55 protein-coding genes and 4 pseudogenes (2 of these 59 running past the window's edge) are annotated in these 56,849 nt (G+C 68.7%); 29 read left to right on the plus strand and 30 right to left on the minus strand.

Annotated elements, in window-relative coordinates; translation table 11 throughout:
• Both NC4_RS12175 and NC4_RS12180 read right to left on the minus strand, forming a co-directional pair.
• Positions 1-1,083, minus strand: the 5' portion of a protein-coding gene (locus NC4_RS12175) for a 4-hydroxybenzoate 3-monooxygenase (protein WP_067536606.1). The gene continues 96 nt to the left of window position 1, outside the view; only the first 1,083 of its 1,179 coding nucleotides appear in the window; it begins with the start codon at positions 1,081-1,083; its stop codon lies beyond the left edge, outside the window.
• Positions 1,080-2,303, minus strand: a complete 1,224-nt coding sequence (locus NC4_RS12180; protein ID WP_084528927.1) for an MFS transporter — start codon at positions 2,301-2,303, stop codon at positions 1,080-1,082. Before NC4_RS12180 ends, NC4_RS12175 begins: the two co-directional genes overlap by 4 nt.
• A gap of 125 nt (positions 2,304-2,428) precedes the next feature.
• Here NC4_RS12180 and NC4_RS12185 point away from each other — a divergent pair, with 125 nt between their 5' ends.
• The 6 genes from NC4_RS12185 (at position 2,429) to NC4_RS12210 (ending at position 8,722) form a co-directional block, all read left to right on the plus strand.
• Complete coding sequence (locus NC4_RS12185) at positions 2,429-3,337, plus strand: LysR family transcriptional regulator (protein ID WP_067536609.1); 909 nt, start codon at positions 2,429-2,431, stop codon at positions 3,335-3,337.
• 68 nt (positions 3,338-3,405) lie between these two features.
• Positions 3,406-4,065, plus strand: coding sequence for a hypothetical protein (locus tag NC4_RS12190; protein WP_067536611.1), 660 nt, complete (start codon positions 3,406-3,408; stop codon positions 4,063-4,065).
• 123 nt (positions 4,066-4,188) lie between these two features.
• Entirely contained in the window at positions 4,189-5,721 is a 1,533-nt protein-coding gene (locus NC4_RS12195) for an alpha/beta hydrolase (protein ID WP_245721642.1), read from the plus strand.
• A gap of 50 nt (positions 5,722-5,771) precedes the next feature.
• Entirely contained in the window at positions 5,772-6,920 is a 1,149-nt protein-coding gene (locus tag NC4_RS12200) for an AI-2E family transporter (protein ID WP_067536616.1), read from the plus strand.
• A 27-nt stretch (positions 6,921-6,947) separates the two neighbouring features.
• A complete protein-coding gene (locus tag NC4_RS12205) occupies positions 6,948-8,201 on the plus strand; it encodes a serine hydrolase (protein ID WP_245721643.1) in 1,254 nt (417 codons plus the stop codon).
• A 122-nt stretch (positions 8,202-8,323) separates the two neighbouring features.
• Entirely contained in the window at positions 8,324-8,722 is a 399-nt protein-coding gene (locus tag NC4_RS12210) for a DUF1304 family protein (protein WP_067536621.1), read from the plus strand.
• Here NC4_RS12210 and NC4_RS12215 read toward each other — a convergent pair whose 3' ends face one another.
• Complete coding sequence (locus NC4_RS12215; RefSeq protein WP_067536624.1) at positions 8,723-9,097, minus strand: hypothetical protein; 375 nt, start codon at positions 9,095-9,097, stop codon at positions 8,723-8,725.
• Positions 9,098-9,222: 125 nt separating this feature from the next.
• Between NC4_RS12215 and NC4_RS12220 the strand changes: the two genes are divergently transcribed.
• The 10 genes and pseudogenes from NC4_RS12220 (at position 9,223) to NC4_RS12265 (ending at position 16,552) form a co-directional block, all read left to right on the plus strand.
• A complete protein-coding gene (locus NC4_RS12220; protein ID WP_067536626.1) occupies positions 9,223-10,581 on the plus strand; it encodes a HupE/UreJ family protein in 1,359 nt (452 codons plus the stop codon).
• A gap of 106 nt (positions 10,582-10,687) precedes the next feature.
• Positions 10,688-11,038: a hypothetical protein gene (locus NC4_RS12225; RefSeq protein WP_067536629.1), complete on the plus strand. Its 351-nt coding sequence runs from the start codon at positions 10,688-10,690 to the stop codon at positions 11,036-11,038.
• A 57-nt stretch (positions 11,039-11,095) separates the two neighbouring features.
• Positions 11,096-11,470 carry an ArsR/SmtB family transcription factor gene (locus NC4_RS12230; RefSeq protein WP_067536632.1) on the plus strand — a complete coding sequence of 125 codons (375 nt, stop codon included), beginning with the start codon at positions 11,096-11,098 and terminating at the stop codon, positions 11,468-11,470.
• Positions 11,467-12,213, plus strand: coding sequence for an aquaporin (locus NC4_RS12235; protein ID WP_067536634.1), 747 nt, complete (start codon positions 11,467-11,469; stop codon positions 12,211-12,213). The genes NC4_RS12230 and NC4_RS12235 overlap by 4 nt, the downstream gene beginning before the upstream one ends.
• Complete coding sequence (locus NC4_RS12240) at positions 12,210-12,875, plus strand: arsenate reductase/protein-tyrosine-phosphatase family protein (protein WP_067536637.1); 666 nt, start codon at positions 12,210-12,212, stop codon at positions 12,873-12,875. Before NC4_RS12235 ends, NC4_RS12240 begins: the two co-directional genes overlap by 4 nt.
• Positions 12,876-12,891: 16 nt before the next feature.
• Positions 12,892-13,319: pseudogene (locus tag NC4_RS12245) on the plus strand (arsenate reductase ArsC).
• A gap of 143 nt (positions 13,320-13,462) precedes the next feature.
• The gene (locus NC4_RS12250; protein ID WP_067536798.1) at positions 13,463-13,864 is read left to right on the plus strand and encodes a TOBE domain-containing protein; all 402 of its coding nucleotides are present in this window, start codon (positions 13,463-13,465) and stop codon (positions 13,862-13,864) included.
• A 6-nt stretch (positions 13,865-13,870) separates the two neighbouring features.
• Positions 13,871-14,659: a molybdate ABC transporter substrate-binding protein gene (modA, locus tag NC4_RS12255; RefSeq protein ID WP_067536639.1), complete on the plus strand. Its 789-nt coding sequence runs from the start codon at positions 13,871-13,873 to the stop codon at positions 14,657-14,659.
• Between the two features lie 34 nt (positions 14,660-14,693).
• Positions 14,694-15,506 (plus strand): molybdate ABC transporter permease subunit, encoded by an 813-nt coding sequence (gene modB, locus NC4_RS12260; protein WP_439957498.1) that lies wholly within the window; start codon positions 14,694-14,696, stop codon positions 15,504-15,506.
• Positions 15,503-16,552 carry an ABC transporter ATP-binding protein gene (locus NC4_RS12265; RefSeq protein ID WP_067536644.1) on the plus strand — a complete coding sequence of 350 codons (1,050 nt, stop codon included), beginning with the start codon at positions 15,503-15,505 and terminating at the stop codon, positions 16,550-16,552. Before modB ends, NC4_RS12265 begins: the two co-directional genes overlap by 4 nt.
• On the opposite strand, the gene NC4_RS12270 is transcribed toward NC4_RS12265, so the two are convergent.
• Both NC4_RS12270 and NC4_RS12275 read right to left on the minus strand, forming a co-directional pair.
• Positions 16,540-17,736 carry an MFS transporter gene (locus NC4_RS12270; RefSeq protein ID WP_067536647.1) on the minus strand — a complete coding sequence of 399 codons (1,197 nt, stop codon included), beginning with the start codon at positions 17,734-17,736 and terminating at the stop codon, positions 16,540-16,542. The genes NC4_RS12265 and NC4_RS12270 overlap by 13 nt on opposite strands.
• Positions 17,737-17,739: 3 nt before the next feature.
• Complete coding sequence (locus NC4_RS12275) at positions 17,740-19,077, minus strand: FAD-dependent oxidoreductase (RefSeq protein ID WP_067536650.1); 1,338 nt, start codon at positions 19,075-19,077, stop codon at positions 17,740-17,742.
• A gap of 97 nt (positions 19,078-19,174) precedes the next feature.
• Between NC4_RS12275 and NC4_RS12280 the strand changes: the two genes are divergently transcribed.
• Positions 19,175-20,041 carry a helix-turn-helix domain-containing GNAT family N-acetyltransferase gene (locus NC4_RS12280; protein ID WP_067536801.1) on the plus strand — a complete coding sequence of 289 codons (867 nt, stop codon included), beginning with the start codon at positions 19,175-19,177 and terminating at the stop codon, positions 20,039-20,041.
• A 117-nt stretch (positions 20,042-20,158) separates the two neighbouring features.
• Entirely contained in the window at positions 20,159-20,806 is a 648-nt protein-coding gene (locus tag NC4_RS12285; RefSeq protein WP_067536652.1) for an arsenate reductase ArsC, read from the plus strand.
• Here NC4_RS12285 and NC4_RS12290 read toward each other — a convergent pair.
• Positions 20,799-21,263, minus strand: coding sequence for an iron chaperone (locus tag NC4_RS12290; protein ID WP_067536654.1), 465 nt, complete (start codon positions 21,261-21,263; stop codon positions 20,799-20,801). The two genes, NC4_RS12285 and NC4_RS12290, sit on opposite strands and share 8 nt — an antisense overlap.
• A gap of 142 nt (positions 21,264-21,405) precedes the next feature.
• On the opposite strand from NC4_RS12290, the gene NC4_RS12295 reads away from it, so the two are divergent.
• Positions 21,406-21,636: a hypothetical protein gene (locus NC4_RS12295; protein ID WP_067536657.1), complete on the plus strand. Its 231-nt coding sequence runs from the start codon at positions 21,406-21,408 to the stop codon at positions 21,634-21,636.
• A 3-nt stretch (positions 21,637-21,639) separates the two neighbouring features.
• Here the strand turns inward: NC4_RS12295 and NC4_RS12300 are convergent, their stop codons facing one another.
• Entirely contained in the window at positions 21,640-22,287 is a 648-nt protein-coding gene (locus NC4_RS12300; RefSeq protein ID WP_067536660.1) for an aromatic prenyltransferase, read from the minus strand.
• Between the two features lie 463 nt (positions 22,288-22,750).
• Here NC4_RS12300 and NC4_RS12305 point away from each other — a divergent pair, with 463 nt between their 5' ends.
• Together NC4_RS12305 and NC4_RS12310 are read left to right on the plus strand one after the other, a co-directional pair.
• Entirely contained in the window at positions 22,751-23,392 is a 642-nt protein-coding gene (locus tag NC4_RS12305; protein WP_067536661.1) for a DUF4097 family beta strand repeat-containing protein, read from the plus strand.
• A 102-nt stretch (positions 23,393-23,494) separates the two neighbouring features.
• The gene (locus tag NC4_RS12310) at positions 23,495-24,100 is read left to right on the plus strand and encodes a DUF4126 domain-containing protein (RefSeq protein WP_067536664.1); all 606 of its coding nucleotides are present in this window, start codon (positions 23,495-23,497) and stop codon (positions 24,098-24,100) included.
• Here the strand turns inward: NC4_RS12310 and NC4_RS12315 are convergent.
• From NC4_RS12315 to NC4_RS12345, 7 genes are all read right to left on the minus strand, one after another.
• Positions 24,091-24,984, minus strand: a complete 894-nt coding sequence (locus NC4_RS12315) for an alpha/beta fold hydrolase (RefSeq protein ID WP_067536667.1) — start codon at positions 24,982-24,984, stop codon at positions 24,091-24,093. The two genes, NC4_RS12310 and NC4_RS12315, sit on opposite strands and share 10 nt — an antisense overlap.
• A 222-nt stretch (positions 24,985-25,206) precedes the next feature.
• Entirely contained in the window at positions 25,207-26,970 is a 1,764-nt protein-coding gene (locus NC4_RS12320) for a DEAD/DEAH box helicase (protein ID WP_157554598.1), read from the minus strand.
• A gap of 206 nt (positions 26,971-27,176) precedes the next feature.
• The gene (locus NC4_RS12325) at positions 27,177-28,745 is read right to left on the minus strand and encodes an adenylate/guanylate cyclase domain-containing protein (protein WP_067536669.1); all 1,569 of its coding nucleotides are present in this window, start codon (positions 28,743-28,745) and stop codon (positions 27,177-27,179) included.
• Between the two features lie 357 nt (positions 28,746-29,102).
• Entirely contained in the window at positions 29,103-30,482 is a 1,380-nt protein-coding gene (locus tag NC4_RS12330; protein ID WP_067536803.1) for a M1 family metallopeptidase, read from the minus strand.
• A complete protein-coding gene (locus tag NC4_RS12335) occupies positions 30,482-34,354 on the minus strand; it encodes a Pls/PosA family non-ribosomal peptide synthetase (RefSeq protein ID WP_157554616.1) in 3,873 nt (1,290 codons plus the stop codon). The genes NC4_RS12330 and NC4_RS12335 overlap by 1 nt, the downstream gene beginning before the upstream one ends.
• A gap of 142 nt (positions 34,355-34,496) precedes the next feature.
• Positions 34,497-35,411, minus strand: a complete 915-nt coding sequence (locus tag NC4_RS12340; protein WP_067536674.1) for an SGNH/GDSL hydrolase family protein — start codon at positions 35,409-35,411, stop codon at positions 34,497-34,499.
• 102 nt (positions 35,412-35,513) lie between these two features.
• Positions 35,514-35,936, minus strand: a complete 423-nt coding sequence (locus tag NC4_RS12345) for a VOC family protein (protein WP_067536676.1) — start codon at positions 35,934-35,936, stop codon at positions 35,514-35,516.
• A 54-nt stretch (positions 35,937-35,990) separates the two neighbouring features.
• On the opposite strand from NC4_RS12345, the gene NC4_RS12350 reads away from it, so the two are divergent.
• A complete protein-coding gene (locus NC4_RS12350) occupies positions 35,991-37,073 on the plus strand; it encodes a helix-turn-helix transcriptional regulator (protein ID WP_067536679.1) in 1,083 nt (360 codons plus the stop codon).
• Here NC4_RS12350 and NC4_RS12355 read toward each other — a convergent pair.
• Positions 36,995-37,495: a nitroreductase family protein gene (locus NC4_RS12355; protein WP_218021057.1), complete on the minus strand. Its 501-nt coding sequence runs from the start codon at positions 37,493-37,495 to the stop codon at positions 36,995-36,997. The two genes, NC4_RS12350 and NC4_RS12355, sit on opposite strands and share 79 nt — an antisense overlap.
• Positions 37,496-37,502: 7 nt before the next feature.
• Between NC4_RS12355 and NC4_RS12360 the strand changes: the two genes are divergently transcribed.
• Positions 37,503-37,880 (plus strand): nuclear transport factor 2 family protein, encoded by a 378-nt coding sequence (locus NC4_RS12360; RefSeq protein WP_067536684.1) that lies wholly within the window; start codon positions 37,503-37,505, stop codon positions 37,878-37,880.
• On the opposite strand, the gene NC4_RS12365 is transcribed toward NC4_RS12360, so the two are convergent.
• From NC4_RS12365 to NC4_RS12395, 8 genes are all read right to left on the minus strand, one after another.
• Positions 37,877-38,413 (minus strand): hypothetical protein, encoded by a 537-nt coding sequence (locus NC4_RS12365; protein ID WP_067536687.1) that lies wholly within the window; start codon positions 38,411-38,413, stop codon positions 37,877-37,879. The genes NC4_RS12360 and NC4_RS12365 overlap by 4 nt on opposite strands.
• On the minus strand, positions 38,410-39,039 hold the full coding sequence (locus tag NC4_RS41535) for a hypothetical protein (RefSeq protein ID WP_218021059.1): 630 nt from the start codon (positions 39,037-39,039) through the stop codon (positions 38,410-38,412). Before NC4_RS41535 ends, NC4_RS12365 begins: the two co-directional genes overlap by 4 nt.
• A 93-nt stretch (positions 39,040-39,132) precedes the next feature.
• Positions 39,133-39,531, minus strand: a complete 399-nt coding sequence (locus NC4_RS41540) for a hypothetical protein (RefSeq protein WP_218021061.1) — start codon at positions 39,529-39,531, stop codon at positions 39,133-39,135.
• A gap of 18 nt (positions 39,532-39,549) precedes the next feature.
• Complete coding sequence (locus NC4_RS12375) at positions 39,550-39,957, minus strand: FixH family protein (protein WP_067536690.1); 408 nt, start codon at positions 39,955-39,957, stop codon at positions 39,550-39,552.
• Positions 39,954-41,348, minus strand: coding sequence for a DUF8832 domain-containing protein (locus NC4_RS12380; protein WP_157554600.1), 1,395 nt, complete (start codon positions 41,346-41,348; stop codon positions 39,954-39,956). Before NC4_RS12380 ends, NC4_RS12375 begins: the two co-directional genes overlap by 4 nt.
• Positions 41,349-41,489: 141 nt before the next feature.
• Complete coding sequence (locus tag NC4_RS12385; RefSeq protein ID WP_245721644.1) at positions 41,490-42,167, minus strand: MBL fold metallo-hydrolase; 678 nt, start codon at positions 42,165-42,167, stop codon at positions 41,490-41,492.
• A gap of 81 nt (positions 42,168-42,248) precedes the next feature.
• Positions 42,249-43,775 (minus strand): hypothetical protein, encoded by a 1,527-nt coding sequence (locus NC4_RS41025; RefSeq protein ID WP_067536693.1) that lies wholly within the window; start codon positions 43,773-43,775, stop codon positions 42,249-42,251.
• Complete coding sequence (locus NC4_RS12395) at positions 43,675-45,696, minus strand: ATP-binding protein (RefSeq protein ID WP_067536696.1); 2,022 nt, start codon at positions 45,694-45,696, stop codon at positions 43,675-43,677. The genes NC4_RS41025 and NC4_RS12395 overlap by 101 nt, the downstream gene beginning before the upstream one ends.
• Positions 45,697-45,886: 190 nt before the next feature.
• Between NC4_RS12395 and NC4_RS12400 the strand changes: the two are divergent.
• Positions 45,887-47,127, plus strand: a pseudogene (locus tag NC4_RS12400) (cytochrome P450).
• A 15-nt stretch (positions 47,128-47,142) separates the two neighbouring features.
• Here the strand turns inward: NC4_RS12400 and NC4_RS41545 are convergent.
• Genes NC4_RS41545 through NC4_RS12410 form a run of 3 tightly spaced genes read right to left on the minus strand, consistent with a single transcriptional unit; the run spans position 47,143 to position 48,471 of the window.
• Positions 47,143-47,487: a hypothetical protein gene (locus NC4_RS41545; RefSeq protein WP_245721645.1), complete on the minus strand. Its 345-nt coding sequence runs from the start codon at positions 47,485-47,487 to the stop codon at positions 47,143-47,145.
• Between the two features lie 54 nt (positions 47,488-47,541).
• Entirely contained in the window at positions 47,542-47,616 is a 75-nt protein-coding gene (locus NC4_RS45095; RefSeq protein WP_439957499.1) for a 50S ribosomal protein bL37, read from the minus strand.
• Between the two features lie 33 nt (positions 47,617-47,649).
• Positions 47,650-48,471, minus strand: coding sequence for an SDR family NAD(P)-dependent oxidoreductase (locus tag NC4_RS12410; protein ID WP_067536699.1), 822 nt, complete (start codon positions 48,469-48,471; stop codon positions 47,650-47,652).
• Positions 48,472-48,970: 499 nt separating this feature from the next.
• Here NC4_RS12410 and NC4_RS12415 point away from each other — a divergent pair, with 499 nt between their 5' ends.
• Positions 48,971-49,255 carry a hypothetical protein gene (locus NC4_RS12415; protein ID WP_157554602.1) on the plus strand — a complete coding sequence of 95 codons (285 nt, stop codon included), beginning with the start codon at positions 48,971-48,973 and terminating at the stop codon, positions 49,253-49,255.
• A gap of 30 nt (positions 49,256-49,285) precedes the next feature.
• On the opposite strand, the gene NC4_RS12420 is transcribed toward NC4_RS12415, so the two are convergent.
• The 4 genes and pseudogenes from NC4_RS12420 to NC4_RS44530 all read right to left on the minus strand — a co-directional run.
• Entirely contained in the window at positions 49,286-51,496 is a 2,211-nt protein-coding gene (locus NC4_RS12420; protein WP_157554604.1) for an NACHT domain-containing protein, read from the minus strand.
• A 77-nt stretch (positions 51,497-51,573) separates the two neighbouring features.
• Entirely contained in the window at positions 51,574-51,966 is a 393-nt protein-coding gene (gene gcvH, locus NC4_RS12425) for a glycine cleavage system protein GcvH (protein WP_067536707.1), read from the minus strand.
• Between the two features lie 133 nt (positions 51,967-52,099).
• Positions 52,100-52,753, minus strand: a complete 654-nt coding sequence (locus tag NC4_RS12430; protein ID WP_067536710.1) for a response regulator — start codon at positions 52,751-52,753, stop codon at positions 52,100-52,102.
• An 86-nt stretch (positions 52,754-52,839) separates the two neighbouring features.
• Positions 52,840-53,544: pseudogene (locus NC4_RS44530) on the minus strand (histidine kinase dimerization/phosphoacceptor domain-containing protein); the annotation flags it as partial.
• 216 nt (positions 53,545-53,760) lie between these two features.
• On the opposite strand from NC4_RS44530, the gene NC4_RS12435 reads away from it, so the two are divergent.
• From NC4_RS12435 to NC4_RS12445, 4 genes and pseudogenes are all read left to right on the plus strand, one after another.
• Positions 53,761-54,177 (plus strand): DUF6223 family protein, encoded by a 417-nt coding sequence (locus NC4_RS12435; RefSeq protein ID WP_067536812.1) that lies wholly within the window; start codon positions 53,761-53,763, stop codon positions 54,175-54,177.
• Between the two features lie 60 nt (positions 54,178-54,237).
• Positions 54,238-54,918 (plus strand): annotated as a pseudogene (locus NC4_RS38895) (arsenate reductase/protein-tyrosine-phosphatase family protein); the annotation flags it as partial.
• A gap of 86 nt (positions 54,919-55,004) precedes the next feature.
• Positions 55,005-55,391 (plus strand): VOC family protein, encoded by a 387-nt coding sequence (locus NC4_RS12440; RefSeq protein ID WP_067536712.1) that lies wholly within the window; start codon positions 55,005-55,007, stop codon positions 55,389-55,391.
• Between the two features lie 224 nt (positions 55,392-55,615).
• Positions 55,616-56,849, plus strand: partial view of an ABC-F family ATP-binding cassette domain-containing protein gene (locus NC4_RS12445; RefSeq protein WP_067536815.1) — the 5' portion only. Its footprint extends 398 nt past the window's final position; 1,234 of the gene's 1,632 nt are visible here — the first part of the coding sequence; it begins with the start codon at positions 55,616-55,618; the stop codon falls past the right edge of the window.

Genomic DNA, 56,849 nt, shown 5'->3' on the forward strand with positions numbered 1-56,849 from the left:
ATCGAAATCCGAAGCGCCCTCGATGCCGTGCAGCATGGTGGTCGCCCAGTACGAGAAATGCTGCGCCTTCCATACGCGATCGAGCACGCGCGGGGTGTAGTGATCCAGGGCCCGCTCGCCGCCCCCGGCGAAGTACTCGGTCAGGACCTCGTGCAGGACACGCACATCCGCGAGGGCGAGGTTGAGCCCCTTGGCGCCGGTCGGTGGCACGGTATGTGCCGCGTCCCCGGCCAGCAGGATCCGGTCGTGCCGCATGGGCGCGGTGACGAAGGACCGGAACGGCAGCACCATTTTCGAGCTGATCGGCCCCTCCCGGAGCTCGAAACCATTGCCGTTCACGCGGCGTCGCATTTCGGCCCAGATCCGGTCGTCGTCCCAGTCCTCGGGGCGTTCGGCGGGGGAGCACTGGAAGTACATGCGCTGCATGGCCGGTGTGCGCTGGCTGATCAGGGCGAAGCCGTGCTCGGAGCGCGCGTAGATCAACTCCGGATGCGATTGCGGCGCCTCGGTGAGGAAACCGAACCAGGCGAAGGGGTATTCGCGGAACCATTCGGTGCGCGCGCCCTGCGGGAAGGCGTGGCGGCAGATGGAGCGGGATCCGTCCGCGCCGACGACCAGATCGGCTTCGAGCCGTGCGGGACCGCCGTCGGCCTCCTCGAAGGTCACCACTGGCCGCGCGCCCGACATATCCACCGCCGTACCGCGAATCCCGTAGCGGACGTCACCGCCGTCGGTCTTGCGCCGGTCGGCCAGGTCGATGAACACCTCGGTCTGCGGGTAGAGCCAGACGGATTCGCCCACCAGGTCCTGGAAGTCGATGCGATGGTTGTCGCCGTCGAAGCGCAGCACCACGCCGTCGTGCCGGTCGCCCTCGGTCAGCACGCGATCGGACACTCCCGAATCCACCAGCAGCCGAACCGATCCCGCCTCCAGGATGCCCGCGCGAATGGTGGTCGCGATCTCCTCGTGGGTGCGGATATCGAGGACCACCGACTCGATTCCGGAGCGGTGCAGCAGATGCGAGAGCATCAACCCGGCAGGTCCCGCGCCGACGATCGCGACCTGTGTCCGAGTGGTTTTCATACCGTTTGCCCCTTCGAAGATTCGGCGATGACGGGTTCGCCGGAGCTCGTTGTCAGCCCCGCGACCGCCGCCATGGCGAGCAGGCCGAGGCCCGCGACCGCGGCGAAGAAATAGAAGCCCCACGGATAGGCCGACCCGGCCACGATGAGCCAGCCGGTAATGGTGGGTCCGAAGATGGCGCCCAGCCGCCCGACGCCCGCGGTCAGTCCGAGCGCGGTCGTGCGCACCGCCGCCGGATACGCCTGCGTCACATAGGCATAGATGAGCACCTGCGCCGAGAACACGAAGATTCCGGTCACCAGTACCAGCGCATTGAGCAGCACGGTGCTCGACACCTTGATGCTCAGCAGCGCCAGCAGCACGGCCGCCGCCGCGAACCACACCAGCACAATGGGTTTCGTCCCGCGCCGGTCGGCCAGCCTGCCCGCGACGACCAGGCCGATGATGGCGCCGACATTCAGCACCAATAGCAGCGTCAGCGAGGTCGACATGTTGTATCCGGCATCGCGCATGAGCTTCGGCAGCCAGGTATTGAGGCCGTAGACCAGCAGCAGGCCCATGAACGAACCCACCCAGACGCCGAGCGTGCTGCGCAGATAGCGCGGGGCCAGCACGACCGTCGCGGGCACCCGCTCGGGCGCGGCCTTGGCGGCCAGGAATGCCTCGGACTCGGGCAGGTTGGCCCACAGCACCGGCAGCAGGAGCATTCCGGCCAGGCCCCCGGCATAGAACAGCGGCTCCCACCGCGGGACGAGTTGCAGTGCGAGCACGGAGGTCAGCACCGCACCGGCGTGATATCCGGTCATGGTCATGGTGCTGGCGAACGCGCGCCGCTCGAGCGGCACCTGCTCGGAAATGAAGGTCAGCGCGGTCGGCAGGCACGCGCCCAGCCCGATCCCGGCGACGAGCCGGAACGCCCCGAATACCGCGACCGATCCGGCCAGCGGGACCGCCGCGGTGAACACCGAGAACAGGGCGATCGCGGCCAGCAGCACCTTCCGGCGTCCGAACCGGTCGGCCACCGGCCCGACCAGCACCGCGCCGATGGCCACGCCGACCAGCGAGATGGTCGCGGCGAAAGTCGCACGGGCCGCGGTGAATCCAATGTGGTGCTGCTCGATGAGCGTGGGAATGACCGCGCCGAGCACGACCAGGTCGTAACCCTCCAGCACGACGATGAGCCAGCACAGGATGGCTGCGGTCGACGGCAGTTTCTGCATGATGATGTCGTTTCTGCTGCGTCGGCCCGGCTATGGCCGGGCCGAATAGTGATGGCAGTCACGGTAGGCTGACCGGACGGAAGAAATCCAATAGATGTATTTTTCGATTTATATAGAGGAGATCGATGGCCGCCGAATTCGACCTGAACCTGGTCCGAACCTTCGTGCTGCTCTACGAGACCCGCAGCGTGACCGCCGCCGCCGACCTGCTCGGCGTCACCCAGCCCACGGTCAGCTACGGCCTCGGCAAACTGCGCCGCCGCCTCCAGGACGAGTTGTTCGTGCGCGGCCCCGGCGGCCTGGTGCCGAGCTCGGAAGCCGAACGCCTCTACCCTCCGCTGCGCGCCGCCATTGCCGAAGTCGACGAAACCCTAGGGGCCGCCACCGAATTCGACCCGAGCCGCCCCACCCGCTTCTCCCTCGGCCTCTCCGACCTCGGCGAGGTCAATACCCTCCCGCTGATCCTGTCCGCCCTGGCCGCTCTCGCCCCACAGGCCAGCCTGGACGTCGAGGCCTTCGATATCGACACCGCCGCCGACCGCCTGTCCCGCGGCGCAGTCGACGCGATCGTGGCCAGCCCCGTCCTGGACTCGCCGCGCCTGACCCGCACGCCGCTGTTCCGCGAGGGCTACGCGGGATTGGTCGCAGCCGACCATCCGCGGCTGCGCGCGGACCGCGCCACCCCCGCCAACCTGCGCCGCGAACGCCATATCGTCGTCGAAGGCGTCACCGGCCACCCGGGCCCCCGCAAAGCCCTCCACGAACACGGTCTCGAAGACCGTGTCGCGGTGCGGGTCACCCGCTTCGCCACCCTCCCGTATGTGGTCCAGGACAGCGACCTGGTCACCATCGTCCCCGAACGCGTGGCCCGCGCCCTGGCCCGTACCCACCCCGTCCGGGTCTTCACGCTGCCCTGGCCCATCGAACCCGTCGAGGTCGCCGCCTACACCCGCCGCGCCCCGGGTCGCGGCGCCGCCCAGCGCTGGTTCCTCGGCGTCATCCGCGCCGCCCTGCACGACCTGCCCGTGAACTGACGCGCGCGACCGGGCCTGCGGCGCAGCGGATTCGGTGTGCTGTCGGTTTGTGCCGCTACTCTGCTGGGATGGCGAGACCGGAGTCGGCGGTGCGGCGTCTGATGCGTGAGACGGGGAAGTTGTTGCAGGCGTACGGGTTCGAGGGGGAGGAGCCGACATGGGTGCGTGTCGGGGAGGGCGGGGTGGCGACGGTCGGGCGGACGCGGGTGTCGCGGGTGTGGACGGGTGGGCGGCAGGAGTTGCGGTTCGGGCTGGCGGTGGATGTGACGCCGGTCGGGTTCTGGGAGTTCTGCACGTGGCGGGACGAGCGTGCGGGGAAGCCGGTGACGCCGATCGAGAAAGCGGCTGGGCCAGGGGTGATCACCGACTTCGGGATCCCCGACGACGTGTGGTCGTTGCGGGTGGAATCGACGCAGCAGGGGCAGCATGCGTGGCAGGGGGATATCGACGCCATTCGTGCCGAGTTGCCCAAACGGGTGCACGCCTGTGCGCGGGCGGCACTGCGGCTGGCGGGGCCGGATCGGTATCTTGAGGAACTGCTGACGCTTTCGGATCCGGGGATCGGGGCCCGGGAGGCGATGGTCATTCCGCTCGCGGATCGGGGGCCGAGCGCGCAACTCGAGGAAGCCATCGACAACCTACGGATGTGCTTCGCGCGCCGGGCGGGGGCGGAGTATGTCGAAGAGGTGGTCATCTGGTACGCGCGGTCGCGGGCGGCGCTGGTTTGAGAAGGTAGATATCCGGCATATCCGACTTGTATGGCAATGTGTAGAGCCTGATGTCGGTGTGCTCGGAAGGTTTGGGTTTTGGGTTCGTGGTTGGGGCGCAAGAGGTTTCAGCTTATCCGGATCGTGGCCTTCGGGTTGGTGGTGGGTGCGGGGGTTCTCGGGAATCCGGTTCCGGCGGTCGCGGGGGAGGGGGCCGACACCTATATCGACGGGCTGGCCGAGGCGGCGAGAACGCCTGCGCTGCACTGGGCGGACTGCGCCGACGGGTTCGAGTGCACGAATGCGCAGGTGCCGCTGGACTATCGGCAGCCGCTGGGTGAGCAGATCGAGCTGGGTGTCATCAAGCTGCCCGCCGCCGATCCGGCGGCGCGAATCGGCACGCTGTTCGTGAATTTCGGTGGCCCCGGCGCGTCCGGGGTGGACCGGCTGCGGGAGCAGGCGAGCTGGCCGTGGCTGTTCTCCCCGGAGCTGCGGGCGCGATTCGACATCGTGTCGTGGGATCCGCGCGGCGTGGCCCGGAGCGCGACCTCACGCTGCTTCGCGAATACCGAGGAGCAGCTGGCCTTCCTGGGCGGCTATCCGGATATGCCCGGCGACGCCTCGGGGGAGGCGGCATTCTTCGCCTACTCCAAGGACTTCGCCGACCGCTGCCGCGCCCTGGCCGGGCCCATCCTGGATCACGCCTCCACCGCCAATACCGCCCGCGATCTGGAGCTGCTGCGGCGCGCGGTCGGTGACGCGCAGCTGACCTATCACGGCATTTCCTATGGCACGCAGCTCGGGGCGATCTACGCCAATATGTTCCCGGGCCGGGTGCGCGCCCTGGTGTTCGACGGCTCCCTCGACTTCGAGGGCAGCGCGAACGGCCATGGCGGACAGGGCGCCACGGTGCCCCTCGATACCCGGCAGAACGTCGCGGCCGGAATCTCCGCCACCTTCGACGAGTTCCTGCGCCTGTGCTCGGCAGCCGGGCCGAAATGCGCGTTCTCCGAGGGCGATCCGGCGCTGAAATGGCGGGTGCTGGCCGAACGGGCGCGCCTGGCGCCGATTCGCGTGAACGGTGAGTCCCACACCTATTCGTCGATCATCAATGCGGCGGCGAGCCTGTCGCAGCCGTCGGTGTATCCCGATCTCGCCCGGCTGCTGCAGAGCCTGTTCGATGCGGGCACCACCTTCCCCGGGATTCTGCCCATCGCGGAGGGGGCGGCCTATACCGGGAACCGGACCGAGGCCTTCCACACCATCCAGTGCAGTGACAGCGTGGTGCCCACCGATCCGGCCGTCTACAGCCGCGCCGCGCTCTCGGAGGATTTGCGCGTGGCCTACTTCGGGCGCGTCTCGGTCTACTCCGTCATGGCGTGCGCCTACTGGCAAGGCCAGGACCAGGACCGCTACACCGGCCCGTGGAATCGCCGGACCGCCGCCCCGATTCTCGTGCTGAACAGCCGATTCGATCCCGCCACGCCACTGGACGGCGCTCGCGCGGGCGCGGCGCAACTGGCCGACGCCCGGGTGGTCGTGGTCGAAGGCGCGGGCCACAGCAGCATGTACGTGCCCAGCGCGTGCGCCGAACGGGTCAAGCGCGACTACCTGTTCTCCGGTCAGCTCCCGCCCGACGGCACCGGCTGCACCGCCGACGCCTCACCCTTCTGCTGATCGGTCCGCGTTCCGGGAGCCCGCGGCCCGGTCGTGCCAGACTGTCCTCCGTGAGCGAGCCAAAGATCGAAACCGGCCGGAACGAACCGGCGGACCCACCGCCCGACCGGGGTGCCGTCATCGGGCAGGGCATTCTCTGGCTCGCCAAGTGGGCGCTGTGCATTGTCGCCATTGCGGCGGGCGCGTGGGTGCTCGGCTTCGTGGTCGCCAAATTCTGGGTGGCGCTGCTACCCATGGCGCTGGCGCTGGTGGTCGCCACCGTGCTGTGGCCGCCGACGCGCTGGCTCACCTCGCGCGGTCTGCCGCCCGCGCTGGCGGCCTCGATCACCACGGTCGGATTCATCGGCATCCTGGCCGGAGTCATCGCGCTCATCGTGCCCTCGGTGGTCGATCAGGCGCCGGAACTGGCCGACCGCTCCACCGAGGGCATCAACAAGGTGCGCGATTGGTTGCAGGGGCCGCCGTTGAATATCGGTGAGGAGCAACTCAATTCGGGTGTCCAGGCGATCATCGACCGCCTGCAGTCCAGCGCCGAGCGGATCGCCACCGGTGTCTTCTCCGGCGTCAGCACTGCCACCTCGGCCATTGTCACGCTGTTCCTGGTGCTGGTCCTGACGTTCTTCTTCGTCAAGGACGGGCCCAAGCTCATGCCGTGGCTGCACTCGATCCTCGGCAATCGCAGCGGCAGGCACATCGAAGAGGTGCTCAACCGGATATGGGTCACCCTCGGCGGCTTCATCCGCACCCAGGCGCTGGTCAGCCTGATCGACGCCGTCCTGATCGGCGGCGGCCTGGTCATCCTGGGCGTTCCGCTCGCGGCGGTGCTGACCGTGCTCACCTTCCTCGGCGGCTTCATCCCGATCGTCGGCGCCTTCGTGGCGGGCGCGCTTGCGGTGCTGGTCGCCCTCGTCAGCAAGGGCGTCACGACGGCGCTCATCGTGCTGGCCATCATCGTGGTGGTGCAGCAACTGGAAGGCAATGTGCTGCAACCGGTCTTGCAGAGCCGCAGCATGCAGCTGCACGCGGTGGTGGTGCTGCTGGCCATAACCGTCGGCGGCGCGCTCTACGGCATTGTCGGCGCCTTCCTCGCGGTGCCGACGGCGGCGGTGCTCGCGGTGGTGCTGCGCTATCTGGGCGAGCAGATCGATGCCCGTACCGCCGAGCCCGCACCCGCCCCGGACCCGGGCGACGGCGAATAGAGCGTCCGCATGGATACTCTGGGGCGAGTGAATGCTCCAGTTGTCGCATTGGTGAAGATCGCCGCTGATCTCGACGCGGTGACCACGGTCGGGCCCGAGGACGATCCGTCGGAGGCGGGCCTGACGCCGCTGGCCGTCGACTCGATCTGGGAATCGGTGCGGGCCTGGTACCGGATGGGGACCACGCCCGCCATCCAGGTGTGCCTGCGGCGCAATGGGAAGATCGTGCTCAACCGGGCCATCGGGCACGGCTGGGGTAATGCGCCGGGCGACGGGCCCGAGACCGAGCGTGTTCTGCTCACCCCTGATATGCCGTTTTGCGGATTCTCCACGGCCAAGGGTGTTTCGGCGGCCTTGATGGTCATGCTCGTGGAACAGGGCGCCTTCCGGATGGACGACCGGGTCGCCGACTACATTCCCGAATTCGCGGCCAATGGGAAAGCGGACATCACCATCGAGGACGTGCTCTCGCATTCGGCCGGAGTCCCGTTCGTGAGCAAACCGTATCGGGGCTACGAGCTCATTGTCGACGAGGAGGTCGCCGCGCGGGCGCTGGCGGATCTGAAACCGAGCTGGGGGCCGAACCGATTCCGCGTGTACCACGCGCTGACCAGCGGATTGATCCAGCGGCTGCTGGTGCAGCGGGCCACCGGCAAGCACCTGCGCGAGCATCTGAGCGAGCAGGTCCTGCAACCGCTGGGATTCCGGTGGACCAATTTCGGGGTGCGGCCCGAGCAGGTCGATGAGGTCGTGCCCAGCGTCAAGATCGGCCCGAATCCCTCGCGGATGTGGGGTTATCTAGCGCGCAAGGCCCTCGGCGGAGGGATGGGCGGGGCCATGTCCGCGGAGGGCAATCGCGCGTTCCTCACCGCCGAACTGCCGTCCGGGAATCTGGTCACCACGGCGGCCGAGCTGTCCCGCTTCTATGAAATCCTCGCCCGCGGTGGCGAATTGGATGGCGTGCGCATTATGCGCCCGGACACGCTGCGCATGGCGGTCGCGCCCGCCAAGCGCATTCCGGGCGCGGCCGGGCGCGTGAGCCGGGCCGGGTACGAACTCGGCGCGCGCCGTTCCAAGTTCGGCCGCGATACCGAATCCCATTTCGGTCGGAGCGGTTTGACGACCCAGTACGGGTGGGCCGATCCGGCGCGCGGCCTCTCGGGCGCGATCCTCACCAATGGCAAGGCGACCACCGACCTGGACCGGCCGTGGAAACTGGTCGAGCAGATCTCGAATACGGTGCGGGCGCTGCGTCCGGAGGCCCGGGTGTTCACGCTCTGATCCGGCGTGGCGGATGTTCGGAGGTCGCGGAACCGAGGCTGTGAACGACCTTGTGCGGGTAGCATGAAAGCCTGCTGACCTGCGATGGGACTGCGTCGGCGCCTATCAACCGAGGACTCGTCATGAACGGTCTCGCACAGATCGCGGCGTTCGTCGGCGCGGTCGCCTATATCGAGGCCGCGCCTCTGGAGATGTTCTTCTACGGCAACCCCGCCGTCCGCAGAATCCTGCACGTCGACACCGAGAATGTCGCCGATGTGCGCATGTGGGCCTTCGTTGTCGGATTCCGCAATCTGCTCGGCGGCGTCGGCACCATAATCGGCCTGATCATCCTGCACAACGGCGACGAGGTCGTCGGCCGCACGGTGGTGCTGACCGCCTCCTGGTACATGCTGCTCGCCGGCCTCGCCATGCTCATTGCCGACTTCCTGGGCCTGTGGCGGCCCAAATGGGGCAGTGTGCTCGGCACCATCGGCTCCAGCCTGCCGCCGCTGGTGGCGATCATCGCGGCGTCGGTCTAGTCAGCCCACGATCAGCAGCGGCTGGGTTTCGGTTGCGGGGGAGAGGGTTTCGACGACCGCGGTCAATCGGATACGGGCCGCGCCGATGGTTCCGGTGAACGAGCGGCGGCCGTCCGCGGCCTCCCGGTCGGTGATCGACTCCACCATGTCCAGCGCCCGCGCCCACTGCAACAGCTGCGCGCTGGCCTCCGCATCCGGTAGGTCGGGATGGACGGTGCCCCGGAACTCCGCCTCGCCCGAGGCCGTCGCGAATCGCGAACAGCAGTCCCACATCCACGTCATCTGGGGCAGCGGCATTCCGGCCGCGGCGGCGGCATAGGAGTTCACCGTCTGCGAGACGGTGTCGATCGCGGCCATCGTCAGCGAATCGGTCACAGCGGCAAGGGTGCCACCCGCATCGGCTCGCGCCCCGTAACCCTTCACGCGTGTCGCTGCTTCCGTCGCGAAGATAGGTCGATCGACCGATCCGGGCCTACCTGGTGGCTGCGGATCATTGGCCCGTGACACGAATATTGCGAGGGGTGCTGGTCGCGCTGGGTTGTGCGGTAATTGTCTTGCTGTTCAACCCGATTGGCGCATCGGCGCATCCCATGGCGGGCAGCAAGGTCCTGCTCGATGTGCGGGAGACGGCGATCGAGGCCGAATTGCTGATACCCACGGCCCATATCGCGGAGGCCAGCGGTATCGACGTCAATGCCGGTACCAGCCTGTCGGCCGCGGACGCCGCCGGACTGGCGAGCTATCTGCGCGACCATGTGCGGGCCGCCACGCCGGACGGCGTGCCGTGGACCGTCGAAATCGGCGACCTGCGCCTGGACTACACCGAGCAGACGGCCCTCGGCTCCTACAAGGAACTCGTCGCCCACGCGGTGCTCACCCCGCCGCCGGGGGTCGATATGCGCCGCTTCGTGCTGGGCTACGACGCCATCATCCACCAGGTCGCCACGCACACCGCCATTGTCGCGGTCCGGCAGGACTGGCGCGCCGGGCAGGTCGAGGCCGGTGACGATGCCAGGCAGGTCGGCGTCGTGCGCATGGATGCCGAGTCCCTCACCGTGCCACCGCTGTCGGTGGATCTGGCCGATGCCAGCGCCTGGCAGGGATTCGCCGGAATGGTGATTCTCGGTGGTCATCACATTCTCGAGGGCACCGACCACCTCTTGTTCCTGTTCACCCTCCTGCTCCCGGCCGTGCTGATGGCCAATGCCGGTCGCTGGCGACCGGACACCCGCGTGCGGCACGCCGTGCGCCACATCCTCGCTGTCACAATCGCATTCACCGTCGGCCACTCCGTCGCACTCGTGGTCAGCGCCCTGACCCGCGTGGAGCTCCCGACGAGTCCCATCGAAACCCTCATCGCCGGAACGATCCTGGTCGGCGGCGCGCACGCCATCCGCCCGCTGTTCCCCGGCCGGGAAGCCCTCGTCGCCGGAACATTCGGGCTCATTCACGGCATGGCGTTCTCGTTCACGCTGGCCGAACTGAACCTGTCGACCAGCCAGCTGGCCATCAGCGTGCTCGGTTTCAATCTCGGCATCGAGGCCGTCCAGTTGTTCCTGGTCGCCCTCGCGCTGCCGCCCCTGCTGGTGCTGGCCACCACCCGGGCCCAGCCCGTCCTCCGCGTCGGCGGCTCGCTGCTGGTGATTATCGCTGCGCTCGGCTGGGCTTTCGACCGCCTCGGCTTCCCCAACCCGATCGCCGCCGCCGCGGATCAGGCGGGCACCGGGATTCTCCCGGCCCTCGTCATCGCGGCCGTTGCCGCCGTCGCGGTGCTGGCCGCCCGGGCGATCGGACGGCGGTTGCGACCCGAACCCGCGGCCACCGATGAAGAGCCCGCCGCACCGGCCGTGGTCGACTAGCGCCGGATTTCTGTGAGTTCTCGAAGGAGACGCTCAGGCTGCTGCCAGAACTGCGCGGCAGCCTGGATTGCGGATGTGAACGGATACTCAGAAGTCGAGGTGCGCGATGGTAGAGCTGGAAGTCGAGGGGACGACAGTGACGGTGCATGTCACCGGAGCGCATCGGGTGCTGGCCTTGCGTGAGCACGTGAGTTTCGATCTGGCGCAGGTCAGCAAGATCGAGGAAGCCCCGGTCGACCTGCGGCCGCCGTGGCTGCGCGCGCCCGGAGCGTTCTTTCCCGGGGTGATCGCGGCGGGAACCTTCCGCGGCAAGGGGCGCAAGGAATTCTGGGACACCCTCTTTCAGGGGCAGGCCGTGCAGATCGATGTGATCGGGTCGGAGTTCACCCGGCTGGTCGTCGACGTGGACGATCCGGATCGGGTGATCCGGATGCTCGCCACCGCCGCCGCGGCCTGAGGGGCGTTCACCGACTGTTCGCTTGCGGCCTGATTCGATAGCCATCAATATCGATGCATGTCGAATTGGGAGTTTCCGATCACGGATGTGACCGAGCCGTGTGCGGCCACGCCCACCGTGCGCCGTCCAGTATCGGCCGAGGTGGCCGCCGAGCTGTCGGGGATCTTCAAAGCGCTGTCGGATCCGGTGCGGTTGCGGATTCTGACCGTGGTGGCCGGGCGCGCCGGGCAGGAAGCGTGTGTGTGCGATCTGTCCGAGGGGTTCGATGTCAGCCAGCCGACCATCTCCCATCACCTGAAGGTCTTGCGGGAAGCCGGGCTGCTCAGCAGTGAGCGGCGCGGCTCCTGGGTCTACTACCGGATCGAACCGGCCGCGCTGCGGCAGCTTTCGCAGCTGCTCGACAGCGTGACCCCGGCCGAGATCGCGCGGTGACCGCCGCCGCCCGCCGCCTGCTGGCCGAATTCGTCGGCACGGCACTGCTGGTGTGCGTTGTGGTCGGCTCCGGCATTGCCGCACAACAGCTCTCACCCGGTGAGACCGGATTGCAGCTGCTGCAGAACTCGATCGCCACCGTCCTCGGCCTCGCGGCGCTCATCCTGATCTTCGGCCCGGTCTCCGGCGCGCACTTCAATCCCGTTGTCTCCGGCGCGGATTGGCTCGCCGGTCGCCGCGCCGGAACGGGTCTGTCCGGCCGGGAGCTGATCGCCTACATCCTCGCTCAAACCCTCGGCGGCGTGACCGGCGCGCTCCTGGCCAATGCCATGTTCGACCAAGCCGCCCTCCAGATATCCACCCACCACCGCGTCACCACCAGCCATCTCCTCGGCGAGGCCGTCGCCACCGCCGGGCTGATCGCGGTGATATTCGCCCTGGCCCGCTCCGGCCGCGCCGCCTGGTCCGCGGCCGCCGTCACCGCGTATATCGGCGCGGCGTACTGGTTCACCAGCTCCACCTCGTTCGCCAACCCGGCCGTCACCATCGGCCGCATCTTCTCCGACACCTTCGCCGGAATCGCCCCCGCCTCCGTACCCGCCTTCATCCTGGCCCAAACAGTCGGCGGCGCAATCGGACTCGGCCTGATCGCGATTTTGTACCCCGGTGCGTCCGCGGCCGCGGACAACGTCGTCGTCCCGCATCCCGAACACCCGCTCATCGATCCTCGGAGCACCCCATGACCGACCATCCGCACATCGATCAGATCCACGGCACCCTCAGCATCGACCAGCAATTGGCGCTCAAGACGGCCGCGGTGCGATTGCAGACCGAGTTCGCCGAAACCTTCGGCGTGGAGACCATCGAGAAGTTCCTCTACTCCCCCTACGACCAATTCGCCTCCCGCGCCACGGTGCTCAACTTCCTGCCGCTGCTGGCCGAGCGCTTCGCCCGGCAGCGCCTGCAAGCCCTGGCCAAGGTCGAAGGCAAGGCCCTGACCGGTAAGCCGACCGTGCTGTTCCTGTGCACCCACAATGCCGGTCGCTCGCAGATGGCCCTCGGCCATTTCGCCCACCTCGCCGGTGACGCCGCCGTCGCCTGGTCCGGCGGTTCCGAACCCGGCGACGCGATCAATCCGGTCGCCATCGCGGCCATGGCCGCGATCGGCATCGATATTGCCCGCGAATTCCCCAAACCGTGGACCGAGGAGATCCTGCGCGCCGTGGATGTCATCGTCACCATGGGCTGCGGCGACGCCTGCCCCATTTACCCCGGTCGCCGCTACGAGAATTGGGAACTGCCCGATCCGAACGGGCAGCCGCTCGAGGTCGTCCGCGCCATCCGCGACCAGATCGAAACTCGCGTCCGCACCCTGCTCGCCGAGCTGGAAATCCCCGCAACCTGAAAGGCCCACCCCGCCAATGGCTTCCACGCCCAGTGTGCTCTTCGTCTGCGTGCACAACGCCGGTCGCTCCCAGATGGCCCAGGGCTTCCTGACCCATCTGGCCGGGGCCGCCATCGAGGTGCGATCCGCGGGCAGCGTGCCTGCGGAATCCATCAATCCGGCCGCCGTCGAGGCCATGCTCGAGGTCGGCATCGACATTACCGATCAGTCTCCGAAGATCCTCACCGCCGATGCGGTCCAGACCTCGGACATCGTCATCACCATGGGCTGCGGTGACGCCTGCCCGTACTTTCGGGCGTGAGCTACCGCGACTGGACGCTCGAGGATCCGGCGGGCAAGGGCGTCGACTCGGTGCGGCCCATTCGCGACGAAATCCGCGCGTTGGTCGAAGACCTCATCGCCGAACTGCTGCCGAGTCCCGGAACCGGTATCGGTCACCCGTAGATCGATCGTTCGGCACGGCCGAATGTGCTCGGCTACGAGATCACGCCGCTCGGACGCGGGGTGAATCGGAGGAATCTCCAACTCCGCTTTCGCGGGACCTTTCCGGCTTTGCAAGCCGCACGCGCGGCAATATGCTGCCATCCGTGACGAACTTACGGATCAGTGACGCGGCGGCGCTGCTGGGTGTCAGCGATGACACCGTGCGGCGCTGGATCGACCAGGGGCGGCTGGCCGAGATCCGGCTGGAGAACGGCCGGAAAGGCGTGTGGGGCGAAGACCTCGCCGAGGTGCTGCGCACCTCGCATACCGAAGTGCCGGAACCGGGCGTCACCGTCGCGGCCTCGGCCCGGAACCGGATGCGGGGGATCGTGACCCGCATTGTCAAAGACACGGTGATGGCCCAGGTCGAGATGCAGGCAGGACCGTTCCGACTGGTGTCGCTGCTCAGCCGCGAATCGGTCGACGAACTCGGTCTCGAGGTCGGCAGCGTGGCTGTGGCCTCGGTCAAATCGACCCACGTCGTGGTCGAGATACCAGAAAGTTGACGAGGAATGAAGACACTCCGCTCACTCGGCGCGGTCGTAGCCGCCCTGGCTGTCACCGCCGGACTCGTCGGATGCGGATCCGACGACAAGGGGAGCGCTCCGGCCGGATCGGACACGATCACCGGCACGGTCACGGTATTCGCGGCGGCCTCGCTGACCGAGACCTTCACCAAGCTGGGCAAGGACTTCGAAGCCGCGCATCCGGGTGTGAAGGTGGTGTACAGCTTCGGCGCGAGTTCGGCGCTGGCGGAACAGATCAAGCAGGGCGCGCCCGCGGATGTGTTCGCCTCCGCGGCGCCGACGAATATGCAGCAGGTGGTCGTCGCAGGCGAGATCGCCGGAGAGCCAGCGACTTTCGTCAGCAATCGACTGGAAATCGCGGTGCCCAAGGGTAATCCGGGGAAGATCACCGGCCTGGCGGACTTCGGCAAGACCGAGCCCAAGCTGGCGCTGTGCGCGGAGCAGGTGCCCTGCGGGGCCGCGGCCAAGAAGGTCTTCGACATCGCCGGGATCACCCCGCAGCCCGATACCCGCGAACAGGATGTGAAGGCCGTGCTCACCAAGGTGACCTTGGGTGAGGTCGACGGCGCGCTGGTGTACCGCACCGATGTGAAGGCCGCCGGGGACAAGGTCGAGGGCATCGACTTCCCGGAGTCGACCAAGGCGGTCAACACCTATCCGATCGCCGCGCTGAAGGAGGCCCCGAATGCGGCGGCCGCGACCGCGTTCGTCGACTTCATCAAGTCCGCGCAGGCCAAGCAGGTCTTCATCGGCGCGGGCTTCGATACCCCGTGAGCCGCGCCAGCACCCTCTCCGAGGGGCTCCGGTGATCGGAGCTTCGGCGCGGCGGCGGGCAGCGCGGGGACGGCGACCGCTCGTGCTGGTGCTGCCCGCGTTGTGCGCGCTGGCCTTCTTGATCGTGCCGTTGATCGGGTTGCTGGTGCGCGCACCCTGGCAGACCATGGGCGAGCGGTTGTTCAGCGCCGAAGTCGGTCAGGCACTGCGGCTTTCACTGGTGTGCGCCAGTGCGGCGACCATTATCTGCCTGCTGCTGGGCATTCCGCTGGCGTGGCTGCTGGCCCGCGCGGATGTGCCTGGGCGCGGGCTCCTGCGTGCCCTGGTGACGGTGCCGCTGGTGCTGCCGCCGGTGGTGGGCGGCGTGGCGTTGCTGCTGGTGTTCGGCCGCCGCGGGCTGCTCGGGCAGTACCTCTACGACTGGTTCGGCGTGTCGCTGCCGTTCACCACCACCGGTGTCGTCATCGCGGAAGCGTTCGTGGCCATGCCATTTCTGGTGATCTCGGTCGAAGGCGCACTGCGCGCGGCCGACACGCGTTTCGAGGAAGCGGCCGCGACGCTGGGTGCGTCGGCGTGGTACACGTTCCGCCGCGTCACCCTGCCCTCGGTGCTGCCGGGCGTCATCGCGGGTGCGGTGCTGTGCTGGGCGCGGGCCCTGGGCGAATTCGGCGCGACCATCACCTTCGCGGGCAACTTCCCCGGTAAGACGACGACCATGCCGCTGGCGGTCTACCTTGCGCTGGAGACGGATCCGGATGCCGCGATCGTGCTGAGCCTGGTGCTGCTCACCGTCTCGGTGGGCGTGCTGGTCGCCTTGCGGGAACGCTGGATTCGAGGTGCGGTATGACGCTGAAGGCCGAATTGCGGTTCGAGCGGGCGAAATTCCGCCTCGACATCGCCATGAGCGCCGAGCCGGGTGAGGTGGTCGCGCTGCTCGGCCCGAACGGTGCGGGCAAGACCACCGCGCTGCGCGCACTGGCCGGGCTGCTGCCGCTCACCGACGGGCGCATTGCCGTGGCCGACCAGGTGTGGGACGAGCCACCGGCGGTATTCGTCCCGGCCGAACGCCGCCAAGTCGGCGTCGTCTTCCAGGATTACCTGCTGTTCCAGCATCTTTCGGCCTTGGAGAACGTCGCCTTCGGGCTGCGGGCGCGCGGTATGCGGCGGACCGAGGCCCGCGCACGCGCGGCCGAGTGGCTCGACCGGGTGGGGCTCGCCGACCACGCGCACAGGACGCCCCACGCACTCTCCGGCGGACAGGCACAGCGGGTGGCGCTGGCCCGCGCCCTCGCCACCGAACCGCAATTGCTGCTGCTCGACGAACCCCTCGCCGCCCTGGACGCCAGCACCCGCCTACAGGTGCGCGCCGACCTGGCACATCACCTGCGCGACTACACCGGCCATACCGTCCTTGTCACCCACGACCCCCTCGACGCCATGGTGCTGGCCGACCGCCTCGTCATCCTCGACGGCGGCACCGTGGTCCAGCAGGGCCCGCCCGCCGATATCGCCCGCCGTCCCCGCTCCGACTACGTCGCGAACCTGGTCGGGCTCAACCTCTTCCGCGGCACCGCGGCCGGAACGACTGTCAGCGTCGAGTCCGGCGGCGCTCTCACCGTCGTCGACGAGGCGTCGGGCCCGGTCTTCCTGGCCTTCCCGCCCACCGCCGTCAGCCTGCACCTCGAACGCCCCTCCGGCAGCCCACGCAATACCTGGCAGGTCACCGTGGCGGGCCTGGAACAACACGCGCACAGCACCCGAGTCCGCCTCGACGGCGCTCCGCCCGTCCTCGCCGATATCACCTCCGCCGCCGTCGCGGACCTGCGCCTGGAACCCGGTATGCGCCTGTGGGCGGCGGTCAAGGCCACCGAGATCCACAGCTATCCCGCCTGAGAAGCCGTGATGACGGACAGCGCGGTGATGGCGCCCAGCACCAGGTAGGCGTGCGCGTAACTGCCGGTCCACGAGGACAAGAGGGTCCCCGCCCACGGGGCGAGGGCCATGACGATAATGATCGGAGCGAACAGGATCCCATTGAGCCGCCCGTAATGTGTTGCGCCCCAACGGTCGGTGATCGCGGTGGCGTGGATGAGGGTGAACAGGCCGCGGATCAGGCCGGAGCCGATCGCGAAGGCGATCAATATCGCCACGCCGGTGCCGATTCCGAGCAGCGCGGTGGCGAGGGCGGTGGCCACCAGGATCACGACGGTGCGGGTGGTGACCGTCGTGCGGGCGGCCATGGGCAGGTAGCCGATTCGCCCCAGCACCTGCCCGATGCCGCCGAGGCCGAGCGCGACGGCCGCCAGGGTGGTGGAGAAGCCGCGTTCCTGAAGCAGCGGAACGAGATTGAACACCGCGGCGGCCGTGGTGAAGGCGCTCAGCGAGAGCGTGATCACGAGGGCGAGGAAGCCACGGCTGCGCACGATCGCGGCGTGATCGTCGAGGGCGGCGTGCGCGGGGGCCGGGGGATGCGGCCACGGTCCGCGCAAGCCGAGCCAATGCGCGGGCACGGTCACCGCGGCGAGTACGACGGCGAGCACCAGATAGGTTGTGCGCCAATCGGTCCGCTCGGACAGCAAGGCGGTGAGCGGCGCGAACACCGTACTGGCCAGGCCCGCGACCAGGGTGAGAATCATCAATGCCTTGACGCGCTCCGCGCCCCACCAGCGGGTGAGCGCGGCGAATGCGGGTGAGTACAGCACCGCGCCCATCGTGATTCCGGCGATGAGCCAACCGGCATAGAACGCAATCAGATTAGGCGCCTCGGCCACCACGACCATGGCGACCGCGCCGAGCACCGATCCGGCCGTCATCACCATCCGCGGGCCGATCCGGTCGAGCACCCGGCCGATCGGAATGCCGATGAGCGCGGCGGCGAGCTGCCCGATCGAGAAGGCGGCCGTAATGGTTTGCTGCGACCAGCCCGTATCGCGCGAGATCGCGACACCCAGCACCGTGAACGCGGAGTAGAGGATGCCCCAGCTGGTGATCTCGGTGAGGCACAGTACGGTCAGTACGCGACGCAGACCGGAGCGGGTGAGAGCGCCGGTCTGCGAAGGGGTTTCGGTATCGGTCATGCATCAATCGTTGCCGCGCGGCGCGCCGAGCGTGATGAGTTCGGGCGTCACGGGGCCGCAGTAGCCGCCGCTGCCGGGCGCGTCGGGCTCGTCGAAGACGCCCGCGCCGCCGCAGACGCCGGTTTCGGGCAGGGTGAGTTCCACGCGCGCGGCGGACTCGTGATCTCCGGCCAGCGCGGCGGCAATGCTGCGCACCTGCTCGTAGCCGGTCAAGGCGAGGAAGGTCGGGGCGCGGCCGTAGCTCTTCATTCCGGCGAGATAGAAGCCCGGCTCGGGATGCGACAACTCCCGGACCCCGTGCGGATAGACGGTGCCGCACGAGTGCACATTCGGATCGATCAGCGGCGCGAGCTGCACCGGGGCCTGTAGGACGGGATCGAGCCCGAGCCGGATCTCCGACAGCCACGACAGCTCGGGGCGGAAGCCGGTGAGAACCACGACCCTGTCGACCCCGTCGATGCGCGCGCCCGATTCGGCGACCAGCGCGACGCGTCCGTCCGCGGCGGGTTCGACCGCGGCCGTGCGGAATCCGGTGACGATCCGGAGCCGACCGGAATCGACGGCCGCCTTCGCCCGCGATCCCAGCGCGCCGCGGGCTGGCAGCTCATCGGAATCGCCGCCGCCGAAGGTGTTTCCGACCTCGCCGCGGCGCAGGACCCAGGTCAGCGTGGTGCCGGGTGCTTGGCGCGCGAGTTCGGCCAGGGCCACGATGGCGGTCAGCGCCGAATGCCCGCTGCCCGCCACGACCGTGTGCGCACCGGCGTAGCGGGCACGCACCCGCGGATCGTCCAGATCGGGCACCCGGTACGAGATGGCTTGCGCGGCAGCGGTTTCGCCGATCGCGGGCAGCCCGTCGCCGCCGAGGGGATTGGGCCCGGTCCAGGTTCCGGACGCGTCGATCACCGCCCGCGCGAGAATGCGCTGGTCACCGTCGGCCGAGCGCACATGGACGGTCAGCGGTTCGGTATCGCGTCCGGCGTCGACCACGCGGTCCCGGCCGCGCCGGGTCACGCCGACCACTTCCGCGCCGAAGTGAACGACGGTGTCGCCGAGGGCCATCGCGAGCGGAGCCAGATAATCCCCGGCCCATTCCCGGCCGGTCGGATAGGTATCCGGATCCGGAGCTATCCAGCCGTCGGCCTCGAGCAGTCGCCGCGCGGCCGGAGCGATGAGCTCACCCCAGCGCGAGAACAGGCGCACATGATTCCATTCGAACACCGCCGCGCCCGCGGCCGCGCCGCGCTCGAAGACGAGCGGGGTGAGCCCCCGCTCCCGCAACTCCGCCGCCGCGGCCAGGCCGATCGGCCCGGCACCCACAACCACCACGGGCAATCCGTTCATAGCGCATCATTTCATCGATGCTCATCGATATTGTCTGAAACTGTATCGATGGACGTCGATGAAGGCAACCATCGATATCTATCGATATAGTGTTGTCATGACCTCCGTGGACATGCCGGTCGTGGGCGCGCCCGCCGATTTCCGGGCGAACAACCTGCCGGTCGCCGATGCCACCACCTACGCGAGCTGGTTCGCCTGTCTGGCCGACCCGACGCGCGTGCGCCTGCTGCACCACGTCGCCACCCGCGCGAGCGGCGCCACGATCGGGGAGATCGCCGAGGCGCTCGGCATCGGCCAGCCGACGGTCTCCCACCATGTCCGCAAACTCGCCGAGGTCGGCTTCGTCAAGGTCCACAAGGACCGCACCAGCACCGTCGTCACGGTCAACCCGGCCTGCTGCACGGGCCTGCCGCACGCCGCGGACGCCGTCATGGGCGTGCTCCCGCCCCAGCCCTGCTGTCCGGCCGATATCCCCGACGATGTGAGCGTGCGCGCGCTCGTCGACTCGGACCGGGATGCGGTGCGCCGCATCTACGCGGAGGGAATCGCCACCGGCAATGCGACTTTCGACACCGAGGTGCCCGATCATGCTGTGCTGGAAGAGAAGTGGCTGCCCGGTCACCGCTGGGTAGCGGAAATCGATGGCGCGGTGGTCGGCTGGGCCGCCGCCACCGCGGTCTCGTCGAGTGCGTCCTACAGCAGCGTGGCCGAAACCGCGGTCTACGTCGCCGAGGGCATGCGCGGCCGCGGCGTCGGCAAGGCGCTGCTACGCACCCAGGTCCTCGCCGCGGACGCGGCGGGCCTGTGGACCCTGCAGAATTCGATTTTCCCCGAGAATCGCGCCGCCATCGCCCTGCATCACTCGGCCGGATTCCGCACCGTCGGCGTCCGCGAGCGCATCGTCCGCCTGGACGGGCGCTGGCGCGACACCGTCCTGCTCGAACGGCGCGGCCCCATCGCCTGAGCTCACCGCCGCATTGTGGGTGGTGTCACGGCCGCCCCCGGCGCGCGCCGAGTCGTGAGCGTCCGGGCGAGCCGATAGGGTGGTTGATGAGTTACCGGTGGTGGAAGGGGTAGGAGGATGGTCGAGAACCCTGTCTCCGCATCGTCTCCGGATTCGATCGGCCCGCGGGCGGCGCTGCGCGAATCGGCGACGCGGCTCGCCGCGGAGTTCGCCGGAATATTCGATGCCGACACCGTGGAGCGCATGCTCGTCTCCTCGTTCGAACGGCTCGCCGTATTGTCGGACCATCCTGAACCGCTGGCCGAGCGTTTCGCCCGGGAGCGCCTGACCGCCGCAGCGAAAGCGGAAGGCCTTGCGCTGCAAACGGGCCCGGCCGTCCTGTTCGTCTGCACCCACAATGCGGGCCGCTCCCAAATGGCCCTCGGCTTCTTCACCCATCTCACCGGCGACCTCGCCTGCGGCTGGTCCGGCGGCTCGGCCCCCGACACAGCCGTGAACCCCCTCGTGATCGAAGCAATGGCAGAACGCGGCATAGACATCACCGCCGAGTTCCCCAAACCCTGGACCGACGAACTCATGCGCGCCGCCGACGTAGTCATCGACATGGGTTGCGGCGATACCGATCCCATAGTCTCCGGCCACCGCTTCGAACAATGGTCCCTCCCCGACCCCGCAGGCCAGGACATCGCCGAAATCCGCGCCATCCGCGACAACATCGAATCCCGAGTCCGCCGCCTGGTCGCCAATCTCGGCCTGGTCAGCTGACCGCCTTCTTCACGAGGTCGGCGATCAGCGCCTCGTTGGCGGGGGTGGGGGTGGGGGTGGTGATGGCGAAGGCGGTTGGCCAGAGGGTGCCGTCGTCGAGGGTGGCTGTGTCGTTGAAGCCGAAGGTGGCGTAGCGGGAGTTGAATTTGGCGGCGGATTGGAAGAAGCAGAGGACCTTGCCGTCCTTGGCGTAGGCGGGCATGCCGTAGTAGGTCTTGGGGGTCAGGTCGGGGGCTACGTCCTTGATGATGGCGTGGATGCGTTCGGCGATGGCGCGGTCGGATCCGGTCATCTCGTCGATCTTTTCGAGGACGTCGTGCTCGCCGTCGGCCTTGGTGGCTTTCGTGCCGCGGCGGGCGGCCTTCTTCAGCTCGGCGGCGTGCTCTTTCATCGCGGCGCGTTCCTCGGCGGAGAATGTTGCCGAGGTGTCGTTCTTCGAGGATTTCTGCGCGACCATATTTTATTTCCTCTCAGCCCGCGAGCGGTCTCGGAACTCCTATCCTGAAAGTATGTTGACTACGCCACGTTGGGTCACGCGGAATCGTTTCGCCGCGTGGTCCGGATATTTCTGTATTTTGGTTGCTTCGGCAACGCTGGCGATGACGCTCACCGCCGCCGCCTCGGGTCATACCGAGTACGCCATGGTCGCCGGGATCGTGTGCGCCGTGACCGCCCTGTTCGGGATCACGATGATGACCACGACCTGGCATCGCGACAATGTCCAGCACCACAATATTCCGAGCCTGCTCAACGACACCTGGGAACGCACGCCGCCCTTCGCGCGTCGCCGCGGCAAGCCGTGGGGCATCGAAACCATGCGCAGGCACTGACCGTCAGCGCGCCCGAGGTTCGGATCCGCCCGGGAAGACGACGCGTTCGGTCGGGGTGTATTCGGCCTGGATCTTGTAGTAGCGGTCGGCCGGGCCGTATGCGGCGTAGAAGGTGAAACGGCGCGGGCCGTCGCCGGAATGGGGTGCGCTGGAGACGAAGCGGTCGAAGACGGGGTGGAGGTGGGTGGGGAAGTTCGCTGCCTCGTAGCACACGGGGAAGCAAATGCGTTGCATCGCAGGGGAAGTCCAGGAGAATGTGCGATACAGATTGAATGTGTTGCCGAGCAGGTTCAATTCCTGATCGGTGGCCGCGGTGAAGTCGAGATCCGTCAGCACGGTGGTGATATCGGCGCTCGTGAGCTGCCCCGGCGCGAACACCCGCGAATACAGATTCATGGTGCGATTCGCGAAATCCAGTGCGACTATCGCGATTTGACCGCCGTAGCGTTCCAGATGCGCGGTGTGGGCGCGCGCCGAATCGGGGATGCCGGTGAATCCGAGTATTCGTTCCACGCTCATCAATTCGGGAAACATCAGCCAGACCTTCTCCAGCCCGGTGGTCACCCCGACATCGATGCCGAAGATCGCGGGCACCGCCGCGGGGATATCGGTGAGCAACCGCTCCATCGGATGGCCGCTGAACTCCAGCAAGCCGGCCGCCCGCAGCGCCCCACCGCATCGATACCCGGACCGATATTCATCATCCGCACATTCAGCTGCCGCTGTCCTACCGGATGCGTGGTCGTGCGCACGCCGAGCATCGACGTGGTCCAGAGGTTCTCGAGCTCCTGTAGCACCGGATCCATCACCGCCGGGTCGTACCCGGCCTCCGCGAGCCGCGGGAACTCCCGCAAGTCCTGCCGGAGCCGGTCGAGCGTTACGACCTCACCCATCCCCACGATCACCTCGAGTACCCTCCGGCCGCGGCGAGCGACCCCTCGATGGCTGTGCGTTCGCGGCTCAGGATAGCCCCGGCCGTAGCCCTTTCGAGCACACTTCGCGCAACAACCAGACCCCATGCTTGCATATACGTATACTTCTACATATAGTTGGATTGTCGCCCGGTGACGGCCCTTCATACGCCAAATCGATCTCAGACCAATGGAGTACAGCCATGCCTACATACGAAACCCCGAAGCCGATCGCTGTCACCGCCGACGTACTCAGCGGCAATGTCACGGTGATCGCTTCCGACCGCGCCGACACCGTCGTCGAGGTCAAGCCTGCCGATCCGGCCAGGAAGGACGATGTGCGGGCCGCCTCGGAGACGCGCGTCGGATTCACCGATGGGGTGCTGAGCGTGACCACGTCGAAAGGCTGGCGGACCTACTCGCCGTTCGGCGGAAAGGCGTCGATCGAGGTGCGGATCGAGGTGCCGTCCGGTTCTCGGCTGAAAGGCGCTGTCGCACTGGGTCGACTGCTCGGCGCCGGAGACCTCGGCGAATGCGACCTCGAGGTCGCCGCGGGAGACATCCTCGTCGAGAGCACGAGCGGTTCCGTAACCGCGAAAACCGCGAAGGGCGACATCCGCATCGGCGAAGCCTCACACGGAGTGCTCCGCCTCGAAACATCGATGGGCGAACTCGAGGTCGGCATCCGTCCGGGCAGCGCAGTCCGCGTCGATTCGACCACCCTGCACGGCCACGTCCAGAACCTCCTGCAACCAGTCGCTTCGACGACCGACAAGGACCTCGTCCAGGTCATCGCCCACAACTCGTACGGGAACATCATCATCCACCACGCGACCGCTGCCTGAGGGCCCAGCAGGTACTGGTGCAGGTGTCTTCTCGGGATTCACCTGCATCATTACCTGCTCGCCTTGCGCTCGTGTGGGGGTGGGCGGGGGAGACTGGGGGGTATGGAGATCACTTCGGCTGTGACGGCGGTGCTCGGGGCCTTCGGGTTGTCGGGGGCCGCGGGGCTGAATGCCTGGTTGCCGCTGCTGGTTGTGGGTATTGCGGATCGGGTCGGGTGGATTGATCTGGGGAGTTCTTACGGGTGGCTGTCGTCGACGCCCGCGCTCATCGTGATCGGGGTCGTGTTCGTGCTCGACCTTGTCGGGGACAAGATTCCGGCGCTCGATTCGGTGCTGCACGGTATCGGGACGCTCGTCGCTCCGGCTTCGGGGGCGATTCTGTTCGCGGCCGAGACGAGTCTGTCGGCGCAGTTGCCGCCCGCTGTCGCGGCGGTTCTGGGGGCGATAACGGCGGGCAGTGTGCATGCGGGGCGGGCGGTCGTGCGGCCGTTCGTCACGGGAACGACTGCGGGAGTAGGTAATCCGGTCGTGTCGACCGCCGAGGACGGGACGTCGCTCGTGCTCACCGTGCTGGCGCTGGCGGTGCCTGTGCTCGCGTTCGTCGTGATCTTCATTCTGCTGATCGGGTTGGGCTGGTTGGCATTCCGGGCGCTCCGGTGGATGCGGGCCAGGCGCGGCCGCGATGCGGTCGGATCCGGTCAGGCGTGATTGCGGCCTACCGCCGCGAATTGCTCCACCAGCAGCCGGGTTACGAGCTCAGGGGCTTCCTCGGGAATCCAGTGCGATACGCCCGGGAGCACCTCCAGCCGGAATGGGACGTCGACATATCGGCCGGTCAGCTTCACTCCGGTGTCGAGTACTGCGGTGTCGTTGTCGCCCCAGAGCTGCAGGACCGGGACGGCGACGCGACCGCGCAGCAGGCGCGGTGACGAGAAGGGCATGCCGCGATACCAATGCAGGCCGCCGCGGGCGATCGCCCTGTCGCGCAGCCGATCTCCGTCGCGGCGAGCATGTTCGGCGGATTGTCCCGTCTGCCGGAGCAACCGGCGAAACAGCTCGGTGCGCACCGTGAACTCGGGAATCAGCGGCAGCTGGAAGAAGTACATGTACCAGGAGGCCACCGACTGCCTGCTCGTGAGCATGGCCCGTGTGAACGCCCCCGGATGCGGGACCGACAGCGCCGACAGCGACAGCACCCGGTCGGGATGCGAGATGGCCGCCGCCCACGCCGCGGCCGCACCCCAATCATGGCCGACCACATGTGCGGGCCGCCCGATCTCATCGACCATCGCGCGCACATCTGCGGCCAGCTCATTGAGCCGATACTGCCACCGCCACCGCGGCGCGGCACTCGCCCGCGCACCACGCAGATCCGGCGAAAACGTCCGATACCCGGCCTGATTCAGCAGTGCGGCCACCGGTCCCCAGCTGCGCGAATCCTGCGGCCACCCGTGCAGCAGCAGCACCGGCTCGCTGCCGATCGGCCCCGAATCCAGGACCGGAAACACCAGCCCCTCCCGCCGAAATGCGGTGATCCGCCCCGGATCGCTGCCCTGCTCACCGGATTCATGAACGGTTACCTCGGTCGCCATTGACCCACACCTCCCGTGATCGCCTGATCGCCGATCCAGCGTGTCACAGCAGACGCTTTAACGCTACCGTCAGTTACGGATAAATTCGGACGACCTCGGCAACGCCCCATCGAGACGTCTGCCTGCCCGGCATCCGAACTCGACTCGATGCCGCCAGACATCTCCGACGCCGTGCGCGCGCTGGCCGGGCCCGAACAATCGGTCGAGCCCGGCCAGCGGAGGTCAGCGGCGGCCTTGGCTCGGGGTTGCCGAGCGCTCGCCGTGGACGGCGGCGGGGCCGCCGGAGCGACGGCGGGAGGTTCCGGCGTGTGCACGGGTGCTGCCGGAACTTGCACTGCGGGTGGCGGATCCGGTGGCGGGGCGGTCTTCCCGACGGTTGGTGGCGCGTCCTCCGGTCGAGCGCGCGCTGTCGGTGTGGCCGCGCCGGGCGGCGGCCCCGCTGCCCGTGCCGCGGAATTCCTCGGACGTCGCGCGGCGCGGGCCGCCGTTGCCCGTGCCCCGGCGGCTGCCGCCGCCTGCCCCGCGTGAGCCTTCGGATGCGTCACGCGTGCTGGTGCCGGTCGTGCCGCGCACGCCGCCGCTGGTGCCGCGCGAACCGCCACCACCGGTGCGGCGCGTTCCGGAGCCGGTTGTGTTGCGGGAGCTGCCATTACCGGCGCCGCGCGAACCGCCGTCATTCGCGCCACGGGTGCTGCCGCCAGCGCGTGGGGCATTGCCGGTGCGGGCCTGACCGTTGCCGCGGCGGCCGGGGCGAGCGGTCTGCTGTTCCCGCGCTTCGGAATTCGTCGCGGCGGGCGTGGTCGGGGGTGCGATGGGGCCGACCAGGGCGGTGACGGGGGCGGAGTGGGCGGTCACGCGCTGGGGTTCGACGGCGATACCGGCTTTTTTGAGGAGGACGGCGACGTCCTTGCGCTGGTCCGGGAGGACGAGGGTGACCACGTCGCCGGAGCTGCCCGCGCGGGCGGTGCGGCCGGAACGGTGCAGGTAGGCCTTGTGCTCGGCGGGCGGGTCGACGTGGACGACGAGTTGGACGTCGTCGACGTGGACGCCGCGGGCGGCGACGTCGGTGGCGACGAGGACGCGGGCGGTGCCGTCGGCGAAGGCGGCGAGATTGCGGTCGCGGGCGGCCTGGGAGAGGTTGCTGTGCAGGTCGGTGGCGGGGATGCCGACGGCCGTGAGCTGCTTGGCCAGGCGGCGGGCGTGGTGCTTGGTGCGCATGAACAGGATGCGGCGGCCGGTGCCCCAAGCCAGGGCGGTGACGAGCTCGCGCTTGGCGTCGGGGCCGGTCACCTCGAAGACGTGGTGGGTCATGTCGGGGACGGGGGAGTGGGCCTCGTCCACCTTGTGGGACAACGGGTTACGCATGAAGCGCTGGACCAGCTTGTTGACGCCGTTGTCGAGGGTGGCGGAGAACAGCAGGCGCTGGCCGTCGGCCGGGGTGGCGGCGAGGATGCGCGTCACGCCGGGCAGGAAGCCCAGATCGGCCATGTGATCGGCCTCGTCGAGGACGGTGATGCGGACGGCGTCGAGGGAGACCAGGCGCTGCTGCATGAGGTCCTCGAGGCGGCCCGGGCAGGCCACGACGATATCGACACCGGCCTGCAGCGCCTTGGCCTGGCGGTTCTGCGGGACGCCGCCGAAGACGGTGGTCACCTTCAGCCCGCAGGCGGCGGTCATGGGCTCCAGTGCGGCGGCGATCTGGGTCACCAGCTCCCGGGTGGGCGCGAGGATCAGGCCCGCGGGGCGGCCGGGGGTGCGGTTGCCGCCCGCGAGGCGCTCGACCAGGGGAATGGAGAAGGCGAGGGTCTTGCCGCTGCCGGTGCGGCCGCGGCCGAGCACATAGTGTCCGGCCAGCACGTCGGGCAGCGTCGCCGCCTGGATCGGCTTGGGTGCGGTAATGCCTTTCGCGGCCAGCGCGTCGACGATCGGCTTGCGCACGCCGAGCGCGGAGAACGACAGGGCCGGGCTCGATGAACGAGTCGTCATAAGTGTTTCAGGGGCCTTTCGAGCATCGGGGTCAATCGCAGCGTCGGCGCAGGACAGTCGTCCCGCCTGCCGATCCGCTGCGTAGCCGACGCGAAGAGGAGACATCCACGACGGATATGAGTATGCAAGATCGCTACTCGACTGCTGAACACCATATCCAATGAGCCGATCTACGACGTACGTTGGTGGCCGACGTCATCTTTCGCTCAGAGCGGGTTCGGCCGCGCCAGACGGGTCTCGCGGATGCGTCCGCGCAGCGTGACCTGCTCGCCGAGCTCCCACTGCTTGCGCTCGAGCTCGTCGGCCGAGTGCACGGTGGCCGCCGAGGCGAGCACCCGGCCCGGGTCCTGTTTGGCGAGTTCGCACAGCCGGGCGGCCTCGTTCACGGCATCGCCGATGACGGTGAACTCGTAGCGGCGGTGCGCGCCGACATTCCCGGCGACCACCCGACCGGCCGCAATGCCGATACCCGCGTCGAATTCGGTGGCGGCGTAGACCAATCGGGACCGGATGGCCCGCGCGGCGGACAGCGCCGCTCCGGCGGCATCGAGAAGTGGCGCGGGCGTGCCGAACACGGCTAGGGCCGCATCGCCTTCGAACTTGTTGAACAGCCCGCCGTAGCGCTCCACCTCGTCCACGACGATCTCGAAGAATTCATTGAGCAGCGCCACGATCTCGTTCGCCGGGCGGGTCGCGGTCATGGTGGTGGAGCCGATGATGTCGACGAAGATCGCCGCGGCTTCGGTTTCCTCCCCGCCCAGTTCGGGATTGCGGGCCAGCGCCGCCGCCGCGACATCGTGGCCGACATGGCGGCCGAACAGGTCCCGGATGCGTTTGCGCTCACGCATTCCCGCCACCATATGGTTGAAACCGCTTTGCAGCTCACCCAATTCGGTGCCGTCGTACACGGTGACCGCCACCTCCAGATCACCGTCCTCGACCCGGCGCAGCGCATCGCGCACCCCGCGGATCGGCGCGACCGACGCCGCGAGGGTCTGAATCGTCAACAGGAGCCCGAAGACCAGCGTCGCGCCGCCCAGCGACAGCACGCACACCGCGAGCCGATTGGTGCTGATGTCCATCCCCGCCAGATCCAGCACCGCGATCGTCATGAGCAGCGCCACCGGCGTGCCGGAGCCCAGTAGCCACATGACCAGGGACCGCCCGAAGACGCCGAGCCCCCGCCGCCGTCGCCGCGGCGCGGCATCGAGCACCCGCGCGGTCACCGGCCGCAGTGCGAATTCCGCCAGCAGATAGCTGTTGGCGCAGACCACGATGGCGCTGAACCCGACGCCCAGCACGATCTTGGGCACATACGCGGGATCGACCAGCCCGTACATGGGTGTGAGCACCACCAGCCCCGCGAACCACAGCAGCGCCTGCTGCAACACCAGCTGCCTGGGCACCCGTGCCGTGGCCGCCTGCTCCGCCTCGGTCGGCACCCGGTCCGGATCGGTCGCCCACCGCAGCGTCCGCAGCCCCCAGATCGTCCCCCAGCCGAACCCCGCGGCCAGCGCGATGGCCACATAGACCGGGACGGCGACGAAGTTCAGCAGCACCAGCTCCCGGGTGAACAACGGCGGTCCCGGCAACACCACCCCGATCAGCAGCGCGGCCACCGCGACACCGGTCAGATTGGCGAACAGCAGCGGCAGCGTCAGCAGCAGCTGCAACCGCACCCGCCGCAAGGTCTCCCCCTCGTCCGCGGGCCCGAGCAGCCGCGATCCCCACGGCGCGGCCCCCAGCGCGGCAGGCGTCACATCACTGTCCATCATGTGAGCAGCCTATGCGGACCAACCGGTCGGCCCGCGTTGCCCACCCTCGTGGGCACCCACCGCTTACCCCGGTATTCGCGCTCAGAGGAGTACGCACCCGGCGCGGGGGCCTGTGCTCGGCCGACATCATGCTCGAGGAAGCCGTCACCTGACGAGGGAGTCGCTGCTCGGCGCGAGATTCCGCTCGGCGAGGGTCGTTGGCCGGGCGCGAGATTCCGCGCAGCGAGGGTCGTTGGGTGGGCGCAAGTCCCGCTCGGCGAGGGTCGTTGGGTGGGCGCAAGTCCCGCTCCTTCGGAGCGTGTGCCCGTCGGGGCCTTGCCCCGTGCGGGGCATCTCGTGTGGCGGGTCCCCGGTCGCCTATCCCGTGGCGCGGCCCCGCCGGGAGCGCATGTCCACCGTCCAGGCGGCCGCGGCCGACGGCAGTTGGGGGAGCGGCTCGTGGCGGAGCCAGGCGTCCCACAGCGGCCGCAGCGGCGTCTGGCTGTAGTGCTCGGCCAGGTCGGTGAATTCCTCGGTGGAGATCGAGGCGTGGCGGTAGCGGGTGGTCCAGGCGCGCAGCAGATCGAAGAAGGCGGTGTCGCCCAGATGCAGGCGCAGTGCGTGCAGGGTGAGGGCGCCGCGTTTGTAGACGCGGTCGTCGAACATGTGCTGGGCGCCGGGATCGGCGAGCAGGAGATACTGAGGGAGGCGGGACAGGTTCTGATGCGCGGTGCGGGCCAGGTGGTCCGCGGAGGGACCGCCGGAGGCTTCCGACCAGATCCACTCGGCGTAACAGGCGAAGCCCTCGTGCAGCCAGATATCGCGCCACTGGCGGATGGTGAGGCTGTTGCCGAACCACTGGTGTGCGAGTTCGTGTGCGACAAGGCGTTCCGAGCCGCGATGGCCGTCGCAGTGGTTCGCGCCGAAGACCGAGATGCCCTGCGCTTCGATGGGGATCTCGAGGTCGTCGTCGGTGACCACGACGGTGTACGCCTCGAACGGGTACGGCCCGAACTTGTCGATGAACACGTCCATCATGCGCGGCTGGCGCGCGAAGTCGTGATCGAACGCGGCACGCAGCCGGGCGGGCAGGACCGCGTGCATGGCCACCGGATCGTGCGGGGATTCCAGGCGGTGCTTGCGGTACGGCCCGATCTGGATGGTCGCCAGATAGCTCGACATGGGTTCGGGCTGCTCGTACACCCAGGTGGTCTGGCTGGCCTTGGTCTGCTTGCGTACCAGCGTGCCATTGGCCACGGCATAGAACGGCGAATCGGTGGTGATCGAAATCCGGTAGCTCGCTTTGGAACTGGGATGATCGTCACACGGGAACCAGGAGGCCGCGCCATTGGGCTGACTCGCCACCAGCGCGCCCTCGGTGAGCTCCTCCCAGCCGACCTCGCCCCACGGCCCGCGCACCGGTCGCGGTGTGCCCGCGTACTGGACGGTGAGCGCCAGCACCCCGCCGGTGGGGATCCGGTGCTGCGGCGTAATGACCAATTTCCCTTGCCGGTGCGTGTATTTCGCCACCTTGGCGCCGTTGACCAGCACCTTGGACACCGTGAGCGCCTGAGAGAGGTCCAGCGTGAACCGATCTCTCGGCCCGGTCGTCACCGCCGTGATCTCCGCGCGCCCCGCCAGCCGGTTGCTGGCGACCTTGTAGGTCAGCTCCAGCTCGTAGCGCGAGACCCGGTATCCGCGATTCCCGTTCTGCGGCAGGTATTCGTCGATGGGCTCCTCGTAGAACTTCCCCGGCATCACCGCGCCGCTTCAGTCTTGCCGGGCCACGGCGCGATCGGATTGCCCCACCACCGGGTGGACGGCGGCACGCTGTCGCCGCGCATGACCAGCGACGCCGGTCCGACGGTCGCGCCCGCGCCGATGCGCGCGGCGGGCAGGGCCACGCAGTGCGGGCCGAGGGTGGCGCCCGCATCCAGAGTCACGGTGTCCATGGCCATGATTCGATCGTGGAACAGATGGGTCTGCACCACACAGCCCCGTTCCACGGTCGCGCCGTCACCGAGAGTCACCAGGTCCGCCTCCGGTAGCCAATAGGATTCGCACCATACCCCGCGGCCGATCTTGGCGCCGAGTCCGCGCAACCACAGATTGAGGACGGGCGTACCGGTCGCGGCGCGCGCGAACCAGGGCGCGGCGACGTGTTCGACGAAGGTGTCGGCGACCTCGTTGCGCCACACGAACGAGCTCCACAGCGGATGCTCCTCGGCCCCGATTCGCCCGACCAGCAACCATTTCGCGAGTACGGAGCTGAGTCCGGCGACCGCGCCCGCGCCCATGAGCACGAGACCGCTGAGCAGCGCGGCGGGCAGATGGCCGAGGGTCTGCGCCAGCCAGGCGAGGGTGAACAGCACGCCGAGCCCGATGCCGAAGGTCACCATGACCGGGATCAACCGGCAGGTCTCGACAATGCCGCGGGCAATGCGCAGCCGCGGCGGCGGATCGAAAGTGCGTGCGGTATCGGCGGTTTCGGCCGTACGCCGCAGCCGCACCGGCGGGCTGCCGAGCCACGACGAGCCCGCCTTGGCCTTGGACGGCGCGGCCGAAAGCACCGCGACCAGACCGTTTTTCGGCACGCGCCGACCGGGTGCGGTCATTCCGGAGTTGCCGAGAAAGGCGCGTTTGCCGACCTTGGCCTCGCCGATGCGCAGCCAGCCGCCGCCGAGTTCGTAACTGGCGATCATGGTGTCGTCGGCCAGGAACGCGCCGTCGGCAACAGTGGTGAACTTGGGCAGCAGCAGCACGGTCGAGGCTTCGACGTGCTTGCCGACCTTCGCGCCCAACAGGCGCAGCCAGATGGGGGTGAGCAGGCTGGCGTAGAGCGGGAACAGGAAGGTGCGGGCCGAATCGAGGAGCCGTTCGGTGGCCCAGGCCTGCCAGCCGATCCGGCTGCGGACCGGGTGATAGCCCTCGGTGAGACCGATGCTGAACAGGCGCACGGCAATGACCGTGACAATGGCGTAGATACCCAGGCTGAGCAGCACGGCCACCGGCAGGATGGCGAAGGCGCGGCCGAGTCCCGCGGTGAGCGTGGCGGTATCGCGAATCCACCAGGCGATGAACGCGCCACCGGCGGCGAGGCCGAGGATCGGGACGGCCGCCAGCACCATGGAGGTGATGCCGAATACGGCGACCCAGTGCGCCGCGCGCGCCGGGGTGTGATCGGGCCAGCGGTGCTGGGCCTTACCGACTTTCACCGCGGGCGAGCCCGCCCATTCCTGATCGGCCTTCACCTTGCCGGAGACCGCGGATCCGGGCGCGATCTCGGCATTGCGCCCGATGACGGTGCCGGGCAGCAGAATCGAGCGCGCACCGACGACCGCGCCCGGACCGATGCTGATCGGCCCGATGTGCACGATATCGCCGTCGATCCAGTAGCCGGACAGATCGACCTCGGGTTCGACGCTGCAGCCGTTGCCGAGTTCGAGCATGCCCGTCACCGGCGGCAGCGTGTGCAGGTCCACGCCCTTGCCGATCTTGGCGCCGAGCGCCCGCGCGAACGGCACCATCCACGGTGCGCCGGACAGGTTTTCGGCCCCGCTGGCCTCGGACAGTCGCACCGCGGTCCACAGCCGCAGATGCGTCCAGCCGCCGCGGGCGTAACTGCCGGGCCGCAGCCCGCGCAACAGGATCCGCGATCCCGCCACGCACAGGGTCATGCGGCCGGGCGGTGAGATGAACAGCAGGAACGCCACCAGCGCCCACCACCACGACAGCTGCGGCAGCCAGGACAGGGAGCCGGACCAGGCGGCGATATTGCCGACCACGCCCAGCCAGGTCAGCCACTGCAAGCCGGTGAGGGTCGTGAGCGGAATGGTCGCCAGCACCTGGAACAGCTGGGCCGGAAGGGGAGTGGGCCGCACGATCCGCTCCTCGACCGCGACGACCGGCGCGCTCTCGTCGAGGAAGGCGGCCAGTGCGCCGAGGCGCGGATGATCGTAGAGATCGGCTACGGCAATGTGCGGGAAGCGTTCCCGCAGCGCCGCGACCAGCTGCGCGGCCGCGAGCGACCCGCCGCCCACGTCGAAGAAATCGGTGCCCGGATCGGTGACCTCCGCGCCGAGGATCGAATCCCACAGTCCGGCAACCCAGTGCTCGGTCTCGCTGAGACCGGTCTCGGCCTCGGCGGGCGCGGTCTTGGGTAGCGGCCAGGGCAGCGCATCCCGGTCGACCTTGCCCGAGGTGCGCGTCGGCAGCTCGGCGACCACGGCCAGTCGCGGCACCAGCGGAGCCGGAAGCTGTTCGGCCAGCTGCGCTCTGGCGGCTTTGAGGTCGTATCCGGCCTCCGGGCCGGTGAGATATCCGACCAGGATCTTATTGCCCGCCTTGGTGCTCCGGATGGCCGCGGCGGCGCCGGTCACCCCGGGTAGATGCTGCAGAGCATTGTCGATCTCGCCGAGTTCGATTCGCCGTCCGCCCAGCTTGATCTGATCGTCGGCGCGACCGAGGAACACCAGGCCCGCACTGTCGTTGCGCACCAGATCGCCACTGCGATAAGCCCGTTCCCAGCCGACCGACGGCAGCGGCGCGTATTTCTCCGCATCCTTGGCCGGATCCAGATAGCGCGCCAGTCCGACGCCGCCGATGACGAGCTCGCCGGATTCGCCCTCGCCCAACGGATTTCCGGCCTGGTCGACGACGGTGAGATCCCAGCCGTCCAGGGGCAGTCCGATGCGCACCGGGAAGCCGCCGTTCAGCAGTGCGGCGCACGCCACCACGGTCGCCTCGGTGGGCCCGTAGGTGTTCCACACCTCGCGCTCGGTGGTCCCGGCGAGGCGTTCGGCCAGTTCGGGCGGCACGGCCTCACCGCCGAAGATGAGCAGCCGCACCGATTCCAGGGCTTCCGCGGGCCAGGTCGCGGCCAGGGTCGGCACCGTGGAGACGATGCTGATCTCCCGGCGCACCAGCCACGGCCCCAGATCCGCGCCGGTGCGCACCAGCGCGCGCGGCGCGGGCACCAGGCAGGCGCCGTGCCGCCAGGCCAGCCACATCTCCTCGCAGGAGGCGTCGAAGGCGACCGAAAGCCCGGCGAGGACCCGGTCTTCCGGCCCGATCGGCGCATCCTGGAGGAACAACCGTGCCTCGGCGTCCACGAATGCGGCGGCATTGCGATGGGTGACCGCAACGCCTTTCGGGGTTCCGGTCGATCCGGAGGTGAAGATGATCCACGCGTCGTCGTCGGGCGTGGGCGCACCGGTTCCGGTGGCCCTCCCGGATTCGGCTGCCGCGGCGGTGGTTTCGATCCCGTCGGCGGTGACGATGGCGGTGACCTTGGCCTCGCCGAACACCAGCCGGGCGCGCTCGTCCGGGTCGTCGGCATCGACGGGCACATAGGCCGCGCCCGCGTGCAGCACGGCCAGAATCGTCACGTAGAGCGCGCTGGTGCCCGACGGCATCCGCACGCCCACCCGGTCACCGGAGCGCACCCCGGCCGCCGTGAGCCGGGCCACCTCGAAGTCGATCGCGGCCTGCAATTCCGCGTAGTTGAGCACCGCCTCGCCGTCGTCGATGGCGGATGCCTCCGGATGCGCCCGCGCGGTGGCCGCGAGAATCTGGACCAGGGTGCGGGCGGGCGGCGCGAGTGCGGCTCGCAACAATGGGGAAGCACCCATCGCGGTCTCGACCTGCGGCGTCACGCCATGTCCACCTCTCATAGAACGATCAGCGCTGTGCGCGTTCGTTGTTTCACACGAGGGTTACCAGAGGGCAAACTCCACGGTGACCAGCTGTCCACTTTACCCGTGTCCAGCGGCCTCACCTGCGCAGAGCGGCTGTGATGCGGTCGGCGATGAAGGCTTGGCCCGCGATATTCGGGTGGAAAGGCCAGGTATTGAGGGGATTGGGGAAGAACAGCGGATTGCTCCAGTTGAAACCCGCTGGCTGATAAGCATCGTGGCCGAGTGCGGCGGTATCGGCGAAGACGGCCCCGTGCCGGGCGGCCTGGTCGGCCAGCATGCCGTTGAGGCGGCGCTGCACCTCGGCGAGATACGGGGCGTCACCGGCGGCGATGGGCACGGACGGAAAACAGCCGCGCCCGTCCGCGGGCAGGATGGGCAGATAGCCCACGACGACGATATCCGCCTGTGGCGCCCGCTGCCGGATGCCGTCCAGGGTGAGGGCGATCCGCGGCGCGACGGCATCGATGGATTCGGTGAGCCGGTCGAAGCCGCCCGCGGTGTAGAAGTTCCGGCACGGTTGTCCGCCGGGATCGCCGAGCGCTCGCGCCATGCAGGCCTGCAAGATATCCGACAAGCCGATATCGTTCCCGCCGATGCTGATCGTCGCCAGATCGGTGTCCGGGGTCAGCGCATCGAATTGCGGCGGATTCAACCCGCCGACCGGGACCCCGTACAGATTCGGCACCTGCGGGCGCGCCATATCCGCGGTGATCGCGGCACTGCAACTCACATCCAGGAAGACCCCGGCGCCCACCGCTCGCGCCACATCGGCCGGATAACTGTCCGATGCGCGCAGACACCCCACCGGATTCCCGTTCATCGACGTCCAAGCGCCAACGGCCGCATAGGAATCCCCGAGCGCCACATAGCGGTGATAGCCGCCCGGCTCGGCGGCGGCGGTCGCGCCCGAGGCGACCGCGACCCCGCCCGTGACCACCGCCACCGCCGCCCGCGCGAGCGCCCGACCGATTCGAGACCGCCGTTCCGGCATGGAGACACGTCCTTTCGCCTGTGGGTACTCCCTCCCGATCAGACCATCCGACGTGTCCTCATGGTTCGTGCCACGCGCAGGCGTGCGGTGATCCGCGCGGGGTCAGCCCGTGTAGCCGCTCACGACATCCAGCACCCAGACCACGCCGAAGCGGTCCTTCAGCATGCCGTAGGCGGGCGCCCAGCCCGCGGGTCCGATCGGGATCACGATGGTCGCGCCGTCGGAGAGTCGCTGCCAGTATTCGGTGATCTCCTCGACGGACTCGCCGCGCACGGATACGAAGAACGAATTCTCGCCACGGTCGTGGGCCATTGCCGAGGGCACGTCGTAGGCCATGACGTGGAAGCCGTTTCCGGCCAGCACTTGGCCCCACATCACCCGGTCGGAATCGGATTCGTCGCGGACCGAGTCGGCGTCTTTGTAGGTGACGACGGCGAGATCGCCGCCGAATGCGGAGGCGTAGAACTCGAGCGCCGCCCGGGCCTCGCCGCGAAAGTTCAGGTGGGTTGTCGTTGTGATCGTCATGCGATCTACCTTCGCGACCGAAGCGGCCAGGTTGTGTCCGCTTCTCGCGGCAGTATGGAATTCGTGCCAGAAACTTCCGCGTGGCTGCTGTCCCTGCTCTCGCTGCTTCCCACGCGGCCGGACTGGCCGAGTGCGCTGCTGGCCGAGTGTATGAACGTCAGCGCGCGCACCGTGCGCCGCGATATGAATCGCCTGCGCGAGCTTGGCTACCCCATCGAGGCGACCAAGGGCCCCGACGGCGGCTACCGGCTCGGCGCGGGTAGTCGATTGCCGCCATTGCTGTTCGACGAGGAGCAGGCCGTGGCCCTCGCGCTGGCCCTCCAGGTCGCCGTGACAACGGGCGCCGGTATCGAAGAAGCCGCCGCCCGCGCGCTCACCACGGTTCGCCAGGTCATGCCCACCCGCCTGCGCCGCCGCATCGACACCGTCCGCGTCACACCCGTCGAAGACGCGACGACCCGATCGTCTCCGCAGGTCGAAAGCACCATCCTCAGCACTCTCAGCGCCGCCGTGCACGCACATGACGTGCTGCGCTTCGACTACGCCCCGGCATCCCCGCCCGCGAGCGATGAGTACGACGCCCTCGTGCCGCCGCGCCGAGTGGAGCCCCATCACCTCGTCACCTGGGACGGCCGCTGGTATCTCGTCGCCTGGGACCTCGACAAAGGCGACTGGCGCACCTTCCGCGCCGACCGGATCTCCCCGCGCAGCCCCACCGGTCCGCGCTTCACCCCGCGCGAATTGCCCTCGGCCAGCGTTGCGGACTTCGTATCCAGCAGATTTCAGGGCACCGATGCCTCCGGCGACTGGCCGTGCTGCGGGGAGGCGCTCCTACACCTCCCCGCGGCGGCCGTATCCCCTTATCTTCGTGGCGGACTCGTCGAGGAACTGGAATCGGGCCGCTGCCGGGTCACGCTGGGTTCCTGGTCCTGGCACAGCCTCGCCGTCACCATCGCCGCGTTCGATGCCCGCATCGAAGTCATCGGCCCGGATGAACTGAGAACCGCGTTCGCGCATCTGGCCGAGCGCTGCGCGACGGCCAGCGGCCGCACCCCCGATCAATCCCAGTGCAGGAGTTCGGCGGTGGGCAGTCGACCGGTGGGAATCGCAGAGGGTGAAGACATCTCGGCCGGATAGCCGATGGCCACGGCATGTCCGGGCCGCCAGCGGGCGGGCAGGTCGAGCAGTGTGGCGACGCGCGCGATATTGGGGTCGGGGTGGAAGGTGGTCGGGCAGGTGCCCAAGCCGAGATCCGCGGCGGCCAGGCAGAGCGACTGGGTGACGCGGCCCATATCGAAAACCGTGTCGGAGAAGGTGTTCTCGACCGAGGCGAGGACGAGGACGACGGGCGCCGTGGCCAGGTGGACGGCATAGGCGCCGCAGCGGCTCAGCTCCGCACGCTTGGCCGGATCGGTGACGGCGATGAAGCGCCAAGGCTGGCGGTTGCGCGCCGAACCCGTCCAGCGGGCCGTGTCGACGATCCGCTCGATGAGGGCGCGCGGCACCGGATCGGGGCGGTAGCGGCGGACGGCGCGTAGCGCTTCGAGCGATCGGTGCATCCCGGCCATGCTAGTGACGGAGAATTCGGGGGTGGACCCCGAGCAGCTCATCGATATCTACTGTGCGGCGTGGAGCGACCCGGATCCGGCACGCAGGCGGGCGGCGCTCGACAAGGTGTGGGGGCCCGAGGCCACCTATACCGACCCGACGGTTCATCTCACGGGTCTGGATGAATTGCTGGCCCATATCGAGACCGTCCTGGCCCGCCGCCCCGGCGCGACGGTCGTGCGGACCAGTCGCGCCGACGGCCACCATGAGCTGGCCCGCTTCGCGTGGCATGTGGTGCAGGCCGACGGCACGGTGCTGCCGGACGGGTTGGACATCATCGAATTCACCGGCGATGGCCGGATTCGTCGTGTCGTGGGGTTCTTCGGGCCTCTCTAACCCTGCGGAACCGGTCGGGTGCGACGCCAGGCGTAGGCGAGGAAGCCGATCAGTCCGAGCAGCGGGAGGCTGCTCAGGGTCCAGCTGAGGGCCAGCGGCGGGCCGGGCTGGGGGAGTACGGCCAGATCCCGGAGTTCGCCCTCGCCGCGGCCCAGGGGGCCGTCGATGACGAAGCGGAAGGTCCACGGGCCTTCCTGCTCCAAGGAGCGGACGTCGAGACCCCAGACATCGCGTTTGCGCGGATGGCGGGAGAGGGGTTCGTCCCAGCCATCCGTGCCGCCGGGCGGGATCTCGGCGACGGTGCCGGACTTGTCGGCGATGCCGCCATCCGGGATGAAGGTGAAATCCAGGGATTGCAGTGCGCGCAAAGGCCATTCGCTGAAACCGACGGTGAGTCCGTAGGGGCCCGCCTGCACGCGTTCGGTGTGCACGATATTGACGGGCTCGTAGGCGGCGGCCGTACCGGCGGTGGTCGCGAGCAGGCCGAGGACGACCAGAAGCGTTGCGGTGGTGGAGAACAGGCGGGTGATCATGCGCGGAGCTCCGTGCTCGGGGCGGCCAGGCGCAGCATGAGGCCGAAGCGGCGGCCGAGGAAACCGCCGAGCGCGCCGAAGGCGGCTCCCGCGATCGTGGTGGCGACAATGATCGAGGCGGGACCCAGGCGCGCGTCGTAGATGACGACCCGCTGTACGGGGGCCAGGGCCGCGATGATCGCGCCGCCGACGCCACCGGCCAGCGCCGGGAGCAGGCGCGCGGGACCGGAGGCGCGGCGCAGCAGCAGATCGAGGATGATCCCGACCGCGACCAGACAGAACGGGACCAGCGCCGGGGTGGACGGAATCACCCGGATGTGTTCGCGCATGGGCAATCCCACGAAATCGGCATAGGTGCGGGCGGCCCAGGGCGCGAACCACCAGAACACCCCCTGCATGGCCGAGGCGAACAGCGCCACGACGGTCGCGCCGCCGCGCTGGAACGCCGCGCCCGTGACCAGCAGCAGCACGACCATGAACGCGGTGACGGCGACGGTCCAGCGGACATTGCCGGTATTGAGCTGCTGCACGGCGAGCGCGGTGACCGTGCTGGAGGTCAGCAGGTCCGCCAGCGAGAACAACGCACCGAACCGTCCCCAGCGTTCGCCGCGCGCCGCGGCGAACACGATGACCGTGCCGACCGAGATGACGGTGCTGGACAGGAACAGGCCGATATGCGGCGGTGAATCGATGACCGCGTCGAAGCCGTAGATGCTGTGTCACCACAGATCCCACAGGCCGTACAGCAGGAACGAGGCCGCGCCGAGCGCGGCGACCATATAGCCGAGCGGCGCGGTGAAGGTGCGGCCGAACACGTTGATACCCGGTCTGCCCAATGCGCCGTCCACCCGTCGGCCCGCCCGCGCCGCCGCCGTGGTGGCGAGAATGACCGCGAGACCGGTGAATCCGGCAATGGCCGCGCTCGCGTAGATGAACAGGTGCGGCAGCGTGAAGAAGGTGTCCGGCCCGACATCGGAGTGCCACTGGATATCCCAGGTGGAGCCGATCGCGAAGGTCATGCTCGCCGCGAGCAGGATCGACGCGGGCAGCCACGGGCGCAGGGTGAACGGGGCGCTCGCCTCGGCGGTGAGCCCGCTCCCGTCGGCGGTGAGATCCATGCTGTTCCTTTCGTCGATTCAGTTGGCCCGCACGGAGAGGGTGGCGCTGCCCGCACCCTGCGGTCCCGACAGGTGCACGGCGATCTCCCACTGTCCCGGCATGGGGAGGTTGACGGTGGCGCGGTAGCGGCCGGGCGTGATGGTCTCGGCGATGCCGGGCGGGACGGCGTGACCCATCTGCGGCATCGCGGGTTCCACGGACACCTCGTCCGGTGTCGCGGGAGCGCCCTGTTGGTCGGTGATGTCGAGTTCGACGGTGTTGTCGCCGGTATGGGGCGTGCCGTCGGCCACCGTGAGCTGGACGAGATACGGTCCGGCGGTCATGCGCGGCACCGTGTTTCCGCTCGTGCCGGGCCACAGCCACCAGGCCGCCACCGCCGCCACGACGAGGACGGCGGCCGCGAGGAGGGCTCGCCGCGCGGTCATCGCGCGGCTCCCGCACGGACCTCGACGGTGGCAGGCAGCGTCAGCACCGAATAGCCGCGCTCGGCCTGCACCCAGATGAGATAGCGGCCGGGCAGTGGAAAGGTGAAGGTGAACGGGATATTCGGCCCGTAGGCGGCGACCGTCTCGTCGGGGGCCTGTCCGCCCGCGGGCGGCAGGGGCGTCATGGCGTGGGCATGCGCCCAGATGGGCGCGGTCCCGGCGGCCGTCCCCGCCGGGATGCCCGCGGGCAGCGGGCCGACCGCGATGAGATGGCCCAGCATGCCCAGCCAGGGCTGCAGATCGGCCGGACCGCCGAATTTCGCGGTGAGCGTGGTGGGTTCGCCCGCGACCGGATCGCCGATGCTCAACTCCGCTCCCGCAGGTGCGGGATCGGGTGTGCCGGGCGCGGATTCGCCGGTGATGGACACCGAGGACCGCAGGAATTGCAGTCCGCCGCCGCGGCGGGCGATCTCGGCGGCGAGCGCGTACTCGCCGGATTCCGTGCCGCCGAGGAGGACTCGGTACTCGCCCGGGGCGGTGCGGATGGGATGCCGGTGCCACAGGCGGCCGGAGGGACCGACGACCATCAGATGCAGCAGCGCGTCATCGCTGACCAGCAGATCGTCCACGGGACGGCCGGTGGCCGAATCGGTCAGCGACAGCCGCAGTTCGGCGGGCCTGCCGGTTGGCTGGTCGGCGTGCACGGCCATATTCACCGGCGGGCGTGAGTATTTTGTGGTCAGCGGCAGATCGAGCTCCGGGTACGGGTCGTCGACGGTGTCGGAGGTGGGGTCAAGCAAGATGCCCGCCGCGCGCGGTGGCGGCGCGCTCGACGAGAGCACCGCGCCGGTCACCCCGACGCTCAGGGCGGCGATCATGGCGCCCGCGGCGGCCAGCGTCGGCCAGGTGCGCCGCGCCAGCAGGGCACTGCCGAGGGCCACCAACAGCAGTGCGCCCGCCACGCAGAATCCGCCGTAAGCCGCTCGCTCCCACGGGGTTACGACCTGCGCCGGAACCAGGAAGGGGATGCGGGCGGTGCGCTCGCCATCGGAGACGGCCAGCTCCCACGGTCCGGCGTGCGTCACCCGCAGCGTCGCGGGATACGGGCCCGGCCGATGGCCGAGTTCTACACGCGTGGAAGAGGTTTCGGCGGTGCGGTCGCTCGGTGTCGCGGTCAGTGTCAGCGCTCCCGGTGCGGTACCGGCGTGCGTGACCACCTCGACCCGCAACGGTCCGGGCACGGGCTGGGCGCGCCGCACGATGACCGTCAGTTCCCGCTCGCCCAGCGACTGCGCGACCGACAGATCGGCCCCGCTCGCCATCCTGTCCGCGCGTACCGGGGGCGCGGTTGCCAGCGTCGCACCGAGCACGAACGCGCCGAGCACACTCACCACGAGAAGGCCGCGAAGGCGAACGAGCAAGGGCAACCGCACTATTCCGAAGCTACCGAAAACGCGACGGGGAGAAATCCGACCTGGGGATGATGCCGGAGCGGGACCGCCTCAGGGTAGGGTCGCGCTCCGGCATGACGGTCAGGGCGCGATCTGCTGTCCGCTGAGCAGGCCGCGCCGCGCCTCGTCCACCGCATCGGGCCACGATTCGCCGTTCAGCTCGGTGACGCCGGAAGCACCCATGAATGCACTGGACACGATGACCTCCGGGGTCAGCTTCGCGAGGACATCCAGGGTCGCCAGCAGCGCATCGCGATCGCTGTGGCCCTCGATATACCCCGCCCACCAGCCGTTCTCGCCGCGCACAATGGTGTCGCCGGTGAACAGGTGGCGGCGTCCGTCGATGGTCGCGAGGTAGACGGTGCTGCCGGGGGTGTGGCCCGGGACGGGGATGACCTCCAATTCGCCCAGCGCCGTATGGCGATCGGTGAAAGGGGCGTCGACGGTCGTGGTCTCGACCAGAGGCGCTTCGGAGGCGTGGATGTGCAGCTTCGACCCGAAGCGCTGCTTGACCGTGGCGAGGGTGGCCGTGATCTCGTCCTGATGGCTCAGGTACTGGTGGGCGACGCCGCCGAGCTCGGCCATCCGATCGAGTTCGGTGGCGAGAGTGGTGTTGTAGAACAGCACATTGCCGCCGGACCGGATCCAGAGGTAGGCGCGAGTGGTCAAACCCGGGAACGGGTTCTCGGTCGCGGTGACCCACAGGTCGGGGGAGATCTGCTCCATGGTGTGCTCCTGTTCGGTGGCCTCGAGGGCCACGATTTCGCTGTCACCTGTAAGGCGCGAGATCGGATCTGGCGGCGCGAGATCCGATCCGGCGGGCGGAGCGGCTCGTTTTGCTCAGAGTGCCCAGCGCATATCGCGATGAGGTTGATAGCGGCAGATCATGCCCAGCGACACGCAGGCGCGCAGGTGTTCGGCCAGTTCGGGGTGGCCGTTGTCGATGCGGCGCAGGGTGTCCCGAACGCGGGCGGACACGGTTTTGCGTGCGCGCTCGCCCTCGTCGCCGAATCGCCGCGGGCGTCCCGCCAGCCCGGCGGCATGGCGCAGTTCCTCGAGCAGCGCGGCGCGTTCGGTGTCGAAAGCGGCCGCGCGCCCGTCGTCCGCGCGGTCGACGGCCCGGTCGATCTCCTCGTCCAGACGCCGCAGACGGCGGCGGTACTCGGCTTTGGCTCGCTCGTCGAGCACGGTATCCGCGCCGAGACGACCTGCGGCGCGGGTAATGTCGTTGACGCCGCCGAGCAGTTCCAGCGCGGCCACATCCTGACCCGGATGGGTGAGCAGAGTGTGCAGATCGTGCAATCCCTTGGCATCCGGCAGATGCAGGGTGCGCCCGGCGAAGCGCAGCGTCCACACCGCATTGTCGAGGCGGAAGACATTGTGGTCCGGCTGAATTGCCGAATGCGCCCGCAGCGCGGCCGACCGAGCCGGGGGAGCGACCCCGGAATCCAGCCGCGCCAGTTCGCGTTCCGCCGCAGTCGCCCACGGAGTCGCCCGCAACCGCCGGGCAGCGCCATTCGCGGCAGTGAATTCCTTTGCCGCCGTAGAAACATCACCACTCGCCGCGGCAATGCGGCCGAGCCAGAAGGAATACGGCCCATACACCGCGCCGCCACCGGCCACGACCGCCCACAGCCCACTCAACGGCTCGAGCACCTCACGCACCCCATCACGCAGCCCAGGATCGTCGACCGCGATAGCCGCGTGCGCAAGCGCAACCAGCGGCCCGGCGTGGAAATGCCTCGGATAACTCTCGATCAGCGCCCACACCGCATCCAGCCCGCCGCGCACGGCCTCGAGATCCCCGCGACGCGCGGCATCGACCAGCCGCGGCACCGCCGGGTACACACCGCCCAGCTCGGCGTAACGAGCAAGAACGACGTCCGCGTCGTCCCCCAAACCATTCGCATTGCGGCTCTGATTGTCCCCGATGCGGGTCGGGTCGTCCGTGGTCCGGTCGACGTCGTCTGCGCACAGTGCGGCGGTCAGCGACAGCACCCAGCGCTGTTCCAGCCACAGCGGTATCCGGTCGACTTCGCCGATCCGCTCGCCCAGCGCGTAGGCGCTGTCGATGCTGCGGGCAGCCTCGCCGAAACGCCCGGCCACGGTGGCCAAGGTTCCCGCGCGTGAGCGGGCGGTGAATCGCGGACGGGGCAGGCGAGTCCGCTCCGCATAGGCCAGGAATGCCGCCTGTTCGGTGTGCGCGCGGGGGTCGCCGAGCTCGAGCAGGGCGGCGATGCGCAGAACGAAACCCTGCACCCGCAGATCATCGTCGCCGCACCGCTCGGCGACGGCGCGAATCTCCTCGGCCAGCGCGAGCCGCTGCTCGGCGGTACCGGGCCGCCACAGCGCATCGTGGCGCGCCACCAGGCTCAGCCCCAGCGCCCGATCGTCGCCCGAAACACGAGCCAGTTGAAGTGCTCGAGCGCTCATGCTCTCCGCCGTCCGCGCAGAGTCGGGGATCCGCCCGGAATCCGCGACCCGGATCGATTCTGGAGTTCGGGTCGCGTCCGGAGTCTGCGTCGATTCCAGAGTGTGCGTCGTTTCCGGAGTGCGCGCCGATACCGCAGTACGCGTCGTGCCTGGAGTCTGCGCCGCTTCCGTGGTCCGCGTCGGGTTCGTGGACAGGGGCGAGTTTGCTAGCGGGGTCGGTTGCGTGGGCAGGCGGGATCTGCCAGTGTGGACGCGCACTCGGCTGGCCGCGGCCAGTAGGCGCACGGCCAGGGGGTCGGTGGGGGGGGCGTTGCCGGGTCAGGAGGCGGTGGGCCTCGTCGATGAGTTCGATCTCCTGTTTGGCGCGGCGCTCCGGGTCGGGCATGCCCAGGTCGTGGAGGCCGAGGGCGGCGCGGGCGAAGAGTTCGGGTTCGGAGTGGTGGCGGGCCAGGCGGAGGACATCGCGGTAGGCGCGGCGCGCCTCGGACAGGTCGCCCGCGTCGTGGGCCGCGGCGGACAGGTCGAGGCCGATGCGGCCGCGTTGATCGATGTGGTCGGCGGGTATCAGGGTCAGGGCGCGGCGGAGGTGGGTGGCGACTTCGCCTGCCGCCATGCAGCCGCACGCGTCGAGCGAGGCGGCCAGGAGATAGTGCAGGGCGCGCTCGTCCGCCACCGGGTCGCCCGCGCGTGCCGACTGGTAGGCGTGCTGCGCGAAATCGCCTGCGGTGGCATGTGATACCTCGCGCGGCAAGGCTTCCAGGGCCGCCAGCACGCGGGTGTGGCGGGCGCGGGCCGAGGCGGGGGTCTCCCGGGCGAGGAGCGTCTCTCGAATCAGGTCGTGTACGAAGACGAATCGCTCATCGCCGCGCGAATTCACCAGGCGTGCACGCAGTGCCGTGGCGAAGGCGTCGGCCAGCTCGGTGGGCGGGGCTTCGGCGGCCGCGGCCACTACTGCGATCCCGAACTCCCGTCCCACGAATGCGGCCGTGGTGAGCGCATCGAGCACCCGCTCGGGCAGCGGCGCCAATCGCGCTTCGAGCGTCTGCCGCACGCCCGGTGTGAGGGTGTCTATGGCACTACCGCCCTGCCACAGCCGCGCGGTCTGTTCCGCGAGAAAGGGATTGCCGCCGGTGAGCGCCGAAATACGGGAGACCGCTTCGGCGGGCAGGGGGCCACCGGTCACCTGCGCTGCGAGTTCACCGATCTCGTCAATGGACAGCCCGCCCAGCTCCACAATGCGCGCCGCCGCCCACAGTTCCGCGAAAACCGTTCGCAGCGGGTGTGTTTCGGCATCGATCTCGGTATCGCGCACGGCCGCCACCACAGCGATGCGCTCGAACCAGGAATGCCGGGCCACGAAGGTCAGCAGTTTCACCGATTCCGGGTCGGCGCGGTGCAGATCGTCGATGACCGCGATCACCGGTCGCTGTCGGGCGGCCGCGGTCAGGGCGGCGGTCACCGCGTCGCCGATCCGGAACAGCACCGTATTCTGTTGCACCGCAACGAGTTGTGGCCGAGCCGTCGCGCCCGACGGCGCCGGATCGTCGGTGAGGATGGCCAAGGCGGCGCCCGCGGCCTCGGTGATCTGCGCCCACTCCTCGGGGGCGCAGGCGTCACGTAGCCGCCGCAACAGCTGCACCCACGGCCAGTAGCCGGGTACCCCGTCGCCGCTCCATGCCGTGGCCGCCAGCACCACCGCGTCCGGCTCGAACTCGCCGACCGCATGGGTGATGAGCGCGGTCTTGCCGATACCGCCTTCACCCGTGACCAGCATCAGCCCACCATGACTGGATACGGTGCGCCGCAGTTCCTCGCGCAACACCGACTCCGCGTGCTCCCGGCCGATCAGCCGCACTCGCCCTCCTCGAAGCTGCTGTTCGCAGCCTATCGGAACGAGCCCCGCACGTGCCGCTCCGTCTGCCGTCGACGCGATCGCGCGATATTCGCCCGCACCTTCGGTCACGTGGGTAGTGTGTCCTCGTTCCACGTCCGGGATGTGCGGTGTTCGGCGGGAGTGTGTGTCGTTCACCGCGTGGAGCTACTCGATGTTGGATCCCATTCCCGCCGCCCGTATCCCGCACGCGCCCTTCGACGAGTTCGGCCCGCGTGTACCGCTCTACACCCCCGAGTTCGCCGCCGACCCGCACCGGGCCTATCGCGAGATGCGGGAACGGTTCGGGGCATTGGCGCCGGTGGAACTCGCACCCGGCATTCCCGCCACGCTGGTGCTCGGATATCGCACGGCCGTCCGCATTTTCAATGATCCGGACCGATTCCCCGCCGACCCGCGCACCTGGCAGGAAGGGGTGCCCGCCGATTGTCCCGTACTGCCCATGATGCAATGGCGCCCGAACGCCCTGCGCAATGCGGGCAATGTGCACGCCCGGTATCGCCAGACCAATACCGCGGGACTGACCGGTATCGATCGCTACCGCCTACAGGGCACCGTGGCCCGGGTCGCGGTATCGCTGATCAATTCCTTCTGCGCCTCCGGCTCGGCGGACCTGTTGCGCGACTACGCTTTTCCGCTCGCCTTCAAGGTGCTCAACCATCTCCTCGGCTGCCCCGCCGATATTGCCGGGCAGGCCGCGGAGGGCATGCGCGCCATCTTCGAAGGCGTCGGCGCGGGAACCGGCAACAAGCTGCTCATCGACGCCTTGCAACGCCTCACCCTGCACAAACGCGCCCACCCCGGCGACGACGTGACCACCCGCATGCTGCGCCATCCCGCCGAACTCACCGACACCGAAATGGTGCACCAGCTCGCCACCCTCTATGGTGCGGGCATCGAGCCGCAGCAGAACCTCATTGTCAACACGCTGTTGCTGAGCCTGACCGACGACCGCTTCGGCGGCAATGTCTTCGGCGGCAGCCTCTCCACCCGCGACGCCCTCGACGAGGTCCTCTTCGATGATCCGCCCATGGCCAACTTCTGCATCAGCTTCCCCGCCAGCCCATCCTGGTGGACGAGCGCTGGCTGCCCGCCCATCAGCCGGTCGTCATCAGCATGGCCGCCTGCAACACCGACCCGGAAATCCGCACCGCCCACATCTCCGGCAACCGCTCCCACCTGGCCTGGGGCGCGGGCCCGCACGCCTGCCCCGCCAGCTCCCTGGCCTACCTCATCGCCCAGGAAGCCGTCGACCAACTCCTCGACGCCCTCCCCGAAATCCAGCTGGCCGTCCCCATCGCCGAATTGACCTGGCGCCCAGGCCCGTTCCATCGCGCACTGACCGCCCTCCCGGTCACTTTCGACCCGTCCCCGCCACTGCCGGAGCCGCAGTAGCCGCACGAGATCCGGCTAGTCCTCGGTCAGTTCCTCGAGCAGGTCGGCCGCGTCACGGTTGCCCGCGGCCGCCAGCTTCCGCAGTGTGGCAATGTCATTGCGTTCGGAAGCGAGTTGAACGAGTTCGTCGGTCGCATCCCGGTTGCCGGTGGCGGCAAGTCGTTCCAGCTCGGCCGCGTCACCGCGCTCGGCGGCGAGCTGGACGAGTTCGTCGGTGGCGTCGGCGCTGCCCGCGGCGGCGAGCCGCTGCAGTTCGGCCATATCGCCGTTTTCGGTGGCCAGCTCGATGAGCTCGGAAACGGCGGTGGCATCGCCCGCAGCGGCTCGATCGCGCAGGTCGCTCAGCTCGGCGTCGGTCATGACTACGACCCTAACCCGATTCACGGGTGCTGACGCGCCACCGACTCGCCGGTTTTATGCGCCCGGGCGTTTGCCGTGGTTGGCCTTCTTCTTGCGGCGGGCACGCTTCTTGTCGGAACGTTTCGACATGGGTGAGAAATCCTTTCCGTCAGGAGAATTCGATTAATCGAGGGAGGTGAGCCGGGCGGTGAGGCGGGCGAGGCGGGCCCGGCTGCTCGGGTTGTCCACCAGGGCGGCGGGTGCTGTCGGCTGGAGGCGGGAGTAGTAGGCGCCGGGGGCGATCGCGTGTGCGGGATCGCAGAGGTGGGCGAGTTCGGAGGCGACCTCGGCGGCCGGGCGGCCGACATGGCCGTAGAACGGCAGCATTCCGGTTTTCATATTGCCGGGATCGACGCTGATGGCGTCGATCTCGCCCGCGTGGGTTTCGGCGAAGCTGCGGGTGAACATGGTCAGGGCGAGCTTGGACTGCGCGTAGACCGGCAGCGGCAGGTAGTAGCCCTTCTTGCGGTCCAGATCGGTCCAGCCGATGCTGCCCGCGCGATGCAGGTCCGAGGACACGTTCACGACCCGGCCGCGTGCGGCGGCGAGCGCGGGCGTCAGCGCCTTGGTCAGCACGTACGGTGCGAGATAGTTGGTCTGGAGCGTGATTTCGTGGCCGTCGGCGGTCCGGGTGCGGCGCTCGGGACCGCGAATCGCGGCATTGTTCACCAGCAGATCCAGTTCCGGCACGGTGCGAACCAGCTCACCGGCCAGTGCGACCACCTCGTCCGTGCGCGAGAAGTCGGCGACGACCAATCGCAGGCGCAGCGGCTCGGCGCCGTCCTTGACGAGCTCTTCGAGGGCGGCATCGCCGCGGTCCTGGTCGGGCGCGTGCACGATCACGGTGGCGCCGTCATCGACCAGGCGGCGGGCCAGCGCGAAACCGAGCCCGCTGGTCGCGCCGGTGACCAGCGCGGTACGAGAAGTGAAGGGGGAGTGGGACATCGACCATCCATTCGAAGAGGGCGCGCAGCATCGTCCGGGCGCGCGGGAGCGCACGGCGTGCCTTGCGAATCGGTGCGGAATCAGCGGCGAGCACAAGCCCGCACGCGGAAGAGAATTCGGCCGGATCCCGGCCGTCAGACGAGGCGGACGCCGCGCGACGGCGGCTCGTCCTCACCGCCGAAACCGAAGCGCTCCAACGAAGTCGGTGCGGGTTCCCGGCGGCACGGCGACAACCCGGGGCGCCCTGTCACGCCGGAACCCTCCCACGGAGCACGAACAATCGTGCGCATGTCTGCCATGCCTCCATCAGAACCGGCGGCGATATTCCAAGGCAAGCGCCGCCGCGCGTATTGACGAAACCTTTCCGCCCAACCCCCTCGACCACTGGCCGCCGATGACCTAGAACACCCCCGTTCCGGACCGCCAGCGGGCGGTATATACCGCAAAGGAATTGAAAAATTCATGTTCCAGGAGGTAGCGGACGTGTAAAGAGCCGCCGGTGGTCGAGCCCATGGAGTTGAATCCACTGCTTAAGGCAATCGCGAGCGGAAAGGCAACACTCATGGACATCGTTGATCTGGATGTCTGCCTCTCTTCCGTCCATGTGCAGTGGTCGTCCACGGACGCCGCATTCCTCGCGCTCTCCGACCAATTCCCCGACCTCGTCTCCCGCAACGAATGGTCATCCCTCGCTGCGGTCGACGACCTCATCGAATTGATCGAACAGCAACAGCTCAGGCCGGGTCGGCAGTGTTTCGCTTCCGGTGGACAGGGATCGGTTTAGTCGAAGTCTCCACAGCCGCAGGGGCTCGCGTCATCGTGGTGGTGGCGGACCACCGGCGAGCTGCCTCTGCAACTGCTCGTGACGGAAGGCGAACTTCGCACCGGACTGTCGCAGGACACCCCGTCGGTGCGCGTCATTGAGAAACGCCGACAGATCGGCGGGCAGCTTGCCGCCGATGACCAGCACCGTGCGGGTCAGGATGATCCATCGGCCCCACGCGCTGTTGACCACACCCATTGCCAGCCCAATGGCAATTCCGAGCGCGATTCCCGCGGGCCAGGTCGTGAGCAGTCCGAACACCAGCGCGCAGGGGAGTCCGGTCATGGTCGCGTAGTAGAGGGCGATCGCGCGATTGGCGCGGATCATATGGTTCAGATCGATCGCTTCGTCGACCTTGGCCGGTGCGTGTGGGCCGGAAGCCAGTCCGAACGCTAGCCCCAGAGTGAGCGAAACGGCAAGCCATGCGGTGAAGGAACCCGTTGGTGACCGATTCACTCCCGCGATCAACCCTACGATCAGCCCACCCGTCACACCGCCCCCGGCGGCGATCTGAATTTCGGAGCGGAGATCCTTGGGTTTGGTGTCTTTCCTCAGCAGTACTCCGATGACAGCCGGAGCGATACCCGCCAAACCACCTGCGATGGGAAGCACGAACCAGCCGAATCTGCTTACCAGGAACCAGCCCAGCATTGCCACCGCCAACCCGAACGCGAGGCCCATCACAATCTCCTGGCGCAGGTTCTCGGTGCTGCCCGCGGCGAACAGCCGCAACCGCCGCGGCGGTTCGCCTTCGAAGAACCAACCGTACGCCGCACCTGCGCCGACGCCGAGCGCGGCGCCCACGACGACGAATTGGGTGTCGAGGGCCAGTTGCGCGATGCCTGCCAGCACCGTCGCCGCCACGGCGGCGAACAACAAGGCGCGAGCCCAGCGCGGAACCGTATTGCCCAGGCGCCACCACGAGATTTCCGAATCCTCGGCATGACGAGCCAGATAACCGAGCCATCGGCGAGCGCGGTCTGGATGCCAGTGCCGGGGTGTCCGGGATGCGAATCGCACACGCCACCTAGTCGAATAGGGGTCCATACTGCGTGGCGGATAGACGGTTCGGATGAAAACGCCGAGTAGGTGCGATTCGAACTCGTCGACATCGGAGAAGTGTTGTGTGGTAATCAGATCGATGGGATGCCGCCGGTCTTCTTCCGGTACACGCGCCTGTCCGTCGGTATAGATGGTACGCGCCAGGCTCACCATCAATGGTTTCTGGAACGCAGCCTCGAGGACGGGTGCGCGGTGGCGATGAATCGCATCGAGTACATCGTCCCAGCTTTGGGTGCGCGCGGCCGAACCGGTTCCGCTGCGAAGATACGCCGTCAATTGATCGATGGTTATACGGTCCAATTCGATTGCCGCAGCGCGACGCACGACATGCGCCGTCCGCGTGGCCTCGGCGTAGGGGGCGCGCTGGCAGGTCACCACCAGCGCACCCGGCATGGTGCTGATAGCGGCTACAGCGGCAGCTCGCTGCCCGGCGTCGATCTCGTCGAGTCCATCGAGAATCGGCAGAATGCTGCCACGCGGGATGAGTTCGTGCGCCTCGGCGGTAGTGATGCCCGGACGGTCGGTGGTCATGGCGGCGACCATCCAGTCGACGAGACTGGAATCCGTGGCCGCGGGATTCCAGGAACCGATAGCGAAAACCAGTGGTACCGGACCGGACCCATTGTTCGCGTCCAGTATTCGGCGGGCAAGGTGTATCGCGAGGGTGGTCTTCCCCGCTCCCGGTTCGCCGAGGATAACGAGACGACGGGAGGGGACCCGCCGATAGATCCGCAGAATTTCAGGGAACTGGCCATCCAGATTCACTGCCAGCCCGATATTGTCCCAATGATCACGCAGATCATCACTCGCCTCCTGCCAGCTCACCATGAGGGGGACCTGATCCGCCACACCTCGGTAGCGTTCGTCCTGCGAGAGATCCCGCTGGACCGCGACGGCGAGCTGCGCGATCACTGCGGATAGCCGGTCTCTCTCGGTGGGATCGCCTTCCAGCCGTTTGGTCAACCAGGCGAAGAATGTGATGCCCGAGAGGATCAACGTGACGAATGCGGCGATGATCGAGGAGAAATTGTCGGCGAGCTGCGGCCCGACATGCGCGAAGAAGGCAGCCAGTCCGGCCAGCGCGGCGACGAATACCGCTGCGAACACGATGCGACGCCGTCGGGCAGCGGTCCACGCCATGGCCACTATTGTTGCCGGATCCTTGCCTGGCCGTGCCTGTTTCGACCACGCGGGCGAGCGGCGGCGCGGTTATCGCATCATTCGGTGGCTTCCTCCGCGATGTAGGCGGTGTACTGCTCGGCGGTGAGCAGGTTCTCCGCGGTGGCGGTGTCCGTCACGGCGATCTGCACCATCCAGCTGCCGTACGGGTCGTCGTTGATCTCTTCGGGGGATTCGACGAGGTCGTCATTGGTGGCGGTGATCGTGCCGGTGAGGGGCATGTAGAGCTCTGTCACCGCCTTGACCGATTCCACGGATCCGAAGGGCTCGTCGGCTAGGAAATTGTCGCCGATTTTCGGGAGCTGCAGGTATACGCAATCGCCGAGTTGGCGTTGCGCGAAATCGGTGAGGCCGATGGCGGCGCGGGTGGATTCGAGTCGGACCCACTCGTGCTCTCTGGTGTAGCGCAGATCGTTCGGAATCGTGGTCACAGCGAACTGCCTCCCGACGGCAGCCACTCGGAGCGCGGAAGTGACCGGAGGCGGAGGGCTGCCCTGACGCCTGGGGCCACAGTCAGTGTGACAGAAGCGGTTCCGTCGGACCCGGGTCTCGGCGCAGATGATGTCAGCGGGTGTGCGGGGTGACGAGACCGGATTCGTAAGCCAGGACGACGAGTTGGGCGCGATCGCGGGCGTGCAGTTTCGTCATGGCCCGGTTCACATGGGTTTTCGCGGTGAGCGGGCTGATCACCATGTGGTCGGCGATTTCGTCGTTGGACAGGCCCTGGGCGACGAGCGTGACGGCTTCGCGTTCGCGGGTGGTGAGTTCGTCGAGTCCGGTGGCGGCGGCGGCGGTGGTGAAGGGCTGGGCCACGTATCGGTTGATCAGGCGGCGCGTGATGGACGGCGCGAGGAGCGCGTCACCGCGGGCCGCGACGCGCACGGCGTGCAGGAAGTCCTCGGGCCGAATGTCTTTGACGAGGAATCCGGCGGCACCCGCCCGCAGGGCGTGGAAGACGTACTCGTCGAGGCCGTAGTTGGTGAGGATGACGACGTGCACTCCGGCCAGGGCGGGATCCGCCGCAATGCGCCGGGTCGCCTCGATGCCGTCCACGACGGGCATCTGAATATCGACGAGCGCGATATCGGGTAGATGCCGCCGCGCCAGCTCGACGCCTTCGCTCCCGTCCGACGCCTCGGCGACCACCTCGATATCGTCCTCGAGATCCAGCCGCGCACGGAATCCACTGCGGATGAGAGGTTGGTCATCGACCAGCAGAACGCGAAACCCGTTGTGCGAGCACGCTCCACGAGCTCCGGGACATGCTCGAGCCCGTGCCGCGGCGCGACCCCGTCATCGCGCAGCGCCTCGAGAGTCGCGCGCAGGTCGCGAGCCGCTTCCCGCCCGGCCTCCCGGATCGCCAGCAGCGCCTCCGGCACCTCCTCGCCGCGTTTGCGCGCCACGTGCACGGCGGCCTCGGACTGGACTTTGATCACCGAGATCTGATGGGTGAGCGAATCATGCAGTTCGCGCGCGATGTGCAGCCGCTCCTCGTCGGCGCGCCGTCGCGCGGTTTCCTCGCGGGTGCGTTCGGCCTCGTCGGCCCGCCGATCGGCCTGCCGCAGCGCCTCACCGGCGGCGGCCGCCGCGATCAGCCAGCCCAGCTGCAGCGCATCCCGGGCCTGCATGAACGCCTCGCGCGGCGGCCAGTCGGCGTGTGCGACAAGCATGGCGAACGGCAGCGTGAGCACCATGAGCACCGAGGCGGCCACCGTCACCCAGCGCTGCCCCGCCCGCACGGCGGCATACACCGCGACCAGGAACGCGATGGCGGGCACGTCGAAACCGCATGCCTGGTAACCCAATACGCACAGTCCGGTGACTGCCAGCACGGCCAACGGGGCGCGGCGGGCCACGCCCAGCGCAAGACCGCCGAGAACCAGCAGCACGTAGCCCAATGGATCGAGATCAGTGGGGGAGCGCTGCCCGGACAGCCCGGTAATCAGCAGAACGGCCGCCACCCCGACGGCGATCACCCAGTCGCCGACATGGATGCGCGCCCAGCTCATGGGTGCACCCTAGCCGGAAAATCGCGCGGGCGACTCCTGCCCGCGCAGCAACCGTCGACTACCACGGATGCTGTAGTTCCGGGGCCGCTACGACGTCCGCGGTATGCGCCTACGGCGCTGGTGGCAGCGCGAATTGTCGACGCTCGCACGATGATCGGCGGTGGTCGCGGCGCACATGCTGAGACGACATCGAGCCGTTCGACCGAGGAGCACCCCATGTCCGCCCGCACCCTGCCCGCCGCCGTCACAGCCGCCCTGCTCGGCACGATCGCACTCGCCGCACCGGCGGCGGCATCCGTGGAACAGACCGCCGCCGTCACCGGCATGACCTCGGGGCGACTCGGCCCCACCCTGACCGCGCTGGTCGGACTGTTCGCGGTCGTCGTCGGCGGCCGGGCACTGCTCCGCAGCGGCCGTCCCGGCGGCATCGGGCGCGGTGGGGCCGTCGTGGCAGTAGCGGCGGGCCTGATCAGCGCCGTCGTCGGAGCGGTCTTCGCAGCCACCGCCGACGGCGGGCCCGGCACCGGCAACGGGATAGTCGGATCCTTCATCGCCGTGGTGCTGGGCCTCGTCGCCGTGGTCCTGGGCGGTCTCACCCTGAACCGTTCTCGCCGCGTCACGCATGCTCGCTGACCCCGATGATCATCGAAATACATCAAATCGATTTGATGTATTCGGTGCTAAGCTCGGGGTATGACGCCGCCACGTCACACCGTTCCACCATTCCTGCAACTTGCCGCCCATCCAGTCCGGTGGCGGTTGCTGACGGAGTTGTCGGGCGGCGACTACCGGGTGCGTGAGCTCACGGCCCGCGTGGGCGAACCGCAGAATCTCGTCTCCTATCACCTGCGACTGCTGCGCGACGGCGGGCTGGTGACCACCACGCGCAGCAGCCACGACGGCCGTGACACCTACTACCACCTGGATCTGGACCGCGGCGCCGAACTGCTCACCGGTGCGGGAACGGCGCTGCACCCGACCCTCCGAATGCGCCCCGCGCCACCGGAATTCGACCCCGCCGCCGCATCGGCGGTGCTGTTCGTGTGCACCGGCAACAGCGCGCGTTCCGTCATCGCCGAAGCGCTGCTGCGCAACCGCGCGGATAGCCGCATCGAAGCGTGCAGCGCCGGAACACATCCCAAGCCCGCACTGCATCCCCACACGGTGCGGGTCATGCGGGAGGACTTCGGCATCGACCTCGCCGACCGCCGCCCCCGGCACCTGGACACCCTCACCGGCAAGCGCTTCGATGCGGTGATCACCCTGTGCGACAAGGCGCGTGAGGTCTGCCCCGACTTCGGCGACGATCCCCGGTGGATCCACTGGAGCATCCCCGACCCGGCGGCGGCGACCGGACCGGACACCTACCCGGCCTTCCGGGCGACCGCCGCCGAAATCGACACGCGCATCGGCCATCTGCTGCCGATGCTCACCACCCGACTCCGCGAAAGGAGCGTCCGATGGCAACCCCCACCGAATACGCGGGCGTCCGCTATCTCGTCGACGACGTGCAGGCGGCGATCGACTTCTACACCGGCCGCCTCGGTTTCACCCTGTTCTCCGGCGCCGTACCCGCCTTCGCCGACGTGCGCCGCGGCGCGCTGCGCCTCTTGCTCTCCGGCCCAGCCAGTTCCGGCGCCCGCGCCACGCCCGCCGATGCCGCCGCACCGGGCGGCAATCGCATCCATCTCACCGTCGGAGACCTCGACGCGGAAATCGCGCGCCTGCGCGACACCGGCGCCGACTTCCGCAGCGAAATCGTGACCGGACCCGGCGGCCGCCAGATCCTGCTCGCCGACCCCGCGGGCAATCTGGTCGAGCTGTTCCAGCCCGCCGGACGGTCGTGATCGCGCCGCGATAGGACGGTCGGCCCGCAGCGCCGGGAGTGAACTGCGACACGGTGTCGCGGCGTCGCCGCAGGACCGGGGAACCGGAGGCGGCGCCCGGCCGATAGCGGGAGGTGTGCTCGATTCGGTTTCCGGGTGCTCACGACGGTAAAATCGGTGGTTCTTGTGTGCCTCGATACGGCACAATCGGATCGTTTGTCACCACCGATATCGAGGAGACCCTTGTGATCACCGCGACCGACCTGGAGGTCCGGGCCGGAGTCCGCACACTGTTGACGGCGCCGGGCTCGGCGCTGCGGGTGCAGGCCGGCGACCGGATCGGTCTCGTCGGCCGCAATGGCGCGGGGAAGACCACGACCCTGCGCATCCTCGCGGGCGAGGGGGAGCCCTATGCGGGCAAGGTGATTCGCTCCGGCGATCTCGGATACCTACCGCAGGATCCGCGCGAGGGCAATCTCGATGTGCTGGGCCGTGACCGGGTGCTCTCGGCCCGCGGGCTGGACAAGCTCATCCGGGATATGGAAAAGCAGCAGGCGCTCATGGCCGAGGTGGCCGACGACAAGGCGCGCGACCAGGCCGTGCGCAAGTACGGGCAGCTCGAGGACCGGTTCTCCGCGCTCGGCGGTTATGTCGCCGAGAGCGAGGCGGCCCGCATCTGCAATAGCCTGGGCCTGCCGGATCGGGTGCTGGCCCAGCCGCTGCGCACGCTCTCCGGTGGTCAGCGCCGCCGAATCGAGCTGGCGCGCATCCTGTTCGCGGCCTCCGACGGCAGCGGCGGCAAGTCCGACACCACGCTGCTGCTCGACGAGCCCACCAACCACCTCGACGCCGACTCCATCACCTGGCTGCGCGGATTCCTGCAGAACCACGACGGCGGGCTCATCGTCATCTCCCACGATGTGGAGCTGCTGGGCGATGTGGTGAACAAGGTGTGGTTCCTCGATGCCGTGCGCGGCGAGGCCGATATCTACAACATGGGCTGGAAGAAGTACCTCGACGCCCGCGCCACCGACGAGCAGCGCCGCGTGCGCGAGCGCGCGAATGCCGAGAAGAAGGCGTCCGCGCTCAAGCAGCAGGCCGCCAAACTCGGCGCGAAGGCCACCAAAGCCGCTGCGGCGCATCAGATGGTCAAGCGCGCCGAGCGCATGCTGGCCGAGGCCGACGAGGTGCGCGTGGCCGACAAGGTGGCGCGCATCAAGTTCCCCGAGCCCGCGCCGTGCGGCAGGACGCCGCTGCTGGCCACCAATCTGACCAAGCTCTACGGGTCGCTGGAGATCTTCACCGGCGTGAATCTGGCCATCGACCGCGGTAGCCGGGTGGTGATCCTGGGCCTCAACGGTGCGGGTAAGACCACCATGCTGCGGCTGCTGGCCGGGGTGGAGACCCTGACCGCCGGGACGATCGATCCCGGCCGCGGCCTGAAGATCGGCTACTTCGCCCAGGAGCACGACACGCTCG

The sequence above is a fragment of the Nocardia crassostreae genome (assembly GCF_001613405.1).
Taxonomy (GTDB): Bacteria; Actinomycetota; Actinomycetes; order Mycobacteriales; family Mycobacteriaceae; genus Nocardia; species Nocardia crassostreae.

Coding starts and splice junctions, on each gene's coding strand:
- NC4_RS12230 (WP_067536632.1), top strand. CDS start 11,096: ATGTCGAATTGGGAGTTTCCGATCACGGATGTGACCGAGCCGTGTGCG.
- NC4_RS12320 (WP_157554598.1), bottom strand. CDS start 26,970: ATGACGACTCGTTCATCGAGCCCGGCCCTGTCGTTCTCCGCGCTCGGC.
- NC4_RS12340 (WP_067536674.1), bottom strand. CDS start 35,411: ATGCCGGAACGGCGGTCTCGAATCGGTCGGGCGCTCGCGCGGGCGGCG.
- NC4_RS12275 (WP_067536650.1), bottom strand. CDS start 19,077: ATGAACGGATTGCCCGTGGTGGTTGTGGGTGCCGGGCCGATCGGCCTG.
- NC4_RS12310 (WP_067536664.1), top strand. CDS start 23,495: ATGGAGATCACTTCGGCTGTGACGGCGGTGCTCGGGGCCTTCGGGTTG.
- NC4_RS12335 (WP_157554616.1), bottom strand. CDS start 34,354: ATGGGTGCTTCCCCATTGTTGCGAGCCGCACTCGCGCCGCCCGCCCGC.
- NC4_RS12285 (WP_067536652.1), top strand. CDS start 20,159: ATGGTCGAGAACCCTGTCTCCGCATCGTCTCCGGATTCGATCGGCCCG.
- NC4_RS12210 (WP_067536621.1), top strand. CDS start 8,324: ATGAACGGTCTCGCACAGATCGCGGCGTTCGTCGGCGCGGTCGCCTAT.
- NC4_RS12355 (WP_218021057.1), bottom strand. CDS start 37,495: ATGCACCGATCGCTCGAAGCGCTACGCGCCGTCCGCCGCTACCGCCCC.
- NC4_RS12315 (WP_067536667.1), bottom strand. CDS start 24,984: ATGGCGACCGAGGTAACCGTTCATGAATCCGGTGAGCAGGGCAGCGAT.
- NC4_RS12240 (WP_067536637.1), top strand. CDS start 12,210: ATGACCGACCATCCGCACATCGATCAGATCCACGGCACCCTCAGCATC.
- NC4_RS12350 (WP_067536679.1), top strand. CDS start 35,991: ATGGAATTCGTGCCAGAAACTTCCGCGTGGCTGCTGTCCCTGCTCTCG.
- NC4_RS12270 (WP_067536647.1), bottom strand. CDS start 17,736: ATGACCGATACCGAAACCCCTTCGCAGACCGGCGCTCTCACCCGCTCC.
- NC4_RS12265 (WP_067536644.1), top strand. CDS start 15,503: ATGACGCTGAAGGCCGAATTGCGGTTCGAGCGGGCGAAATTCCGCCTC.
- NC4_RS12440 (WP_067536712.1), top strand. CDS start 55,005: ATGGCAACCCCCACCGAATACGCGGGCGTCCGCTATCTCGTCGACGAC.
- NC4_RS12435 (WP_067536812.1), top strand. CDS start 53,761: ATGTCCGCCCGCACCCTGCCCGCCGCCGTCACAGCCGCCCTGCTCGGC.
- NC4_RS12295 (WP_067536657.1), top strand. CDS start 21,406: ATGACGCTCACCGCCGCCGCCTCGGGTCATACCGAGTACGCCATGGTC.
- NC4_RS12290 (WP_067536654.1), bottom strand. CDS start 21,263: ATGGTCGCGCAGAAATCCTCGAAGAACGACACCTCGGCAACATTCTCC.
- NC4_RS41545 (WP_245721645.1), bottom strand. CDS start 47,487: ATGACCGACGCCGAGCTGAGCGACCTGCGCGATCGAGCCGCTGCGGGC.
- NC4_RS12345 (WP_067536676.1), bottom strand. CDS start 35,936: ATGACGATCACAACGACAACCCACCTGAACTTTCGCGGCGAGGCCCGG.
- NC4_RS12360 (WP_067536684.1), top strand. CDS start 37,503: ATGCTAGTGACGGAGAATTCGGGGGTGGACCCCGAGCAGCTCATCGAT.
- NC4_RS41540 (WP_218021061.1), bottom strand. CDS start 39,531: ATGGATCTCACCGCCGACGGGAGCGGGCTCACCGCCGAGGCGAGCGCC.
- NC4_RS12280 (WP_067536801.1), top strand. CDS start 19,175: ATGACCTCCGTGGACATGCCGGTCGTGGGCGCGCCCGCCGATTTCCGG.
- NC4_RS12410 (WP_067536699.1), bottom strand. CDS start 48,471: ATGTCCCACTCCCCCTTCACTTCTCGTACCGCGCTGGTCACCGGCGCG.
- NC4_RS12330 (WP_067536803.1), bottom strand. CDS start 30,482: ATGCCGGGGAAGTTCTACGAGGAGCCCATCGACGAATACCTGCCGCAG.
- NC4_RS12420 (WP_157554604.1), bottom strand. CDS start 51,496: ATGGCGTGGACCGCTGCCCGACGGCGTCGCATCGTGTTCGCAGCGGTA.
- NC4_RS12365 (WP_067536687.1), bottom strand. CDS start 38,413: ATGATCACCCGCCTGTTCTCCACCACCGCAACGCTTCTGGTCGTCCTC.
- NC4_RS12375 (WP_067536690.1), bottom strand. CDS start 39,957: ATGACCGCGCGGCGAGCCCTCCTCGCGGCCGCCGTCCTCGTCGTGGCG.
- NC4_RS12180 (WP_084528927.1), bottom strand. CDS start 2,303: ATGCAGAAACTGCCGTCGACCGCAGCCATCCTGTGCTGGCTCATCGTC.
- NC4_RS12225 (WP_067536629.1), top strand. CDS start 10,688: ATGGTAGAGCTGGAAGTCGAGGGGACGACAGTGACGGTGCATGTCACC.
- NC4_RS12305 (WP_067536661.1), top strand. CDS start 22,751: ATGCCTACATACGAAACCCCGAAGCCGATCGCTGTCACCGCCGACGTA.
- NC4_RS12325 (WP_067536669.1), bottom strand. CDS start 28,745: ATGATGGACAGTGATGTGACGCCTGCCGCGCTGGGGGCCGCGCCGTGG.
- NC4_RS12185 (WP_067536609.1), top strand. CDS start 2,429: ATGGCCGCCGAATTCGACCTGAACCTGGTCCGAACCTTCGTGCTGCTC.
- NC4_RS12190 (WP_067536611.1), top strand. CDS start 3,406: ATGGCGAGACCGGAGTCGGCGGTGCGGCGTCTGATGCGTGAGACGGGG.
- modA (WP_067536639.1), top strand. CDS start 13,871: ATGAAGACACTCCGCTCACTCGGCGCGGTCGTAGCCGCCCTGGCTGTC.